Origin of the sequence: Fulvivirga sediminis, from assembly GCF_016757215.1 — a bacterium.
Lineage (GTDB): Bacteria > Bacteroidota > Bacteroidia > Cytophagales > Cyclobacteriaceae > Fulvivirga > Fulvivirga sediminis.
This window is the reverse complement of record NZ_JAESIY010000002.1, coordinates 173,015-230,685: the sequence shown is the minus strand read 5'-3', so window position 1 is coordinate 230,685 and position 57,671 is coordinate 173,015. Positions and strand designations below refer to the sequence as shown.

The following is a 57,671-nucleotide window of genomic DNA, read 5'->3' as shown; positions in this document are numbered from 1 at the left end:
CTGGCTGCTGAGGCTAACGAAGCGTTACTCAACTGGGCAGATCAGCAGGGGTATCACCTGATAGAAGAATTTGGTGATCCGGCTGAGAATTATAAAGAAGCCATTGAAACTCCTCAAAATGAAGAGATCATTTTTGCTAATCAAATGAATGGCTGGTGGTCTACAGGCTATCTGTTTTTTCAGGCGGTAATGCCTACGGGTATCTACACCGGCTGGTATGGCCACGGCATTACTTTAGAGCATGCTTCTAAATACTATACTGTAGACGGTGAAGATCAAACCTGGCCGGAAACTGGTCCAAGATCAGAGTTTTTAGAGAAAATGCAAGCTATGGAGCCTCGCTTTCAGTACTCGGTGATGTATTCTGGTAGTGCTTTTAACGATAACATTGGCGTAGTAAACTTTTACAAACGTAACGATGGATCATGGTCTACTAATGCCCCGGTAAACGGCGTAGGCTATATGAAAAAGTTCATCACTAAAGCCAGTTCCTCAGGAGGACAGTTTAACTGGACAATCTTTCGTCTAGCCGAGTTTTATCTCAACTATGCTGAGGCTTTGAATGAATCAGCTCCGATGAATGCCCGTGCGTATGAAGCCGTAAACGTGATAAGAAGACGAGCAGGTATACCTGAAATATCAGCGGCTGATCCTAGATATAATACCCAAGATAAGCTAAGAGAGGCTATTAGAAGAGAAAGAGCCATTGAGCTGGCCTTTGAAGAGCATAGGTTTTTTGATGTGAGAAGGTGGATGATAGCTGATCAGGAAGGGGTGATGAGAGGCGATATGCATGGGTTGAACCTGTATGAACAGGAAGACGGAAGCTTCATCTATAAAAAAGAGGCCTTTGAAGAGCGGGTATGGCTGAATAAGTTATACCTATATCCATTCCCGCAAACAGAAATAGATAAAGGTTACATCGTGCAAAATCCAGGATGGTAATTGCTTCACTAAAACTTGAGATCTAATGAAAATCATATTAAAAAACATATTAAAATTCATGGGTTTTGTGGCGTGTAGCTCCATAGGTATAGCAGCCTATGCTCAGGATACACCATCTGACACCCTGGATCTAATTAAAGAAGAAAAGATAGGTTCACAGCTTGTACCTGTGGCTTATGGTGTAAAAGAAAGGCGGGCTATTAACGGTGCCGTAGCTTACCTTGATGGTGTCGAAATGAGTAAGACACTGACGCCAACGCTAAGCAATACACTTTATGGTCGTATCCCGGGCCTTACAGTAATGCAAGGCAGCGGTGAGCCGGGGTATGATTCTCCCTCTATGCTTATAAGGGGCTTGGGAACGTATAACGACAATGGCTTCTTGGTGCTGGTAGATGGTTTTGAAGCTTCTTTTGACCAACTTTCTGTAGAGGAAATAGAAAGTGTAGTAGTGCTAAAAGATGCAGCTTCTCTGGCATTATATGGTATAAGAGGCGCTAACGGGGCTTTACTGATCACTACGAAGAGAGGAAAGCAGCAAAAGGCCAAAATAACTTTTAATGCACGCTATGGGTGGCAAAAGCCTACCCGTTTGCCGGAGTTTTTAGGGGCTTACGACTATGCAAGGCTATATAATGAAGCGGCAATAAACGATGGCTTGGAGGCTCCTTATTCTGATGAAGACCTGGAGGCCTACCAAAGCGGGGCTGATCCTTACCTGCACCCAGATGTTAATTGGTATGATGAAGTGCTGAAAGAGTCTGCTCCTATCAGTGAGTACAATGTATCATTCAACGGTGGTAATGACAATATGAAGTATTTTGTGTTGTTAGGCCATATGCGAAATGAAGGCTTATATGCTAATACTGATAAGGAAAGAAAGATTAATTCCAATGCAGATTTCAGAAGGTATAATTTCAGAACTAATATTGATGTAAAACTTTCAGATGCAGTACATGGCTCTCTTGATTTAGGAGGTAGAATAGAAGATCGTTCATTCCCGAATTTTAATGGCCCTTCTTTATGGCAAAATATGGCTCGCTACCCTGCTAATGCTTATCCTGTCATTAACCCAGATGGCTCATGGGGAGGTAACTCGGTTTACCCTGATAACCCTGTAGCGTCTATCATTGACAGAGGTTATACTTCCAGCCATGATAGAAACCTGATGGCTACCATTAGGCTGTCAGAAAAATTAGATTTTATTACAAAAGGCCTCACATTTCATCAGGCACTGTCAGATAACAACTGGCATAGAGGTAATTATAATAAAACTAAGAGCTATGCTTACTCTGAGCTAACCATAGGGCAAAGTAATGATGGAAGAGACTCCCTCATTTACGTTACGCATGGTACTGAAACAGACTTTTCTGTAGGAGATGGCAGTGGTTCAGATTCTTATAACTATAATGACCAGTATAACCGTATGAACGTTCAGCTGGCATTGGATTATAACCGTAGGTGGAATGATAATGGTATCTACGCACTGGTCATGTATCATCAGGATGTTTACACCATAAGTGGTAATAATGTGCCTGCGGCGCAGCAAAGTATTATGGGGCGTATTAGCTATGACTACAAAGAAAAATACTATGCTGAGCTGGCCTATTCATATAGTGGATCAGAGAATTTCCCTAAAGGACACCGTTTTGGGTTTTTCCCTGCCTTATCATTAGGGTGGATCATGTCTGAAGAAGATTTCTTGAAAGATAAATCGGCATTAAGCTTTCTTAAGCTGAGAGCTTCTGCCGGTCTGGTGGGAAATGACAGGCTAATAGGTAACAGGTTCGCTTATTCGCATGATTTCTTCTATTCTGGCAATTACTATTTTGGGCCCAATGTAACGGGTAATGGCGCAGTGGTGGAAGGTACTATTGGTAACTCTGATATTACCTGGGAGAAGTCTATGCAGATGAACTTTGGCGTAGACGGCCAGTTTTTTGATAAATCATTCGGAGTGACTTTAGACCTGTTTTATGAAAAAAGACACGATGTACTGGCTAGTGCTAATGCCACAGTGCCTGATTACCTTGGTGTAGATGCACCTTATGAAAATGTAGGTAAGGTAAATAATCGAGGAATCGAGCTGGATATTAATTATCAGAATTCTATTGGAGATTTTAACTATTACGTGGGGCTTACTGGCTTTTACACTAAGAATAAAATCATAGAGATGAATGAAGTGGTAAGAGCCGAAGACTACCTCTATCGTACAGGGCACCCTATCAATGCTTACTTCGGGTTAGAGGCTGATGGTTTTTATCAAACTGCTGATTTCGATGCACAGGGAGATCTGGTAGAAGGCTTACCTGTTTCCACTTTTGCTCCTGTACAGCCAGGAGATATCAAGTATAAAGACCTTAATAATGATGGGCTGATTGATCAGAATGATGAGACTTTTATAGGAGATCCTAATGCTCCGGCTCTAACCTACAGTTTACAGCTGGGGGCCGAGTATAAAGGCTTCTATGCTCAGGTGTTTTTTCATGGTATTGGAGAAAGATCAGTTTACTTAAACGGAGCTTATTTTTGGGCCTTGGTAGATGAAAATAATATCGGAACCAATGCTCTGGGCCGCTGGACACCCGAAAATGCTGACAAGGCTACTTACCCTCGCTTAACTACTCAGCCTAACGAAAATAACTACAGACTTTCCAGTTTTTGGCTTAAGTCAGGCAAAGTTCTAAGGCTAAGAAATGTGGAGGTGGGTTACAGCCTGCCAAAGCACTGGCTGGAGGGAGTAAAGATCAATAGCGCTCGAATTTATGCCAGCGGTGTTAATTTGTTTACCTGGGATGATGTGGATCGTCTTGACCCGGAGAATCTGGGAGGGTATCCTGTCTTAAAATCGTTTAGTCTGGGTGCCAGACTGGAGTTTTAATTATTAAAAATACCATCTGATGAGAATATTCATATCAATTTTAACAATACTGGCCGCTATGTTGGCCATAATGTCTTGTGAAGATAATTTTCTGGATCGTAAAATAGATACCAATTATACTGAAGAGCAGGTTTTTGCTAACTACAACACGATGCGTGATTTTGGAATAGGCATTTATACCTACCTGCCTGCTGGTTTCAATAGAATTAATGGGGCCATGCTGGCAGCAGCTACTGATGATGCTGTGCATTCTGGTACTGGCACAGATATTCAAAGTCTTACCAATGGAAGCTGGGGACCTTTTAACAACCCTGATGATCATTGGGCGCATTTCTATTCAGGCATAAGAAAAGCTAATTTATTTCTGGAAAACACAGTAAAATATCAAACCACCCTTTATAGAGATACCATCACTGATGAGGGGCGGAATGATTATAGAAATCAGACCAATGATATACGTTGGTTAAGAGCTGAAGCGCGCGTGCTAAGAGCTTTCTTTTATTTTGAACTGATAAAGAGGTATGGAGGAGTACCTTTAATTACCGAAACTTTAGAAGTAAATAATGATTATAATATTTCTCGCAGCACTTTCGATGACTGCATGAGTTTCATAACCTCAGAGATTGATGCTGCCGAAGAAGGTTTGCGACTTACTTGGGCAGGCTTTGAAGATGATAAGAACATAGGGAGAGCTAATTGGGGGGTAGCCCTTGCATTGAAGGCCAGAGCATTGCTCTACTTTGCGAGTCCTTTACATAATAAAAGTAATGATGTAGCCAGGTGGAAAGCCGCAGCTAGTGCTGCTCATGATCTTATTGATTTGAATCAATATAATTTAGCGGCTGACTATGAGGGGCTGTTCCGGGCTATTATTAATGATGAGATAATATTTGCTCGCAGGTACCCAGGTAGCAACAGTTTAGAGAGGTCTAATTATCCTGTAGGTTTTGAAGGAGCAGTAGGAGGCACTAATCCCACGCAGGATTTAGTGAACGCTTATCAAACTACCAATGGATTATCTATAGAGGAAGACCCTGCCTATGACCCGCAAAATCCTTATGAAAATCGTGATCCTCGGCTCACTATGACCATCATAGTGAATGACTCTGATTATAAAAACAGAGCAGTAGAAACTTTTGATGGAGGTAAAGATGGGCCTGATAAACCCAGAGGTAGTCGCACAGGCTATTATTTGAAAAAGTATTCCGATGAGGGGCTTGACCTGCTTCAGAATACCACTTCTGTCCATACTTGGATATACTTTCGCTATGCCGAAGTGCTTTTAAACTATGCTGAAGCTATGAATGAAGCCTATGGGCCTGATGATAATGCAGGCTTTTCTATGACAGCCCGTGAGGCATTAAATACAGTTAGACATAGAACTAGCGTAAATATGCCTGAGGTACTGGTAGCCAATAAGGAGGCTTTTAGAGAAGCTCTAAGAAATGAGCGGCGTGTGGAGTTAGCCTTTGAAGAACATAGGTTTTGGGATGTGAGGAGGTGGAAAATAGCAGAAAAAACTATAGGTACACCTGTTCATGGCGTAGATATTGAAGCTATGGGTAATGGTCAGTTCTTATATAAATACCCAGAAGCACCGGTAGAGGATCGGGTGTTTGAGTCGCAAATGTATTTGTATCCTTTACCTCAAAGTGAAATTATAAAAACCTCAGGATCATTGGATCAGACTGATGGTTGGTAATTTGTTTCATCTCAGAAATCAAAATTGTAATGAAAAATCTTATTAATGGAATATGTATCATGATGCTGTTATTTCTTGCAGTATCCTGTGCTGATGATGAGGTATCACTTCCTGAAGTGGAAAGCACTGTCGTAGATGTGGGTATTCGTTTTGGAGGCACGCAGCTAAACATTCCTGAGCAGAGAAATTTCTCTGTAAATCCAGACCAGACTTTGTTTACCGTTCCTTTGGGTATAACTCTCTCTACAGTGTCAATGGAGGCTTTTGAAGTAGAGGTCTCTGTGAATAATGAAAGAGTGAATCAGCTCATAGCTAATGGTGAGCTGGGAGATGCTGTTTTGCTGCCAGCTTCTAAATACACTATCCCTGCTCAGGTGAATGTTCAGGCTAATACTATTTCAGCGCCATTACCTTTAGTGCTGGATTTTGATGTGCTTACTGAATATCAGGATGAAAACCTGGCCCTGGCTGTGCAGATAGATCGCATAAGTAAGCATACACTGGTGTCAGAAAAAAGCACTGTAGTCATATTTATTGATGCGGATCAGGCGTATACTCAAAGCCAGCTAGGAGAGGTAACGGAGCAATTTTTAACTAACACAGGTTATCCGTTTATTTCTACTGATCGTGTGTATGCAGGTGCCAGATGGGGTAATTTGGATGGCTGGCAAGCGAATGAGGCAGCCATGAGTCATGATGGTTATGGAGGTTTTAACTCCGACGCCGGAGGCACCTTTGGGTTGGAGTCTGGCTGGGGTTCACCTACTATTCCTAATGGTAAGGTCTACCAGGTCACTACTCTGCCAGAAGGCAATTATGTGCTGCAAGTAGCTGAATGGGAGTGGGATGGTATTAAGGATGACCCTGCTTATTTTGTAGTGAATATAGGAGATAACCTCCCAGATGTTGATAACCTTGAAGCAGAAGCTCTCAACTATGTGCCTCTCTCGAAAGGAGCCATAGAATTTACCCTTCATGAAGAAACCGAAGTGTCCTTAGGGGTGGTGGTTAACTTTGTGCAAGATGTGGGGCAAGGCTTTAAAATCAAAAAACTAACCCTAACCAGATCGCTATAATATGACTTTGTTTTTTAGAAGTCGCTGGTTTTTCCTGGTGTTTTTAGTATTGACGGGCTTTATGCTGGCCTGCAAAAGTAACAAGCCTGAAAGTATCAAAGAGGAAAACGGATATAGACTTGTTTGGAGTGATGAGTTTAATGATGATGGCAAGCCCGACTCTGCTAACTGGTCATATGAATACGGTTTTGTGAGAAACCAAGAGCTACAGTGGTATCAGCCGGAAAATGCTTTGTGTGATAAGGGGAGTCTCATTATCACGGCAAGGCAAGAAGCAGTGGCTAATGATGACTATGATCCATCTTCTAACAATTGGAAATTGAACAGAAGGCAAGCGGATTACACCTCTGCTTGCCTTCATTCCAGAGGAAAAGTTACCTTTAAGTATGGTATGCTAGAGGTGAGGGCTAAAATAGATACTACACAAGGTCTTTGGCCTGCTATCTGGACGTTAGGGGAAGAAAAACCATGGCCCTCAAATGGAGAGGTAGACCTCATGGAATTTTACCGATCTGAGCAGCGGCCTGTAATCATGGCTAATGCTGCCTGGGGAGATCATTGGAGTGATGTGAAATGGGATAGTGAAAAACTACCTCTCAAGCATTTTACTGATCAAAAAAGCAGTTGGGTTAATAGTTATCATATCTGGAAAATGATATGGACCAATCAAGCCATAAAACTCTACTTGGATGATGAATTGCTTAATGAAATTGATATTACTAAAACCCTAAATTCTGATGGCTATAATCCTTTTCATCAGCCTCATTATATTCTTCTTAATTTGGCGGTAGGCTCTAACGGAGGCGAACCTCAGCTTTGGAAAGAACCTAAAATTTACCAGGTAGACTATGTTCGCGTTTATGCCAAAATCTAACTATAAATCCTTTTTTAAACTTCAGATATTGAAAATATGCTAACTAATTTTCTTAATCATAAGGCAGGTTTATGTGTAATCATAATCATGGCTCTTTTTATATCTTTTGAGAGTTTTAGTCAAACCAAATACAAAGCTTTTCATCCAGGAGAACTGTGGCTAGATGACCATGGCGATCATATTAATGCCCATGGAGGAGGCCTTCTGTATCATAAGGGAACCTATTATTGGTTCGGAGAAAACAAAGGTAAGGATAGCAATAATGCTTTTGTAGGAATAATGTGTTACTCATCAAAAGACCTGTATAACTGGAAGAGAGAAGCGGTCGCCCTTCCTGTAAGCACAGATCCTGACTCAGAGATTACGGCTGGCAGCATTATGGAGCGCCCTAAGGTGATATATAATAAAAAGACCAAGAAGTTTGTAATGTGGTTTCACTTGGAGCTCAAAGGCCAGGGCTATGCAGCAGCTCGCACCGGCGTAGCTGTTAGTGATAAACCGACCGGGCCTTATCAATATAAAAAGTCCTATCGCCCTAATGCAGGACAATGGCCAGAGAATTTTGAAGAGGAATGGAAAGACAGGCCTGTCACTACTGAAGCCGATTGGTGGACTGAGCCGTGGAGAAATGAGGTAAAAGAAGGCCTGTTTGTTCGGCGTGACTTTGATAAAGGTCAAATGTCTCGCGACATGACCCTCTTTGTAGATGACAACGGCAAGGCCTATCATATCCACTCAGCAGAAGAGAACTTAACATTGCATATTTCAGAGTTATCAGACGATTATTTATCCTTCACAGGAAGGTATATTACCCTGGCTCCCGCAGGCCACAACGAAGCGCCTGCTATATTTAAGCAAGGTGAAATGTATTATCTGATCACTTCAGGTTGTACCGGATGGGATCCTAATGCGGCTCGCTCATTTAAATCATCTTCTATATGGGGGCCGTGGGAATATTTAGGCAATCCGGCGCAAGGGGAGCATGCAGACCTGACGTTCTATTCTCAGAGTACCTATATTTTGCCAGTACAAGGCAAGAAAAATGCTTTTATTTATATGGGAGATAGGTGGAGGCCTAAAGATCCTATTGATGGCCGGTATATTTGGTTACCGGTGCTTATGGAAAATGGTAAGCCTGTGATTAAATGGTTTGATGAATGGGACTTAAGTATATTCGAAAAAGAGATGCATTAAGATAAAAAATATGAGAAGGTTAGGAGCTTGTGTTCCTCTAGGGCACCTCTTCTGCAAAGCAGGAGAGGTGCTTTTGTTTTAGATCCATTAGAAAAAAGGATTAATATGTTAATTAATTTAATTTGACAGAAAATAGCAACTGATAAAAGTATTTTCAGGATACTATTTAAATATGATGGGAATAGACTTATACTCATTTTAAATATATTGCTGATTATCAGTGCGTAATGTTCTTGTTTTAGGTGCTTTGTTTGACTATATTTCATCTTTTCTTTTATGATGTTAAACGGCATTCGATCCGAAATTTATTCTTGAATTTTATTTTTTCAAGCTGAGGCCATGGCTTTTAATTAAACCTATAAAAGCCTGAAAAAAATGATATAAAATTGTAGTTTTGAGGGAGATTCGGGGAAGTCTTTAGTGTGCTTTACACGAGAGGTATTCCTTGGTAAGAAATTGATGGTTTTCATTATATTGGAGCTGATTTTTTAAGGAATTTATTTTACAAATGAGCGATAACAAAGAACAAAAGAAAGAGTACTCAGCTGGTAATATTCAGGTGCTTGAGGGGCTTGAGGCCGTAAGGAAAAGGCCAGCCATGTATATCGGAGATGTGGGTATAAAAGGTTTACACCACCTGATCTGGGAGGTAGTAGATAACTCTATCGATGAGGCGCTTGCCGGCTATTGCGATGAAATATTTGTTACCATAAATGAAGATAATAGTATTACCGTATCAGATAATGGTAGGGGTATTCCTACTGATTTTCATGAGAAAGAACAGAAATCTGCACTAGAGGTAGTAATGACTGTACTTCATGCAGGGGGTAAATTCGATAAAGATACTTACAAAGTGTCAGGAGGTCTTCATGGTGTGGGGGTTTCTTGTGTGAATGCTCTGTCTACTGATCTAAAAGCTACCGTACATAGAAATGGTGTTATATACGAGCAGTCATACAAAATAGGAGTACCTCAGGGGCCTGTAAAAGAAATAGGTAAAACTGATAAGAACGGTACTATCATACAGTTTAAGCCTGATGAGAGCATCTTCACGGCGAAAGTATATAATTTTGAAACCGTTGCTTCAAGGCTAAGAGAGTTATCATTCCTTAATGCAGGTATTAAAATTAACCTTGAAGACCTTAGAGAGCAGGAAGAGGATGGCTCTAACAAAAAGAGTGTTTTCCATTCTGAAGGTGGTCTGCAAGAGTTTGTTGCCTTTTTAGATAGTACCCGAGAGGCACTTATTCCTGAACCTATCTTTATGGATAGCGAAAAAGGTGAAACTCCTGTACAGGTGGCTATGAGTTACAACACCTCATTTAGTGAAAATGTGGTTTCTTATGTAAATAACATTAATACCATAGAAGGAGGTACCCACGTAGCAGGTTTCCGTAGAGCACTTACCAGAACACTAAAGTCTTATGCTGATAAGTCTGGGTTGCTTGATAAGGTAAAGGTAGATATTAGTGGTGATGACTTTAGAGAAGGTCTTACTGCTGTAATCTCGGTTAAAGTAGCGGAGCCTCAGTTTGAAGGACAGACCAAAACTAAACTAGGTAACTCAGATGTAAGTGGAGCGGTAGATACTGTAGTGGGTGAGATGCTTAATAACTTTCTTGAAGAAAACCCGAAGGAGGCTAAGCAGATCGTACAAAAAGTGGTTATTGCAGCACAAGCCAGACATGCAGCTCGAAAAGCTCGTGAAATGGTGCAGCGTAAAAATGTGCTCAGCGGAACAGGTTTGCCTGGTAAGCTTGCCGACTGCTCTGATAAAGATCCTAATGTGTGTGAACTATACTTGGTGGAGGGTGACTCTGCGGGTGGTTCTGCCAAGCAAGGGCGTGATAGAAACTTTCAGGCGATTTTGCCATTGAGAGGTAAAATTCTTAACGTAGAGAAAGCTCAGGAGCATAGAATTTACGAAAACGAAGAGATAAAAAATATTTTAACAGCGTTAGGCGTTTCCATAGGAACGGAAGAAGATGATAAGGCGCTGAATATGGAAAAATTAAGATATCATAAGATCATAATCATGACGGATGCTGATATTGATGGAAGTCACATCAGAACCTTGATTTTGACTTTATTTTTCCGTTATATGCATGAACTTATTGAAAGTGGATATGTGTATATTGCATTACCTCCGCTATATTTATTGAAGAAAGGAAAAGATGAGCGCTATTGCTGGACAGAGGAAGAGAGGATGAGATTAGTGCAAGATATGGCTAAAGATGGCAAAGAGGAATCTGTGGGAGTACAACGCTACAAAGGTTTGGGAGAGATGAACCCTGAGCAGCTTTGGACTACTACTATGGACCCTGAGCATAGAAGCTTGAAGAAAGTGACTATTGAATCAGCAGCAGAGGCAGATCACCTCTTTTCAATGCTTATGGGAGATGAAGTAGCTCCTAGAAGAGAATTTATTGAGAGAAATGCAAAATACGCTAACGTAGACGTATAAATTCAAGAACAATATCAAATCAAAAGGGTTTCAAGATATTGGAGCCCTTTTGTGTTTTATAGACTATGGTAATATCAGAAAAAATAAAAAAACAGATAGATCAAAGTGACTATATCAGCCGTGATTTGAGCTGGATAAACTTTAATTACAGAGTGCTTGATCAGGCCAAAAGTACTGATAAAAGCATTATTGAACGTCTGAAATTTTTAGCTATTACAGCCTCTAATCTTGATGAGTTTTTCACCATCAGGGTGGGTAGTTTGTATAACTATCTGGATTACCATAAACACAGAATAGACTATTCTGGCCTAAGAGAGTTGCCTTTTCGTAAGGTATTACTCACTAGGGCTAAGCAGCTGGCAGAGCAACAGCAAGACCTGTTTCTCAATGAGCTCATGCCAGACTTTGAAAAGCACGGCTTTTCAATTCGTATGTATAAACACCTGAACACACAGGAAAAAGCGAGGGTGGTGGAGTTTTTTGAAAGCACCATTTATCCTATGCTTACGCCAATGGTATATGATAGCTATCATACTTTCCCTATTTTGGGAGCACTCAGATTTGTGTTAGGGGTAGTAACTCGTAGCGTGGAAGATGGGGTGGATAATAAGAAGCTTAGCTTTATTCAGGTACCTGTTAATCTGCCTCGTTTTTATGAAATAGAGAAAGAAGATAAGATATATTTTGTGCCTATTGAAGATATTATCAGAAATAACGCAGATTACCTTTTCAGGAATGTTAAAATACAATCCATTAACTTGTTTAGAATTACCAGAAATGGTGATTTTACACTGGAGGAAAGTGATGATATAGAGGCCAACTTCTTGGAAGAGCTGAAGCAAAAGCTTAAAACTCGGCGTACAGGCCGGGTGGTGCGTCTCGAGGTATTTGGGCGACCAGATTCATGGATGCTGAAGGTGCTTAAAGAGCGTTGGGATATTGATGATGATAATATTTTCAGAACTAAGAAAAAAGGTCTTATAGATTTTACAGGCTTATGGCAGATAGTAGGCCATAGGCACTTTAAAGATATGCTTACCGAAATGCCTAATATGGTTCCTCCTGTAAGCTATCCTGAGATCAGCAATGATAATATTTTTGAAGTGCTGAAACATCGTGATGTGCTCCTCCATCATCCTTATAATGGGATGGAGCCCGTGCTTAACTTGTTGGAGCATGCAGCGGAAGATCCCGGTGTATTGGCTATTAAAATTACTATTTACAGGCTGGCTAAAGATAGCCGTGTTACAGCGGCACTGTTAAAAGCAGCAGAGAACAGTAAGCACGTTTCTGTTCTTTTTGAGGTAAAGGCAAGGTTTGATGAAGAGAACAACCTCAGAGAAGCACAGCGTTTGCAAAAAGCTGGCTGTTTTGTGATTTATGGTTTCAGTAGCTATAAAACACATACAAAGTTACTTTTAATAGTGCGTAAGGAAGGCGAGAGAGTAACGCGCTATGTGCACCTTTCTAGTGGTAACTATAATGAATCTACTTCTAAGTTGTATACTGATTTAGGCTTGCTTACTACCAATGATGTGCTGGCTCATGATGTGTCCGAATTCTTTAACGTAATCACCGGACATAGTATGCCTGATAAATATCAAAACTTAATTACTGCACCTCGCGAGATGAAGCCGCAGTTGATAAAAATGATACGAGCTGAGGCAGAAAATGCCAGAAATGGATTGCCGTCAGGTATAGTTATAAAAATCAACTCCCTGCAAGATAATGATGCTATAGAAGAGCTTTATCTGGCTTCGCAAGCAGGCGTGCCTATTAAGCTCATTGTGCGTGGTATGTGCTGCTTAAGGCCAGGAAGACCCGGACTCAGTGAAAATATTCAGGTGTTATCTATTGTAGGTCAATACCTTGAACATAGCCGCATTTATTACTTTCATAATAAAGGTGAATCTCAAGTGTATGTAGGCAGTGCTGATATGATGGTCCGCAGCTTTGAGAGAAGGTTGGAATCTTTGTTTATGATTACTGATAACCTTTTGAAAAGGCAGGTGATAAACATTCTTCAGTATAACCTTAAAGATAATGTGAATAGCTACCTTATGCGTGAGGATGGCTCCTATGTACGGAAGATAGCAGGTAATGAGCCTCCTTTTAACATACACAAGGAGTTTTATAATGTGCATAAAGAAAATCTGCAGGATCTTGATTTAACTTTTGAAACAGAACCTGAGGTAGAAGAAGAGCCTGTGGTAACAGAAAATGGTCAGATGCATGACCAAGAGGAGGTGAAGAGTGATCTTAACTAAACTTGATCTTCTCTTTTACCGTATTTCGCTCATATAAATACTGCATTATACCATCTTTCAGTCCTACGGCCGGAACTATAATATTGTGAGCTCCGGCCCACTCCATTACTGCTATGTAAATGTCAGACGCAGGAATAATTACATCGGCACGATCAGGGTTAAGTTGCAGGTCGTTGATCCGCTCTTCCATTGTCATATCGCGGATGTATTTCTGAACTTCCTTCACCTTAGCTAAAGACATTTTATCACCCTCTGCTTTTTCTGCCAGATCAAATATTTTGTTGATATTGCCTCCGGTACCCACGGCGGTGATGGGTGTTTTGCTATCGGCTACTTTTTCTTTTATCCATTTGCTCATGTTTTTCCATATTACCGGAGAGTCATTATGCTCCAGCCTTCTTACTGAGCCGATCTTAAAAGAGCGAGAGGCTATTTTTTTGCCTCCTTTTAAAAGGTTAAGTTCAGTGCTTCCACCTCCCACGTCTATATGTATGTAGCTTTTCTTTTTATCCAGAAAAGAGCTGATGGCATTATTAATTAAAAGGGCTTCTTTTACACCATCTATAATCTTAATCTTTAAATCCAGCTCTTCCTGCACTTCTTTGATAATATCTGCTCCATTTTTTGCTTCACGCATGGCACTGGTAGCGCAAGCCATATAATCATTCACCTCATATAAATCCAACAGGATTTTAAAGGCTCGCATGAGCTTTTTGAACTTAGATTTTTTTGCTGCACTAATGGTTCCGCTATTAAACACATCCTGTCCTAAACGGAGAGGGAAACGTACATATTCCAGCTTTTTAAAATGAAGCTGGCCCTTACTTGTAATGGTGGTAGTTACCTGTAATCTAATGGCATTGGAGCCAATGTCTATAGCGGCTAGTTTCAATATGTTTTAAAGTTTAAATTAAAGATTATAGAATTTAAAATTATAACTTTGAATAATCAATACGGTCTTAAAGTTATTAAAAGTAAAGTTTGCACCATGGATATAACAAAATTATTAGCTAAAAAGATACTGATTCTGGATGGAGCTATGGGTACCATGATACAAAAACATACCCTTACAGAAGAAGATTTTCGTGGTGATTATCTGAAGGATCATGAGTTTGATCTTAAGGGTAATAATGATCTATTATCTATCACCAGGCCAGAAATAATCAAAGATATCCATAAGCAGTACTTTGCTGCCGGAGCTGATATAGCAGAAACCAATACCTTTAGTGGTACTACTATAGCTCAGGCTGATTATCATTTGGGTGAGGAGGTAGTATATCAGATTAACTATCAATCTGCCTTACTAGCTCGTGAAGCCGCTGATGAATTTACTCAGGCAGAGCCGGAGAAACCGCGCTTTGTAGCAGGCTCTATTGGCCCAACTAACAGAACGGCATCCATATCCCCTGATGTGAATAATCCGGGATACAGAGCCATAACCTTCGAAGAGCTGGCTTCAGCCTATAAATTTCAGGCTAAAGCCCTTTTAGATGGAGGGGTAGATATGTTTTTAGTGGAAACCGTTTTTGATACTTTAAATGCAAAAGCTGCTTTATTTGGTATAGCTGAGCTGTTTAATGAAATAGGTAGAGAATTGCCAGTGATGGTATCAGGCACTATTACCGATGCCAGTGGTAGAACGCTTTCCGGACAGACCACCCATGCTTTCCTGATTTCTATAGAGCATATGCCATTATTGAGCGTAGGGCTCAACTGTGCGCTTGGAGCTAAAGATCTGAGGCCGTACTTACAGGTACTGAATAAAGAAGCACCATTCTTTGTAAGTGCCCACCCTAATGCTGGTTTACCTAATGAATTCGGACAGTATGATCAGTCACCAGAAGATATGGCTGATCAGATAGAAGAGTTTTTACAAGAAGGCCTTATCAATATTATTGGCGGATGCTGTGGCACCACCCCAGAGCATATAAACGCTATCGCCAACGTGGCCGCTAAGTATGCACCCAGAAAGCTTAAGCAAGAACTGGAAGCTGCAGAGTGAGTCTCTTTAAAAGAGACGGTTTCTTTAAAAAATGACGTCATCCCGGCCGCAATGAAGTGTAGAGCCGGGATCTCACCGCTCAGTTAGCACTATCCGATCAGCGAGATTCCTGATATCCTTCCGCTGTGCTCCATGATTCAGGAATGACGTTTTTTTAGTTAAATTTAGTAATGATAGCTAAAGGAGGATACGTATACATCGTTAGTAATAAAATCCGATCAGTATTATATACTGGTGTTACAGCTAATCTTTCTGCTCGTTCGTGGGAACATAAAAATGGAGAAGGCTCCTTCTTTACCAAAAAGTATAAATGCACAGATATTATATATTATGAGTTTTTCCCTGATATAGAATCTGCTATTACTAGGGAAAAACAGCTAAAAAAATGGAAACGGGATTGGAAACTAGAGTTGATTCGAAAATTTAATCCTACACTTAAAGATCTATATGAAGAGGTTGAAGATATGAAATGAGTCAATCAAAAGTAGACGTCATCCCGGCCGCAATGAAGTGTAGAGCCGGGATCTCACCGCTCAGTTAGCAGTATCAGATCAGCGAGATTCCTGATATCCTTCCGCTTCACTTCAGGATTCAGGAATGACGTTTTTTTGCAAACCTTCAATTAAATGAATAGATGTCTCCTTTGCTACCAATGGCACTATAAGCAAATAGTACGTAATATGAAAAGGTCAACATAGTTGAGATTTATTTAAATCATGAATCCGTGCCGATCGTCTACATTTCGACACGGCTCAATGTGACTCGGCTGTGGTTTCATCTTGCTGTACTGTCGTGAGATGAAATAATATAGAAAAACAGGCTTTTCTCAAGTCCTTAGTGGCAGTTTATGACTATGAAAAGCTTCAGTGAGCGGAAGACCTCACAGCAAGAAAGAGTTTTTTGTTACTTTTTTGATCGATTGCAAAAAAGTAAGTAACCTCGGCTATGGAACGTAAAGATTAGATAATCTAAGTTGGCTGCTATTTGAAAAGTCTAACTTAAAAGAATTGATGGATGCATCTTTTCTAACCCATGATATGTCATTCTTCTTGGTGCGATTGAAACAAATGTTAGGTCTCTACATGACCCCGGATTTTTTGAGTTGGTTTATGATAAAAGAAAAAAGGTACTTATTGCTCAATAAGGGATTAGTCATAACTCCATAGCGTCATCCCGGCCGCAACGAAGTGTAGAGCCGGGATCTCACCGCTCAGTTGGCCGTATCAGATCAGCGAGATTCCTGATATCCTTCCGCTGCGCTTCATGATTCAGGAATGACGGTTTTTTGTTGCTTTTTTGATCGATTTCAAAAAAGTATGGGACTTAAGGAGTAAAATGTAGACCGTAGATTCTCTTGTCAAGAGGCTTTTTGCAAAGCTTCTATTAAATGAATACATAGATGTCTCCTTTCGTCGACATGACCCCGGATTTTCAGTTCATATCAATAAAAAAATTCTGAGAAGATACCATTGACGAAGTAGTAATTCATAACCCATTTTGGTAGTTTGGCGTTCTTATTAATTCATAATAAATATTACGCATTCGGAAGAAATGAAGCAGTTGATAGATTATATTTTGCAGTATGGGCACCTAAATGAAGAGCAAATTAATTTTGTTATACAAAGATCAAAGGTGATAAGTCTGCAAAAAGATGAATGCTTTTCTCAACCAGGTAAAATACCCAGACAGGTTGGTTTTGTGCTCGAAGGCGTTTTTCGAGGGCATTATTATACAAATGATGGAGAAGATGTAACTCGTTGTTTTATAGGCGAAAATAGTCTTATGGTGGATTATGTCAACTTTGAAGCACAGACAGTTGCTACTGAATATTTACAAGCCTGTACAGACGCGCAGCTTATAGTTTTTTCTAAGCAAAGCTGGGATGAGCTTTCTGAGAAAATTGAAAGCTGGGATAATATTAAAAACAAAATGGTACAACTATGCATGTATCAAAAATCAAGAACAGGGCCGGTAGTATCTCAAGATGCCACTACCCGATATTTGGAGTTTATTAACAACTACCCTACACTGATCAATCGTGTTCCTTTAACATACATAGCCTCATACCTTGGGGTTACACAGCAATCTCTAAGCAGAATAAGAAAAAATATTCATTAGTGCTTTTTACCATATGGTAAAACAGCTGTTCCATAATTGGCTAATCTTTGCTTCATAAATATAAAAATAGAAGCAATTATGAAAAAAGTATTTGTAACAGGAGCTAACAAAGGAATAGGTTTTGGCACAGCAAAACTCTTATTACAAAACGGGTTTTATGTTTATATAGGTAGCCGAAATCTAAAAAATGGTGAAGCAGCGGCAGATCAGTTAAAAGCGGAAGGATTAACCCATGTTGAAGCGGTGCAGATAGATGTAACTGATGACGCATCTGTAAAGGCAGCTTTTGAAGAAATCAAGAAAAAGACAGAGGTTTTAGATGTCCTAATTAATAATGCAGGTATAAACGGAGGTAAAGATCCTTACACTGCACGTGCTGCAGAGCCGGAAGAATTTAAAGCTGCATTTGATACTAATGTAGTCGGTACGGCCAGGGTAACTAACTTATTTATTGAATTACTGCGAAAGTCTAGTTCGCCAAGAATTGTAAATCTGAGCACGAGCGTAGGGTCGCTAACCTTGCAGAGTGATCCTGAGTGGCCCGCGTACAGCTATGCTAAATATGCAGTATATGCTTCGTCTAAAGCCGCATTAAATATGTACACAGTTCACTTAGCTTATGAACTTCGTGATACCAATTTTAAGGTGAATGCCGTCTGTCCTGGCCTAACAGCTACTGATTTTACCGGTGGTAATGGGGGTGATGTGGAAACAGCAGCGGGCAGAATTGTAAAATATGCCATGATTGGCGAAGATGGTCCTACAGGTAAGTTTTTTAGTGAAGAGACTAATCCGGAAACAGGTGAAGTGCCCTGGTAATATTATCCAACAAACTTGAATAAAGGCCATTCCAAATAAAAATTGGGATGGCCTTATTTTTTATGGCAATGTATGAAGGAAAACAAGTAATGCAAGTGCTTAATAATAAATATTAAAATAACTATATTTAAGTTCGTTTTATTGACCTTATGTCATGATACCAAATAGCTGGTTATTCACTAAATGAGAAGCATCAATTAACAATGGAAAATTGGGTTGTACTGGGCCAATATTTAGATAAGGACGTCTTAATGATGACGGAGGCGATCTTAAATGGTCATAAGATTTCATTTAGAGTGAAATCACCGGAAAGTCATTTGAATTCTGCCCTTGGACAGGCTACCTCGCAGGGCTTTGTGGTAGAGGTGGCGGCTGATCAGTATGACCTGGCTAAGCAACTAACAGAGTCAGAAGGTGATGTGGCGTCTGATGCTGAGGTGCCTATGGAAGAATACACTACTGAAGAGTTAAAAGAGATTATTCTTAACCCTGAAGACTGGCATGAACAATTGCTCTTTAATGCTAAAAATGAACTTAACCGCAGAGGAGCGGTGGTGCAGGAAGAAGAAATAGAAAGTTCGAGAGAAGAAAAAATCAGGCAGTTGGAAAAGGGGACAGAGCCATCAGGAATCATTTATTATTTTATGTGGGCCTTTGCGTTACTTGGCGGATACATTGGTATTATAGCGGGCTATTTTTATTGGAGAGTGAAAATCAAGGGGTTTGATGGTAAAAGATATTATATGTATTCGAGAAGATATCGTAATCAAGGTTATTATATGTTCATGCTAGGGGTGGTTTCCGCCATATTGCAGACTTACATTTATATAATCAATAGATGATGTTTTACCCATTTTGAAAAGCAAATATCGATCTAGCGCGCGTAGCGAAGCAAATTACTGCAGCAATTTTATTTTTTGAAAATGAAGTAAACCGCCAAAATGAGAAAAATGAAGCCTATTAAATGGTTGATTTTGAAGGTTTCATTTTTAAAGAAAACAATGGTAAACAAGGTGAATATAGTGAGCGTAATCACTTCCTGAATTACCTTTAGTTGCCATAAATTAAATGGACCGCCGTTTTCATTAAAGCCGATTTTGTTAGCGGGTACCTGAAAGATATATTCAAATAGCGCTATCCCCCAGCTGATAAGAATAACCGATTCCAACCCCAAATGGGCAAACCAGCTCATCTCTTTAAATTTCAAATGACCATACCAGGCGAAGGTCATAAAAGTGTTGGAAACCACCAACAGCACTATAGTAAGGAGTCCTTTGTTCATGAATGTATTAATTATGCAGTAAATGTAATACACTTAGCATTTTGAACAATTAGTTAGGAGAGAAGAAATTCAAAAGGGCCGATTTTACATAACCTTATTTCCATTATAACATCAGGTCTTTAGCTGAGAGAGGTAAAACTTCTGACAATAATTTAATTTTTAAGACTTAAATTTTTATTGGAATTGTTAAATTCAAGTATTGAAAGTTAACCGCTTATAAATGCTTATAAGCGTTTGTAAGTATTTGCAAATGGGTATACTTTTGATAATCAATTGTTTAATTAAATATTACGAAGTATTGTGTATTGCATATAGTCGGATGTTGTGGATAATGCAAAAACTGATTACTACAAAAAAAGATTAATTGAATACGAAAGAGGATCACATAGAGAAATTAGTTGAAATCCCTAAACCATCTGGAAAAGGACATATTGAGAGCAATGAAGAAATTCTAAGCCCAAAACTTGCTCCGGTAGAGAAACTACGCAATATGTCAGCTGATCAGTACGAAGACTTTGTTTTAGAATGGGTACATGGTTATGTCAGGAAACAAAGCAAATATGAAAGAGTAGTTCGATCAGGTGGAGCCGGTGATAAAGGGCGTGATGTCGTAGCCTACATGGACAAGACGTGTTGGGACTGCTACCAGTGTAAATACTACCAATCTGCATTGGCACCAACTGACATTTGGAAGGAGCTTGCGAAACTCTGCTATTACACACAGAAAGGTGATTATACAGTTCCAGAAAACTATTATTTCATGGCACCAAGTGGGATTGGTTCTAAATTGGAAGGTTATTTGGAAGACCCCGAAACTCTGAAAAATGGACTTGTCGAGAATTGGGAAAAATATTGTCAAAAACACATAACTTCCAAGGATGATGTAATTCTTGAGGGAGACCTTAAGTCATTTGTAGAATCTTTTGACTTTAGTATTGTTAAAAGCATTCCACCGCTTGAGCTAATTGAACAGCACCAGCAAACAATATGGCATAGCTATCGCTTTGGAGGCCTCATGCAGAAAAGACAGAGGATAGTAGCTAAACCTTCAGACCAGCTTGACCCGAAAGAAACCCGTTACATCGAGCAGCTCCTTCTAGCTTATGGGGACTTTTCAAAAGAAAAATTCGAATCCTTGGAATCCCTCGATAATAAGCCCGATTTGAGCAATCACTTAAAACGCCAGCGAGTATATTTCTTTTCTTCAGAAGCATTGGAACAATTTAGTCGTGACATATCGCAAAATGCAGAAATACATTTCCGTCAGTTCAAAGACGATATTTATGATTCAGTCATAGAAATATGCGAGGATATTCATGAGAACGGTTTTAACCGAGTCAAAGCCGTGTTAAATGCATCGGTTCAGTGCTCACTGGATGGAAATAATATTCTGAAATCAGAATGGAACCCTAACGACAAAAAGGGCATCATTCATCACTTGGCAAACGAAGACAAATTAATATGGGTTCGCATCAATGAAGAATGAAGTAAGAGATATAAGACTATTCAATACCCCTGTTGAATACGGACTCCGCTCGTTATTCATTTTATCCGGTATTGCGCCAAAAGCAGCGGATCTCCAACGGCTTATCTATTACGACTACCTCGTTCTGCATACAGCAGATATTGATCCTGAGCAAACTAGCCTGCACCCATCATATCCATTCAGATCCGCAGAAATATTAATCAAACGAGAAAGGCTCAGAAACGGCCTTCTTATTATGAAAAGCAGGCAGCTTATTAAAATCCAATTCGATGGCGGGGGAATAAACTATGCGGCCAGTCCGCTTACCCAAAAGTTTCTAGATTACTTGACTTCAGATTACGCAAATCAGCTTAAGAGTTGTGTAAGTTTCGTAATAGAAAAATTCAACAACTATTCCGACTTTGAGCTGGACCAATACATGAAGCAAAATCTGGAAACATGGGGTAGCGAATTTTCACGGGAGGCTTATTTAAGAGAAAGTATGAATTATGAATAACCGCATACACATAAAAGAACTTAGAGTTACAGGGCCAGGAGTGTCCGATGCCTCACTAGTATTCGAAAGAGGATTGAACGTAATAGACGGAGCTTCCAACACTGGAAAATCCTACGCTATCCAATGCCTTGATTACATGTTGGGGGCAGATAGATTACCCAAGCAAATTGACGAGGCAGTAGGATACACAGATATTTACTTAGAAATCAAACTCAATGAAAATCAACCCCTCACCTTTAAAAGGGATCTGCGGACATCCTCAGACTTCACGATGGCAAAAGTGTCAATCGATGAATTTCCTACTCGAAAAGACAAAATAACTTTGAAAAAGAAGCATGAAGCCAACAATACAGATACATTCTCTGGCCGACTGCTTCAAATCATTGATCTTACGGGAAAGAAGATCAAAACAAACCAACGCAATTCCACACGTAGCCTAAGCTTTAGAGATATCGCCCGACTGATATCAGTTGATGAAGTTGAAGTTATTGATGAAAAATCACCGATTTACACGGGGCAGGTAGTGAGTAAAACCGCAGAAGAGTCGGTTTTTTCACTGCTACTAACTGGCACAGATGCCAGTGATCTTGAAGAAATTGAAGATAAGAAAATAAGGCGAGGACGGTTAAATGGGCAAATTGCCCTAATTGAAAAGTTCGTAGCCGAATACAACGATAAACTTACCGCCCTCAACGTAACAGACACTAAAGAAGAAGCACTTCGAATCGAAGCCCGAATTGCTGAACTCTCAAGCATTTTGAGCGAAATCAGTAAAGAGCAGGAAGAACTCACCAAGAAGCGAAAAGAACTTTGGGAAAAGATCGAAAACTATAAGTCACGGATACTTATGAATAGCGAATTGCAAGACCGCTTCCACCTTCTTCAAACCCACTACCAAAGCGATCTCAAGCGACTTGAATTTGTAACGACTGGAGAAGAAATGCTAAACCAATTACACACCGTTGAATGCCCAGTCTGTGGCAATGCCCTTGATAAAGATCATTTCGATTGTAACATACAAAGTGAAGAAGGACAGGAAGTACGTGCAGCAATGGAAGCGGAAATAGAGAAAATTCAAATCAAAATGGCCGACCTCTTGGGAACGATCAAAAATCTGGATGCCGAAAAACAACAACTGCAGCAGGAACAGCGTGTTACAGAACTAGAGCTTAAAGAACTAAGTGAAATTATAGCCCGCGATCTTGAGCCCAGAAAAGCACGCACAAAACAAGAAGTAGAAAACCTCCTTCAGGAGCAGAAGAACATGGTCGAAGTTCAGAGTATCGAAAAAAGAATTTCAGATCTCGCGGTAGAAAAATCCAAGCTTTCAGAAGAACTACAAACGAAGCAAATAGCCGTAGACGATGTAACTGAGATCAACTACACTACGCATCAGGAGTTTAGTGATTATGTCGCCCAAAACCTTAAGGATTGGGACTTCAGTCCAAACCCTAGTGTTCAGTTTGACCCTACTACGATGGATTTGATTATCGATGGAAAAGCGAGGGTAAGTAACGGAAAAGGCTTTCGCGGAATAGCACATACCGCGTTCATAATTGGCTTAATGAACTATTGCTACGGAAAGTCCCTTCCCCATCCAGGTACAGTAATTATAGACTCCCCGTTAACTGCGTATCAAAAAGCCGATTATACGGAAGAAGATGAACTAAGCTCAGACATGGAATCAGCATTCTTTGAAGCACTGTCCAAAACCCCGCCAGACCGTCAAATTATTGTATTTGACAACAAGTCTCCTAGTGATATTGTAGTGCGCAAGATTAACTACATACACTTTACTAAGAATAGTAGCCAAGGAAGATATGGATTTATTCCAATCGATTAAATGAATCAAAAAGCACATATCCACAACAAAACCTAAACTGCATTAAAACGCAGTTTAGCCAAACCGTTGTGCGACAGCTAAAAAAATAGACACCTAAGAAAGAAAAATGGGATTCGGATTTAACTTATTTTTCATTTTCATTCTTGTTCCATTGACTGGAATTCTATTGATAGCTTGGCTTCTATCAAGAAAGCTATGGATTGGAAAAATACTTGGGATTATTTGGCTCGGAATTTTCGGACTCGCACTACTGTCGGGAGTTTTTCAGTGGTTGACTTCAAAGACAGAATTGGACAAGGAAGATTACTGTGGGGAATATGTTGTTAATCGAGACTATTTCGAAGGCGAACAGACTGATTGGCAATACAACCATTTTCGATTTGAAATAACTAACTACGACTCAATTTTCTTCTATGTGACTGAAAAAGAGAATATATTAAAAACGTTTCGGGGGACAATTAAAACAACGACACCATATAGTTCTGCTAGACTGATTATTGAAATGGAACAACCGACACACCACATTATGACAAGTAATCCGACAACTTACAGAAGTGCTTGGGATTTCTATTTAGTGTTTAAGTCGCCAAAATTTCACAATGTATTTTTCGAGAAAGGAAAATGGAAACCAATAGAATGAAAAAAAAATATAAGCCGACCGCACAATCGATTAGACGGCTCTGACTCAAATTGAGCCAGACTGCGCCTCTTAGACTGGTCGTAGCATCCGCTACGATCCATATATAGCTTGAGCGGACGCCCCTCGTTCCCGCCATGCTCAGCATGGTGGTTTGCTATCTGATCAGGTAAATGCTATTTTTATTCAATGAGCAACTATAAATTCTATAATCTTTAAGGATGGTATTTTTGATCTTTTCTACTGAGGCGCAACTCTATTGGAGGCATTTAATAGAACTGATGAACTGCAAGAAAGATACGCTAAGCGTTAGCACACATGATGATTCCAGAATTAATAACATATGTATGCTATTTTATTATATCTTGAAGATTATATTTCATGGGTATTCGTAATGCCATTATCATTAAACTTAATATATGCTTGGACATAGTAAAGTCTGCCACAAGTAATAATTATAAACTAATGCTTGCTCATACCTTTGAATGAAGAACTTAAAAACACCACTTGGAATAATCGGGATTCTTTACATTTTCTTTGGACTTGTAATGAATATTTGGATGTTCATTGATGCTGGATGGCCAACCTATTTGTATTTTCTTTCGATTGGATTAGGAATATTCTTTATACTGATTAATGGGCTGATCAAGAAATTCCGAAGATTCAAAATTTGGCAGGCTTTAATAGGAATTTCACCAGTACTTGTGTATTGCATATTCATTCAGGTTAATAAGCCCTCTGATGATGTCTTTATCATTCCAGCTAACTTTTCGGGCACTATAGTCTTGATTTATAGGCAAGAAGATGGTGCAAAAAAGGAATATGAAAACAGGAAGCGAATATATCGCATACCACAAAACGGAATTCTTAAGACGCAATTCGACCTCAAGGGAGAGAGTGCAAAATTCGGAGAGTACTACTTTTTAACCGATAATGGTGATATAGTTAAAATTGAGTTCTTTCCATATAATCAACCGTTTCCAGACAGCACAAAAATTTATGTTTACAATTGGGACCTAGGAAGTGCTTCTGGTAGTGATGGAAATAAATTCAGCTATCAACAAGTAACAATAGGGGCTAAAACTGACAGCTTCGAAACCGACTTATACAAACTAATCGAAAATTAAAAATAGGTGTAAATGTTTCCTCTTTTTCAGAGGAAGAGGTACTTTTTTCTTTAGCTTCTAAGAAGTGATTACAAGTAAATGGATTGAGGTTTTAAATACTCACTATAAGTCAGTATTAGTGTAAGTTAAGATATAATATATTTTTAAATATGTATAATTGAATTTTATATATTTAAATATTAAAACATTATATATTATTAAATAAGTTATATTTTATTATGATCAAGAGTAAATTATTGTTTCTCATATTACTTTTTGCAATATCTTGTGCTCAGAATGGCGAAATTAAAAAGGTAGCACCTCAAGAGGATCAAACGCCTGAAGTTATGAAAGATGATCAAAGTGTAGATTATATGCCATTTAGCAGAATGAAGCATAATGATATTGTTGAGAAGTTATTTAAAGAAGCATTGGAGCATGATCAGGAATTAAAATCTTTAATGTTAAGATTAGAGGAGGTGAGAGATTTGAAATTTGATAGCTTGAAGAATTATCGTACGTATAACAATAATAACCAAGATTATTGGAGATCTCTTACTCGGTACGCAGATGATATTAATGATTCCACTATGAAAAATGACCTGAAAAAATTTATTGATAGTTTAAAAAAGGATCAAGAACGTAAAGCCTCATTGCTGGACCGGACCGTGGCCCAATTAGATTCTGTGGAGAAGAAATTAAATGATTTGGAAGTTTTAACCAAGGTTATGGTTACAGCTCCCATGATGGAAAATTATCAGCGCAATGAACTACCGAATCATAAAAGCCTTCAAACAGTGAAATTGAGTTTAGATAGTTTAATCACTGTAATGCAACCCTATGGACAGATTAAAAAATAACAGGTTAATGAGAGCTATGCCAGATGGTCATAGTCTATTCCAAAGAATCACCTAATAATCACTGATGTCTCTGAGATCCCGGCTCTTCACTTCGTTTAGGCCGGGATGACGGTAATTATGATAGTATTTATAATTATACTGGTTATTGCGAACGTAACGAAGTGTAGCGAAGCTATCTCCAACTGGTAGTAGGTTAAGCGCAGCGGCCCTCTGACCGAAATAGCCAACAAGAAAGGAATTTGAAAGGAAGCTACGACCATCCTTCGAGCCTCTGGCCGCTTAGGTGAAGATTCTCTTGAGTAATTATGTCGGAGATAGAGGAATGTTGGCCGTAAGCCTAATAATATGAAGTAGTACCACCATGCAGAGCATGGCGGGAACGAGGCTATTGCCTCCCAAAAAAGGGGTAAGGTATTTTTTTTTTTTTTTAACTAAATAATAAGCCAAATTGAACGGTTTTATTATATACAATAATAATGAAGTATAATTATCTAGGTTTTATTAAGGATAAATTAATTAGTGTAGGGGGCGACAAGATAATTCGTGTTCATGATCTTGAAAATCATAGCCGCAGTGTGATACGAGAAGTAAATTTGGCTCTTGATGATGATGAAAGCCTTCCTACCTTAGTTTATTTAGAGCATTTAAATGTGGTCGCGATTGGAAGAAAAAACGGAATTGTTCAATTAATTGATTTTGATTCAATCAAAATACTGCGAGAGTTTCATCTGCCATTGTCAGATAATTACTATAAGGGCTGGGGTGTGATGGTAATGAACATGTCACCAGATCAAAGAATCTTAATAATTGGTCAAACTTGGTATACTGCTTATCCATTAAATATTGATAGCGGTTCCACAAAAGAAATATCAATTTCTGCTCAACCAATAGCAATTAAGTATTCAAATGATTTTAAGTTAGTTGGAGTATTTCATGCAGAACAAGGTGGTCAAGGTCTAGATATTTATAAATTAATTTCAGAAACTAATTGGGAAAAGCTTATTGACTTTTGGTCTATAAACGCTTTTAATTTTTCAAGTGATTCGAGGAAACTAATAATTTTCGGAAAAAATGAGAACTCACTTTTTCAACTAAAATGCTTAGACATTAATGATTTTAGCGTCGATTGGGAATTAGAATTTTCACTTGCTGACTTAGGAAATGACAATATCCATGACTATGGTTTCTTGATAGGATTTATAGAAGTGATTCAGTCAACCGTCTGTTTTGCTATCAATTCCAAAGTGTTCTTTATTAAAAACGGGATAATTGAAAAAGAAGAGTTTTGTGATTATCATATTGAGGCAATTACTAAAAGAAAAAACCAACTTTGGATAGCTACTGAAAACGAAATAAAAGTCTATAGCAATGTATAAGTGGCATTAAAACGACCGCTTATACTAACCGCTGTGTTTAATCCGGAGCAATAAATGAAATATTGGAGAATCAATAGCCTCTGTAAATTTGCATCTCACGAATGGATGAAATCTAAAGTGCTGGATGATATTCAAATGCATTTATGGAGACGAGAATATTTAAGTCCCGATTTTGAAAAAAATCAATCGATTAAATCACCAGACAACAAATCGTATAAACTTAGAAAAGTCTGGAATGCTAAAGGAAATTTATTTAGTGTGTTTATTCAAAATGAATCAAACTGGGAATCTTCACATGGACTTTCAGAACCACAGATTGTAACTCTCATTAGAGACTTTTTTAGTATTAATCGAAATATCTGGTACTATTTAGAAACATTAACTGATAAAGAAGATTTGAAAATAACTAAATCTCCTCGTCAAATTGAGCCGATGCATATTAAGGCTTTTCTTGATTCATTTAACGATGAAGTAATTCCTCCAAAACCTGAAGTACTTGAAATTGGGAAATATGAATATCAAGCAACTGATATGTACTATGGACTGAAAACACAATTTAAGACGATGCTTGATTTTTGGGTTTCATGTTTATTTTGGGTCAATTGTGGCGAATTGGAGGGGGAAGGTTTGTCATATTTAGACTATGTCAACTCATATGACTTAACTAGTGGTAGTTGCATACCAATGGACTTATGTGAAATAGAGGAAGTTACTAATGAGATTAAATCGAAAAATAATGACTTGAAAGTTCCTTTAAATGCATATTTGATGAGAAAAGATTGGAATGATAAAATGCATGTTATTGAATATGAAGATAGATATGTCATGCATAACTGGCATACAGCTGAATAAATAAACTAAGCACAACATGCTGTATATTTCATGGCTGGTTAGTGGTTTTAGAGGCTTTGGCCCTCGGACTGGTCGTAGCATCCGCTACGATCCATATATAGCTTGAGCGGACGCTCAAATTCTTTCCTTAAAGCAATCATTATCTTTCTTGAAATACTGATTGTACATTGTAGCTAAGCCATCCACTTATCTTATTTTGCATATGATAGGTCTTAGGGCCGCAGGCTTAACCTACGAAAAGCGGGGCATTTAAAGCCTCTTGAGAAGTACCGATGAGTTAATTCTTAGGCTCAAAAAAAGGCCAGAGTGATAACATAAGAATTTAGTTAATATAGTAAATTTATAAAGTCGGATCAAAGCTCGATTAATTAAATGGCGTTTAAGGTGTAAGTCATCAACCCCATCAGAATTCTGGAGATAGGCACATTGTGAAAGACCATTTGGCCGAGCTATAAGCTACCCCGTATACAATATTTTAATTATCCCAAAGACTGTACCCGCTACGACCTTTCAATTTAGCGGCTGTTGCCTCCCAAAATGGGTAAGGGAATTTTTTGATTTTAACTAAATAATAAATCAAATTGAACGGTTTTGTTATATACAATTTAATGCAGGAGTAAGACCCAATGGAAGCAATTAGAAATATATTGATTAATAAAATAGGACTTAAAGAGGAACATTATCCCGATTTAAAAAAGGTCCTTACGAAAGTGCATTTTAAGAAAAAAGAATTTCTGATTAAAGAAGGAAAAACTTGCTCATTTATTGGATTTTTAGAAATAGGAGCACTTCGCTCGTATATCTTAAAAGATGGTAATGAATTCAATATTGATTTTTATTTGCCAGGCTCCTTAGTTAGTTCATACACAAGTTTTTTGACACAAACTCCTTCAATTGGATATATTCAAACATTATCGGAATCGGAAGTTTATATTTTAAATCAATCAGATTATAATAAATTGATTAAATTGAATCCAGAATATAATAAGCTGGGAAAATTCATATCTGATTCCCTATTTTTAAAAAAGTGTAAAAGAGAAACATCTTTATTGATGGACTCAGCAAGCGATAGGTATAAATTTCTTTTAGGCTTATACCCGCATATAGAGCAGATTGTACCACAGTACCACATAGCTTCTTATTTGGGCATAAAACCAGAATCATTGAGTAGAATGAAATCCTTAACCTACATCAATGAAAAAAAGCATACAAGCAAATAGCTTTGTTTCCATAAACAAATAAAAGTTGAATATGAAAACAAAAATTGCATTAGTACTAATTTTAGTCGGTTCAATTATGGAAATAAATGCACAAAACAAGATTGTAAGAAATGAATTACAAAACATCAATGTTGAGAAACGAGAAGTTTCATTGATTAGGATTGTAGAAATTGAATTTCAGGCAGGACAAAACGCTCCCCTTCATAATCATCCATGTCCGATTGTTGGACAAATAGTTTCAGGAACGTGCTTAGTTCAAATTGATGGAGAGAATCCGCAATTTTTAAAATCAGGTGATACATTTTATGAACCTGCGAATACCCAAATTATTCATTTCGATAACTATTCACAAACAGAGCCAATGAAATTTATTGCCTACTACCTGACAAATGGAGAAAAGGATTTGACTGAAATATTAGAAACAAAGGAAAAATAAAAACGACCTCCAACAGTCGCTCATAAGTAATTTGGCGCGCTGTGGTTTGCCAACAATGGAGCAATTAATTAAGTTATTTGTATATTGATAACAAAGAGTTTTGGGTTGCCAAACTACTCATAGAGGCGAAGCGTTGGCGGTCATTGTAAAAAAAAATCGAACCAGCAAAAATACAAGCTTTTCTGACAGAAAGAATGAAACAGAATTTAACTCATATCGCATTAGTGGTAGATGATTACGACAAAGCAATTGAATTCTATACTCAAAAATTGCATTTTACCTTAATTGAGGACACTATTTTATCTGACACAAAACGTTGGGTTTTGGTTAGACCGAAAGGTGCAAACGAATGTTCTTTAGTATTAGCCAAAGGAGTAAATGAAGAACAAAAAAGCAGAATTGGAAATCAAACAGGTGGGCGAGTTTTTCTTTTCTTAAACACTGACAATTTCAAAAGAGACTATCAAAACCTTATAGACAACAAAATAAAGATTGTTAGAGGACCAAGTTATGAAGACTATGGTACAGTGGCCGTTTTTGAAGATTTGTACGGTAATTTATGGGATTTAATAGAACCCAAAAAAGAGGAGGAAAAATTTCATTCAACAGGGATTTTAAAAATAAAAGACTCAAAGAATATTGACTTTGCTATTACTCAACTCAAAAATTTGAGAAGCAAGACACTTTTGGAAAGTGGTAATATTTCGTTTGACATTAAACAAGTGAGGGACGACCCAAGCAAAATAATTCTTTGGGAATGCTTTAAAAATGAAAAGTCGTTTAATGACCATTTAAACTCAAAACATCTACAAGATTTTGTAAAACTTGACTTAGTAGAACTTGAGAATGGTTACATAACAAACAATATTGAATAAATAACGAACCGCCAATCGATAAGACGGATCTGACTCAAATTGAGGCAGAGTACGCCTCACACACCACCCGACGTAGTGTGCCGAGAAGCAGGGCATCGGTATTAATAGTTCTGTATGCTCCCAACTGGTAGTAGGTTAAGCGCAGCGGCCCTCTGACCGAAATAGCCAACAAGAAAGGAATTTGAGCGGATGCTACGACCAGCCTTCGGGCTTCGGGCTTCGGGCCTCTGGCCGGTTAGGTGAAGATTCGCTTCAGTAACTATACCGGAGATAGAGGAATGTTGGCCGTAAGCCTAATCATATGAAGTAATACCACCATGCGGAGCATGACGGGAACAGAGGAATTAATCATTTATAAAATTTCAGTTAGAATCTACTAAAGACTCAAATGAAGCATATAAATAGCTGCCTAATCTTACTATCTTCAATTTTTATTGCTTGTTCTTCTAATAGTAAAGAAAATGAGAGTGGCGAGAAATATTCAATTTTAGTTGAATTTAATGATGATAGACATTATCACAACCCTGAAAGAGAAAAGAAACGAACTGAAAGATATCTAAGTAAAGACTCTCTTTACATTTTTTTCGAGACAGACTATTCATATGATACGATTGATATCAAAATTAATAGCATCCAAAACAAAACTGTTTACTTAACAACTGATGGAGCTGTTGGGGTTGCAGATGTGGCGATCTTAGGAAAGATTGAAACTATTGACAAAATAGAGATACGAAAGAATTATGGAAAGCCATTGATCATAGATTTAAAAGACAAGTCTATGAATCTTTGGACGGTTAACTTCTACCTTGATACATTAAGAGCTAACAGAAGAAAATATTTGTCATGGTATGAGTGAAAAAGTCGCTAACTAGGAGGGAAGAGTGTATTTCAACTGCTATATCAAATCCTAAATGCTTAGATTCGGGTGGTTTGCAGGTTTTGGGATGCAATTTGAGCTCGATCCCAATTATATTGCGATTGCTATCTTCGCCGGCATTTGTAATATCCTTATCATCAAACTTAATAACCAGAGGGATTACAAATGTCCAAAACAGGAGACGTTGAATCACCTCATCACTTTTAACTATGCCGGAGATAGAGGAATGATGGCCGTAAGCCTAATCATATGAAGTAGTACCACCTTGTAGAGCATGGCTGGCGGGAACGGGCGATAATGAACCATATAGCCAATCTTGAAACTTTAATTCAGATAACCTTATTGTTTTTTAGTGTGTTCTCACAACTCATTTGTTAATAGAACAATATTTAAATCCTACTGCTTTAACTTTGTCATCGGAAATGATAAAAGTTTTATAACAATGACATTAGTAGAGAATTTGAATTGGCGCTATGCGGCCAAGAAGATGAACGGGAAAAGCATTCCGAAGGAAAAATTAGACTATATACTTGAAGCTTCTAGGTTGGCCCCATCTTCTTCGGGCTTACAGCAGTATAAGATAATTGTAGTATCAGATAAAGCTTTGTTGGAAAAGATACAAATGGTGGCTTATAATCAAAGTCAGGTGGGAGATTGTTCGCATGTGTTAATTTGGGCTGCTTGGGACGGATACACTGATGAAAGGGTTACAGAAGTGTTTAATGAAATGATGGATGAAAGAGACCTTCCTCATAGCACTATGGACCGTTATAAGCAAACTATTATGGCAAGGTTTAATGCTTTGGGGCAAGAGTATCAAGCTCATCATGCTGCAAAGCAGGCCTATATATCTTTAGGCTTGGCTGTGGCTGCTGCTGCAGAACAGAAAGTGGATGCTACGCCAATGGAAGGTTTTTCGGAAGAGACGCTTGACAAACTTTTAAAGCTGGAAGGAACAGGCTTCAAAAGTGTGGTAATGTTACCTTTAGGATATAGAGATGCTGAGAATGACTGGGCGGTGAATATGAAAAAATTCCGTATTCCTCAAGAAAGATTCATCACTGTGATGACCAACGAGGATACTGATTTTGACGTTGAACCCATAGGTGATCTGGATGGTATTCTGGATCCTGAAAAGCAATAGCAATATTTGAAGAAAGCCATTTAATAGTTTAAGAGTTCGTAGTTTTCTTAGAGTGCGAACTCTTAAATAATCCGCAATTCATCTGGAATCATCTCAGATACACTCCTTCCTTAAAGAAAATTGTTTATTGGCACATGGGTTAAACACCTCGAAAGTCGTTGACAGCTTTCAATGATGATTAAGATCACTGCTTTTAGCTCTATAATTAATTCCACGTTGTAAATCATTTGTAATGCCATAATGAAGCTCTTCTGCCAAATTATAGGCTTAATATGTATTATCCATCTGCTTAAATTTATAGGGTAGTTGGCTAAAGCAGTATGCTTTCATATGTCCCAGCTGGGTTACTAGCTAATTTGGAATAGTATTTAGTGTATAAGAAATTAAATTTTAAATAAAAAAAATGAAAAAGTTACTTTGTGTTGTAATGATAGCGGGGGCAGCTGCTTTTATTAGTTCTTGTGGTAAGATGTCTTTTGAGGAGCGTATAGAGCAGGATGTATACGAAAAAATAGCAGCGGGCTACTGTGAGAATGATTCCATCCCTAAGAACTCTGAAATTAAAAACTTTCAATTAGGAGAAATAACGCCAATCGGAGAAACAGGTATGATTGATGTTTCAATAGAGTTTGATGTGGCTAATGCTGATGGCACTGAGAAGCACATGAAAAAAGCTATGCTATATTTAGAAAATGGTAGAGGTGATAAAATGTTAGCGATTTATTGCGATTATGATTACAGAGATAAAAAGTAATTTTTATCAAAATTGAACTCCAAAGGTACCAGCATCAGAAATGTCTATAGCTGGTACCCAGTGGCAGGCATATCAGTATATTGCATTCACATAATGACTAAGCATACCTTTCCTTTCTTTAATTTTTTTGCTTTTATATAAAACTGCACCTAATCCGTATAAACACATATTACGGCTATGTTAAGTAAGTTATTTTTATTTTATCTGGTAATAAAGTGATTTATAATTGTTCTTCCATAATTAAAGCGGTACTTTTGCATCTGGAACGTAATTAACGGTCATTCTACATACTTAGCCTTTTCATTCATATCCAGGGCATTTCAAGTATTTGATTTTATTCTTTCCAGGTTGTCGGAGACTCCGATAATCAATTTTTCAATTAAAATCATACCTATGGGCAGATCGCAAAATAGTTTTATCAAGAAGCAAAAAGAGAAGAAAAAAGAGATGAAGAAAAAGGCAAAAATGGAAAAGAAGAAAGAACGTCAGGAAAATAACCTGAAAGGAGCGGAGCTTTCTGAAATGATTGCCTATGTAGACGATGAAGGAAACATCGTAGACACACCACCTGAAGATTAATGAACCATCATTGTAGGAAGATCTGTTGTAACGTGTTCACCTTGGCGGACTGCAGAAGTGCCAAGGTGTGCGGATCTTTCCTAAAAGTTTATCTCTTTTAAAATTACCCCTCTATTTACCTTTCCGGTTTTTGTTTCTGCGAAGGAGGCTATATAAAAGATCTGTTTAGGAATTTCGTATTTACTCACCATTTTCTTTAGCTGTTCATTGATCTCTGTTTCTGGCAGAGGGTGTTCAGATTCCACCACCATTACTACTTTTTTACCTAGCTTACTATCATCTATTCCCGCAATAAAAAAGCGCTTGGATATATCTAATTCACTGAATATTTTTTCAATAACTCTTTCTACTTTTTCGCTTTGAATTTTTACACCTCCACTATTTATAACATTATCTATTCTTCCCAGCCATTCAAAAGTATGCTCGGTCTTCAAATCTACTATGTCATTGGTAATAATCTTCTCACCATCTGTTACTGCTGATTGTATGGTAAGGCAGCCTCTGTCGTCTAGAGAGAGCTTTACCTCATCAAAAGCAACGTAGGTGTCATTTTTTTCAAACCCATTAAGGCGTTTTAGTGCAATATGAGAAACCGTCTCAGTCATGCCATAAGTAGCATAAGCAGCCACTTGCAAGCTTTCTATTTGCTTTGCTAAGTGATTACTCACAGGTGCACCTCCAATAATTATAGCTTTCATGCTGTTAAGCATTTTTTTGCTGTGTTCATCCGTAAGTATGGCTTCTACCTGTAATGGAACCAGGGCTGCAAAATCAGGCGGTGTAGTTAAGCCTTGTAGGGGGTTAGCCCCTGGGGTTACGGCAATGATGTCCATTTGATGAATAAGTGCACGTACCAGCATCATTTTGCCTGCTATATACGTCGTATCCAGGCAAACGAGAGCATTCCCCTTGCTTATGTCTAACGCTTTCATGGTTTGCCGGGCACTGGCTTCCATTTGGCTCCTTTTGATTTTGATTTTCTTGGGAGTACCGGTAGAGCCTGAAGTTTGCAGTTCAAAAATAGGCTGACCACTGAGCCATTCTTCTATAAATGATACCGTGGAGGCTTCAAAAGGGTTAGAAATAGCAAAGGACCCAATGTTACTCAGGTCCAGGCTTTTATTATTTATGATGATGTGGGGAGTATTATTATCTTTCAAAACTTCTTTAAATCGCTTTCGAGCCGGTCTAGTATAAATTCATCTATCTCTGTGTTACCACAGGCTTGGGCTACTTTTCTGAGTACTGCCAGCGTTTTAGCTTTTAGCTCCGGGGTAAGGTGCTCTTGGTGTAGCTTCAGTTCATGAATTGCTTCATTGTAAGCATGGTCTATTGTCGGGTGAATTTTTTCATCCAAAATTTCAAACCTACTTTCCGCAGCCCATGCCTCAAATTTAAGCTCTTCTTTTATAATTTGCATAAAAGCGGCCTTTTCTTCTGGCTGTAAGCCGTTAGTAGCTTTGGCTATTACATAGGCTAATTCGCCAATGGCCCGATAAATGTCTCTATTTTCGAACATATATTATCCTTTAGGGTTGAGGATTAAGTCTATTCTGGCTAACAGATCCTGCACATGATATGAGGACATTCGATCACTTATATTACTTTTATTAAGCTTTCTCTTTAAATCTACTAATTTTCCTCTAGCTAATGAACGAATATCTGATTGATCTGCATCTACCTCAGTGGCAGATGAGTAGTGTCTGTTTCCTGATGACTGTTCTTTGGTCAATAAATACCCCAATCTCTCTACATAGGCTTTTTGGAAATCTCTACGGTAAGGGTCTATTTTTTGATTTCGTATTATTTCTAAAAAAACTCCATTTTGAAGGTCATCCATCATGTTAAGTGAAGTGTAGGTTTTTGATCCCATAAAGGCCTCTGCCTCGCTGAGCCTTTGTAGCACTTCAAAACTAAGTATAGTGTTGAGGTGTCTGGCTTGTAAGGACCTTACTCTTTCCAGAGCACCCACGGGTTCTATTCGCCTCAGGATGTCTTCATTAATGAGCCATTCTGGCGTGCTAAAGGCTTCGTTGAGCATAAAGGTCATAGCGCTTTTTTGCTGTTCTTTGTTCACCGGCTTATATACCACACCAGCTTGATCTGCTGTTTTGAGGGTTTCTGTAACTCCTCCAATCTGTCTGGCTACATGGCCTATGTATCGGCTCCATACACTGGTTAGTTCGCCATATAATTCTTGTAGGTCTTCATAATCTTCACCTTCTCGTGTGGTCCAGTTAATGAGGTTTTTACTCACAATTTTCAGGTTGCTCAATCCGTAGCTGCTGGCTTTAACGGCATCGTCTCCAATATTTTCTGTCTGAGATGTAGGATCAAAACCACCGTAACCATTTCCGAAAAGGTATTTAGGATCGCCTTCTTTTTCTTTTATCCAGCTGTTTAGGGTGGCTTTTTCTTCTGTAGGGCTATCCGCATTCGGTATTACCCTGTAACCCCAGTTAATGGCGTAGTGATCATAAGGTCCTATTTGTCTTATAAACCTTATGTTTTCATCTCCGGGTTGTGCCACGTAGTTATAGCGGGCATAATCCATGATGGTAGTAGCTATGCCGTACTTTTGTGTGAAAGAACCAGACCTAAGCGAATCAGTAGGGTAGGCGCTACTGGCTTTCATGTTATGAGGTAAGCCCAGTGCATGACCTACTTCATGGGCTATTACCATGCGCATCATTTCACCGATTTGTTCTTCTGGGGTGTTAAGTGAACGTGCTTCTGGGTTGGCGGCACCAGTTTCCAGCATGAATCTGTTCCTATAAGATCTTAAATGGTTATGATACCAGATGATATCGCTCTCTATAATCTCCCCTGAGCGCGGGTCAGAGGTGCTTGGCCCAATGGCGTTACGAGTGGTGCTCGCCACGTAACGAACAATAGAATAACGAACATCTTCAGGACTAAAGTCAGGATCTTCTTCTGCAGTAGGTGGATCTTTGGCTATAATGGCATTTTTAAAACCCGCTGTCTCAAAACATTCTTGCCAGCTCTCAATGCCCTGTTTGAAGTATTTTCTCCATTTTATAGGTGTGGCAGGATCAAGGTAATAAACTATAGGTTGAATGGGTTCTACTAATTCTCCTCTGGCATAGGCTTCCGGATCTTTAGGCTCCAGCCTCCATCTTCTTATATAAGTCTTGCGGTCTGCCTTTAAGGCTTCTGAGCTATAGTCTACCTGGCTTACGGTAAACCAGCCTACTCTCTCGTCATGGAGTCTGGGCTGCATCGGTTCTTTTGGTAATAAAACCATAGATTGACTCATAACCATACTAATAGTCTCTGAACTCTGGTTTACTGGTGGCTCGTCGGCTACATATGTCATTTCATGCTTTACTTCTATATTTTCAGGATAGCTCTTGGCCGATTGGATAAAACTACGATCAGAATCCAGTCTGTTCACTTTATATTCTTTCCTCATTTCATTAGAAAGCCCACTAATAGCAGGAATATCTTTGGTGAAGAAATCTGTTACTTCTATTACTAATGCGGAAGAATCAGGTGAATAAGCAGCTATTTTAAAGCTGTAGAGAGATGGAGCATAATTATTAGACTCTACTGATTTATAAATCGGAAGTGAGTCGCTGGCAATAGCATTATAAGAAATAGACCTAAGTAATATATTGTTTTGATGTTTTTGCCATTGTATCAGCTGCTCTTGTGTTTTTGAGCCGGCATTAATATATCCGCCACCAAATTGAGGGGCAATTTTTGATATGCGGCTGATGAGCAGCATGTCAGTGTAGAGAAGGCTATCAGGAATTTCGTAATAAATTTTTTCTCCATTGGTATGGATTTTAAAGAGGCCCTCGTCTGTTTGAGTGCTTTCTGACACTATTTTTTCATAAGGCTTTTTCTCTTTTTTTTCAGTTTCAGATGAATTGCTGGTTGCTTTTTTAGAGGTTTGGCAACCTAATAATGTAATCAGTATTAGAAATATTGAAGCGGCTTTTTTCATATTTTGAATATATGAAATCAGGCGGCACCATAATAATCAATTTAATTTGAAAGGTTGAATAGTCTTTTTAGGGGTGATGTAAGAAGTAAGCTTCCTCTGCCTTGGCATCTGCTTAATTATTGTTGAGAGAAGGCGGAGGAAGCTGCTAATAGTGCTAATACTGCTTTGTTGACCGTATATAGGTGATGCCACCACCTGGGTTCTGCCTTCCGCTGCCCCATTTGGTGAAGGTAAGTGTGAAGAAAATATTTTCTTCAACTAGCCAAACTCCTAATTTTTTTCCTACCAGATCAGGGAGACTGGTCCCTGTCTGACTTAGATCTGTGTTAATCTTGATGGTGAAATTATCTACCACTTCAGTGATTTTAGAACCTTCTTCCAGGTATCTTACAAACGAACCTATGTTATGGAAGCTATAGAAATGAGTGGAGTCTCCAAGTGTACCGTAAAAAGGAAAGTCTGGGTCCCAGTTTGGCCCCGCGCCTGTATCATCAAGCAAAGCCCATTTAACCCCTTTAGTACCTCCAGTAGGAGTAAATTCAAAATTTTGAGGCGTATAGTCCCAAAATTCTGCTTCCAAAGCTTGCTCATCAACGTCTTTTGAGAAATTATCTTGCCACCATTGATAGTTGTATATCTGTTTGTTATGCTGACGGGTAAAAGTGACCTTGTCTGTTATTTTATCCTGATACTGAGGGTCAGTCCAGTCAGCGCTGTCAGGCTTGTTAAAAGTGAAGTCTGAGCCGGTCCATATAATGATCGCTTCTGCTTTACCATCACAGTTGCTGTCTATTCCATCAAAGTCATCTTCTTCTGCAGCGGGATTAATGGCAAGATTAGAGTCATCACAATCGGTATTGTCCATCACATACCCTTCAGGTTGGTTGCAGTCACTTAAAATATCTGATGCATCTCCAAAGCCGTCGCCATCTGCATCTCTGTACCATGTTAAAGGGGTACAGGCATCGTCATCATCTCCACAGGAAATCAAAAATGAACCAGCTAATAGTACTGGTAAAAAAAATAATATTCGCTTCATAATCTTCATAAGTTTAAAAATTAACACAATCAAATTATTTAATTTGATATAAAAAAGGTACATCATTATTTTTTATTGAAATTTCCTTTAGTTCTATATGAGGTATTTAAATAGTTATATAGTTATGTGTTGGATTTAAAAAATTATATTAAATGTTGTAAATACGTTTAATGTTTGTGGTTTATATTACTTCTTTTTTTAGGTGGCAGAGGGACTAAATGAGGCTGAAAGTTGTCAAAGGTTCATTGTTCTAAAACCTTGACATTGCTGAGGTAAATAGCTTAAGCTAAAATGTGTATATCAGTAGTTGTCTGTATCAAGTAATGGGACGGCTCGCCATCATAACCTTTCTTCTAATGTGAGTGTATCCAGTAGATATCTAATCTTTTGGGTGTTCTCAAAAGGATTCATTCTGAAGATTTTTTAACGTAAACTTATGCTCAGGCAAAAAAGTTTAAGCCCTCTTAGGGGTATAATACTGAGCTTTTAACAGTGCAGTGAGAGGTATATTTGACAAGTATAAGGAGTACGGGATTTTAAGTGGGGAGAGTAGGGTAGAAGGTAGGTTCGTGAGGGTTTAAAACAATGACCACTCATAAGCAATTTTTGTATAAAGAGTTGCTGATGAGTGGCTATTGGCTTATTTATCTGATCCTAAATCAAGGGAATTTAGGGAATTGTTTAAAGTCTGGGTCTCTTTTTTCTAAGAAAGCCTTTTTACCTTCCTGAGCTTCTTCCATGAGGTAGAACATCATGGTAGCATCACCAGCAAATTCCATCAATCCTCTTTGTCCGTCTAGTTCAGCGTTCAGGCCTCTTTTAAGCATTCTGATAGCCATAGGGCTGCGCATCATGATAGTTTGTCCCCATTCTACACCTTCATCTTCCAGGCTTTCTAAAGGCACTACTTTATTCACCATACCCATTTGCTCAGCTTCAGCTGCCGTATATTGTTTGCATAAGAACCATATTTCTCTGGCTTTCTTTTGGCCTACGTGTCGGGCCAGGTAAGAAGAACCGAAACCAGCATCAAAGCTACCTACTTTAGGTCCTGTTTGTCCGAAACGAGCATTTTCTGAAGCAATAGTAAGGTCACACACTACATGTAGCACGTGGCCGCCACCTATAGCATATCCATTTACCAAAGCAATAACCGGCTTAGGCAATTCTCTTATGCGCTTATGCAGATCTAGTACGTTTAAACGAGGTACTCCATCTTCACCTACATAGCCACCAACTCCTTTAACATTTTGATCTCCACCAGAACAGAAGGCTTTATCTCCCTCTCCGGTGAGGAGTACTACACCAATATCTTGTCTTTCTCTTACAATATCCATCGCCTCAATCATTTCCATGTTGGTTTCTGGGCGGAAGGCATTGTATACCTCTGGTCTGTTAATAGTTATTTTGGCGATACCATCGAATAGTTCGAATTTAATATCCTTATATTCTTTGATGGTTTCCCATTTTCTTTGTTCTCCCATATCTAAATTATTTTAAGTCTTTATAAGTCTGTTTAAAGGTTTTTAATATTTCAGTATTTGTAGCACTATCTGATTCTATTTCCATGATTTTGGGTATGCCATCATCTTCAAGAAATGATTTTAGATAATTTTTGAATTTAGTCTTTTTGTCACAATTAAGATATTCAAAACCATGCTCTTGAGCTAATAATTTAGCATTCAGTTGCTGTTTGGTTTCAAAAAACTCTTCTAGTTCTGGTAACTTGGAAGGGCCATTGATAATACGGAAAATACCTCCTGCATGATTATTAAGCAGAAGAATACGGAGGTTTGGTATTTTGTAGTTGTGCCAAAAGGCATTTCTGTCATAGAAAAAGGCTAAATCTCCGGTGATCAGTATGTTCAGATGATCAGAATTTAGGCAATGACCTACAGTGGTGCTGTTGCTGCCGTCTATACCACTGGTGCCTCGGTTAGCAAAGACTTCTACATCACTATTTTCTAAGCCAACATAGTTAGCATACCTCACGGCCATACTGTTAGCCAAATGAAGATGAGAGCCTGCTGGCAGTTGCTGAATGGTTTCTTTTATACATTCAAACTCGCCCCAGTTTTCATGCGGAAAAAAGGTGTTCGTCTGTCGCTGCGCTTTTCTTTCTTCTATTTGCCATATATAAAAGAAGTTCTCTTGCTTTTGATTATCAAAGCTCTCCTGATGTTGTCTTTCGGCTATTTTTTTGAAAAAAGTAAGCGGAGTAACTGGAACTACCTTACTCAGAGACTGGTAAGTATCGGCTACATAGCCTGATGGCTGTATGTGCCAATGCTCAAGAGGCTGATATTTTCTTAATAAAAGCTTTAAATTTTTAGAAATAGTTGATTTACCAAAAGTGACTAATAGCTCTGGGTGCATGCTTTCGTGAAGTCCTGGCTTGTCTTGGCCCAGAAAAAGATCAGCTCTTTTTATGATATCATCTATACCATGCAGGTTAGAGATGATATCTCCTACCACTGGTATTTTTTGCTCTTTAATGATCTTGGAAAGAGGTGGCTTCAGTGCTTCATTGGCATCGCTTTGGCCTCCAACGATGAGTATTCTTTTGAATGTTTTCCACTGCTCTAATATCCTAACCCATTCAATATGAGGTAAGTCAGCTAAGTTTTTTACATGATTGGTAACTTTTATGTTAGTATCATATTCTGCTTCTTCACCAGGTGCAGGGTAGAAAGGTTCTCTAAAAGGAATGTTCAAATGCACAGGCCCGAATGGAAACTGATTAGCCAGATTAACTGCTTCTGATACAGTTCTATAAGTATGCCATTCCGAACTTTCATTGTCAAGGTCTACTGGTAGCTGATAACTTTTCTTTACGTGCTGGCCGTAAATGTTTTGTTGTCTTATGGTTTGCCCATCTAGCTGATCTATCCATTCAGAAGGGCGATCAGCAGTGATTACTAGTAGTGGTATTTGTTGGAAATATGCTTCAGCAATGGCTGGTGCATAGTTATAGGCGGCTGATCCGGAAGTGCAAACCAATACAGTGGGTCTTTTAGTTTTTTGTGCTATGCCCATGCCTATAAAAGCAGCAGAGCGTTCATCTGTAATGGTTCGGCATCTTATGCTTTTATGACGGGCAAAGGCCACAGTAAGCGGGGCGGAGCGAGAGCCTGGTGATAGAATGGCTTCGGTTACTCCTAATTGTGCGCATATTTCAGCAATATTGTAAACAGGCTTGAGGTTCACTTATCCTATAATGTTTAGAATTGTATTCATTTTGATTTCTGTTTCTTCCCATTCATCTTCAGGTATAGAGTCTGCTGTAACTCCTGCACCTGCATACAAAGTTGCTTTGTCGGCATCAATAGACATGCACCTAAGGTTAACAAAAAGGGAGGTGCCATTTTCAGAGTTCACAGGGCCGAGGTAGCCACTATAATAACCTCTGTCATAATATTCATGATCTCTTATAAATTCTTGAGCAGGAGCCAGGGGCATACCGCATATGGCAGATGTAGGGTGTAATAGCTTGAGCATGGTGTCTCCCAGGCCAGGAAAGCCAGTAGCCTCCATATCTACGATAAACTCTGTTTTTAGGTGCAGCAGGTTTCCCGCAATTACTGTTTTAGGGCCAATTTCAGTGTAATTACGAAGACGAATTTTTTTAAAACAGTTGATGATATAGCGACCAACTAGTGCTTGCTCTTCAATTTCTTTTTGGCGCCAGGCTACACGTGCCAGAGGTAGTTCAGGGTCGTATTTTTGAGTACCAGCCAGGGCTACGGTTCTAAAGGTGTTATTTCTTTCATTAATGAGTAACTCCGGGGTGGCTCCCATCCAAATGCCAGTTTTTGGGGTATAAACCAAAGAGGCGAAAGCAGAAGGGTAAGCTTGGGAGAGTTTTATGAAATTGAGCCCTATATCAAAGTCTTCAGGTAGTATAATTTCTTTTTTCCTGGATGGAACTACCTTTAATAATTGCCCGCTTTTGATAGCTTCTATAGCTGTGTTAGCCAGGTCTATGAATTTGTTTCTTTCTTCATCAGAAGCTATTACTTTTATGACTTCAGCACTTTTATTGGGGCTTGTTTTTTGTGGTTTGGAAATATGTTTCAGTAGTTCATCCGCCTTTTCACTAATTTCAAGCTCAGGTTGTATTTTTATGTTGAAATCTTCCCACTTAATATGGAGGTTGGCCTTAATCAGGTAAGACGCCGCCTTGTAGTTAAAAGGGCTAAGTAAAAAGCCTTCTTCGTTTTGTTCTAGCGGATCGTCAACAGGCTGAATGTCACTTGAAAAATCTACCATCAGCTCTATGCTACTCTCCTCAGGGTGTTTCCAAATAGCTATGGAATGTCCCTCACTTCTACAATAATCAAGCGCAGAGCTGATTATTTGCTCTGCAGACTGCTGTTTAATATTATCCGAAACTATCAAATCATTAATTTTTCTTTTCCAGAACGGCCATCGTTATTCTACTAATACATACGAGTTCATCCTGTTCATTAGTAATCTTAATTTCCCATACCTGTGTAGATCTGCCTATGTGCATAGGAGTGGTAGTGCCATATACATAACCACTTTTTACCCCTCTGATGTGATTGGCGTTTATCTCTAACCCTACACAACCATATTTAGAACTGTCAACAGAGCACTGGGCTGCTACACTACCTAAGGTCTCTGCCAGCACTACACTCGCACCACCATGCAGTAGCCCAAATGGTTGATGATGTCGGTGGTCTACAGGCATTTTTGCTTTAATAAAATCCTTTCCTATCTCTATGAACTCTATTTCGAGATGTTCCATCATGGTGTTTTTAGTCATTTTATTGAGCGTATCAACGGTTATCTCTGTATTCATCATGCTTATTGATAAAAAAGGTTATTTTTGCCGCCAAAAATACGGACAAATTGAAAAGCAAAAAAATATATTTAGTACGACACGGTCAAACAGATTATAACCTAAACGGAGTAGTGCAGGGTAGTGGGATAGATGCTCCTCTCAATGAAACCGGAAGAACACAGGCTGAAGGCTTTTTTCAGGCTTATAAAGACATTCCTTTTGATAAAGTTTATACTTCTACACTTCAAAGAACAGTACAATCTGTTCAGAAATTTTTAGATCTTGGTTTGCCTCATGAAAAACTTTCAGGTTTAAACGAGATTAACTGGGGAACCAGAGAGGGGATGAAAATTACACCTGAAGAAGATGCCTATTATTATAATGTGATTAGAGAGTGGCAAAATGGAAATACCACTTTGAGAATAGAAGGAGGTGAAAGTCCTCAAGATGTGTATGATAGGCAAAAAGTAGCTTTGGAGCATATTATATCTAAAGAAGATGAGGAAATTATTCTGATTTGTATGCACGGAAGGGCTATGCGTGTATTTCTATGTCAAATGCTAAACTACCCTTTGCACTGCATGGATTTGTTTGAGCATTCTAACCTATGTCTTTACAAACTTTCATATACAGGTAGCATGTTTGCCATTGAAAACTTTAATGATATCTGCCACCTGCAGCCATAAAATCTAGTCTTTTAGTTCGCTAAGGCCGGCTTTTGCTTTATTTGTAATGCTGGTTTTGTATTCGTAATGGTTGTATTTCAGTACCTTTTCGAAGTATTTTTTTGCTGCTTCAATATTGCCTTTTTGCCTGTAAATATATCCTAGTTGTAGACAAGAGTTTGGAGCAAAATACCAGGGTTGGGTGCCGGCAGTGGTTATGGTTTCTTTGTAATGATTAATCGCTGTTTCCAGTTCTCCTATTTTATGGTACAGCCTCGCTTTGCGGTAAGTGTACTCTGCTTTTTCTTCTTCAGTAGTCAGTTTGGCTTTTTGTTTCAATAGTAATTGAGCCCTTTCATAAAATCCTCCGTCAGTACTAAGCCGTATTTTCATAATAACCTGGTTGGGGTACGTGCTACTGTTCAGGCTTTTGTCCGCATGTTTATCTGCTTCAACTATTGTGTATCCTGTTTTTTTAGCTTTTTCATATGCATGCTTGGCGGAGGTGTTATCTCCATTAAGCCAGTAGGAAAGAAATAGTTTATACCACGAGTCTTTTAGTAAATTTTTACCAGTGTTATGTTTAATGAATGTCTTAAATTCGTTTTCGGCTGCTTTATATTCGCCTTTTTGTAAATACACCTCTCCTGCGCTATAGTGGAGTATATTTAAGGTGTAATAACCCTCAGATAGGTCTGATAGCTTATGATAAAGATCTAATGCTTGCTGGCCCTCAGAAGCTTTCATGAGTAAGGACATGTACAGATAACCAAAGAGTAGATTGCCTGAAGAAGAAATATATACTTTCTTAAATTCTTCTATGGCCTCTTTTTGTTCATTAAGGAGGTATGACTTAAATAAACACCTGATTGCTTCAGCTTCTTTTTTAAAGGTGTTATTAGATTGAGCTAGCTTATTAATTTCTTCAATGCCTTTCTCTACAGTGCCGTTCATACCCAAAAGATGTAAGATCCACTGATATTTGGAAGGAACGGAACCCAGCATGATGTGTAGCATGCCGAGAGATTTATAATTGGGTAGAAAGTCAGGGTGCTCTTCTTGATTTTCTTCAATGAGTTTATAGGCCTTTCTGAAATCCCAGGCAGCATCCCACTCAGCTCCCATTTTTAGATGAACAAAGGCGCTTTGAAGTCTTAACTCAGCAAGGTAGAAGTTTTTGTAAGCCGAAGAGGAGGAGAGGTCATCTATGTATTCATATCTTTCATCAAAATCATTTTTGTAATCGCTATACAAGTCCGCATCTTCCGAGAAAATAATTTTAAGGCTTTCTTGTAGATTATTGAGATATACTGTTCCTGCTGTTTTTTTAGAAAGATATGGAGCAGCATCATCAAAACGCAGAGATAAAATGAAGTGGTAGGCCCTAGCTTCGTGGCTTGAAAATGATAGGTCAGAGCCGAGCGATGGAAAATTGATGAGCAATAAAAAAAGGTAAGTTATATAACTTACCTTTTTCGTTAAAAGAATTCTGTTTTTTAAAGCCAAAATTATGCTTTTTTCTTTCTTCTTGTAGTTCTCTTAGGCTTCTCTTCCTCCAATGACTCCATGTCTACATCGGCAAGGATTCTACCTGAGTGTTCATCTATTACAATTTTCTTTTTCTCTCTGATTTCAGCGATTTTCTGCGGAGGAATAACTATGTTACATCCTTCAGCAGCACCTCTTTTCACAGTAACTACAGCCAGGCCGTTAGATAAATTAGCTCTTAGCTTCTCATAATATTTGAAGAGCTTAGGCTCAATTTTCTTTCCAGCTTTCTCTCTGTCAGTCATTAACTTTTCTTCTTCGTCTTGGCTGTCTTCGAGAATATCCTTAAGCTCTTGCTGTTTGTTATCCAAATCAGCACTACGCTCAGAGATCACTTCGTTAATGTTTTCGATTTCGACTTTTTTTCTTTCGATAGCCTCGTGTGCTTCTTTAGTTTTCTTTTCCAGAATCTGGATTTCTAACTGCTGTAGCTCTACCTCTTTGGTTATAGCATCGTACTCTCGGTTGTTACGAACATTGTTTTGCTGTTCGCTATACTTAGCAATCAGCTTTTCAGAGTCCTTAATACCGTTTTTGTTGTCTTTTATGGATTGCTCTAACTCTTCCAGTTCTGTGTTGAACCTTCCAAGTCTGGTTTTATAACCTTCTATTTCGTCTTCAAGATCCTGAACTTCATCAGGTAAATCGCCCCTTAATTTCTTTATTTCATCAAGCTTTGAATCAATGGATTGTAATTTTACGAGAGCCTCGAGTTTTTGTGCAACACTTGTGTTTTCCATGTAATCTATAAGTAGCTAATTGGATTTGTTACAGTTTCCGATAATTTGAGTGCAAAATTAGTAAATTTTTTACTTAATATCTCACATATCAAATTTTTTGTGTATACTTCACTTTCATAATGACCAATATCCGCTATGGTAATCCGGTCTTCAGCGTCAAAAAATTCGTGATATTTAAAGTCCGCTGTGACGTATAAATCAGCTCCGGACCTGATGGCATGAGGTAGTAAAAGGCTGCCTGAGCCACCGCAAACTGCTATTTTGAATATTTTGTCTTTTACAGGTTTAGTATGTCTTATACAGGTAAGTCCCATTCTATCTTTTAAATAGTTTAGACACTGAAAAGGTTCCATTTTTTCTGGAAGTTCTCCTACCATTCCTGAACCTACTTCTTGATTTTTGTTTTTCACACTGCTTAAATAGTAGGCAACTTCTTCGTAGGGGTGGGCCTGGCGTAGGGCATTTATAATCTTTCCCTCTAAAAAGGAGGGTAATATAATTTCAATTCGGTCTTCGGTAACAAACTCTTTTGTGTTACTGCTGCCAATATGAGGTTGGGCCTCTTCATTCGGTGTGAACGTGCCTGTGCCTTCTACTTTAAAACTGCAGTTATCATAGTTTCCTATGTTACCACCACCAGCCTCATGAATGGCGGTAAGTACAGCATCAGTGTTTTCTTTAGGAACGAAAGCAACAAGCTTGCTGAGTGTATCATTTTTAGGAACTAGTATTTCGGTATTGATCAAGCCTAATTTCTCACATATTTTTTTATTTACCCCTTGAGATACATTATCTAGATTAGTGTGAATGGCATAAATAGCTATGTCGTTTTTAAGGGCTTTAATCACAGTTCGCTCTATGTAATTACTGCCGGTGAGGGATTTTAATCCTTTAAATATGATAGGGTGATGGGAAACAATAAGGTTGCAATTTTTATCAATAGCCTCTTTTACTACATCTTCAGTAGTATCGAGGGTAATGAGGATATTACTCACCTCATCTTCTGCATTTCCGGTGATAAGCCTGGAGTTATCATAGCTTTCTTGATAGGCAGAAGGGGCTACTGTTTCTAAATATTGAATGATGTCTTTTATTTTCGTCATAAATGGCCAAATTTGCGGTAATTTCGGACGGTTATTTTAATTGTCCAAAGTTATGGAATTTCATAATCACATCACTGGCGCATGAGTTTTTTAACGGTACTGCTGTATCCCTTTGCTGTTTTGTATGATGCTATTACCCGTGTGCGTAACTATATGTACAATATCGGGTATAAAACATCATTCTTGTTTGAGGCTAATGTTATTTCTGTGGGTAACCTATCTGTAGGGGGCACAGGAAAAACTCCTATGGTGGAGTATCTGATCAGACTACTTACCCAGAAGAGACTGGTGACCCTAAGTAGAGGGTATGGCCGCAAGACTAAGGGCTTTTTAGTGGCTGGAAAGGATGATTCTGCCGCTACTATTGGAGATGAACCTTTTCAAATCTACAATAAGTTTAAAGATATTCACGTAACGGTGGGAGAGGAAAGGGCTATGGCTATTCCTTTTATATTGGCCGAATTTCCAGATACTGAAGTGATCTTGCTTGACGATGCTTTTCAGCACAGACCTGTAAAACCTTCTCTTAGCATTCTTCTTACAGATTATAATAGGCCTTTTTATAATGATTACCTACTGCCTGCTGGTAGGTTAAGAGAAAATAGAAAGGGAGCTGATAGAGCAGATATTATAGTGGTTACTAAATGTCCTGATGAGATAGATTATGAAGGATATGAAAATGAGATCAGAAAATATAATAATGATGCACTTATTGCATTTAGTACCGTTGCTTACGGTAAACCAATGAGGTGGAATGGGGCAGAGGAAAATGCTGAAGGAGAGGTGCTGCTGGTTAGCGGCATTGCTAACCCCGCTGGTTTGAGGAAATATGTATCAGAGAAGTATAAGCTGGTAGATGAGATCATCTATCAGGATCATTATAAATACAGAGCTTTCGACCTTGATAAAATAGTGGAGGCATTTAAGCAGGTGAAGGGCGAAAGCAAGTTTATTCTTACTACAGAAAAGGACTTTGTGAAGCTAAAGCCTCTTTTGGTTGCTAAAGGAATTGATATTCCTCTATTTTATTTACCAATAGAGACTACCTTTGTAAAAGGTGGCAGGGCATTTGATGAGACCGTGTTGAATTCAATTATCTCTTATTCTAATTAGTACTTATTAGTTAATTTTAAGCGTGCAGTTAAGATCAATATTTATTTTACTTCTTTTATTTACTGTTTCTATCCAAGGGTTTGGTCAGATAGAAATACCAGAAGAAGAACGAAAGGAAAGAGTAGGATCGGAAATTTTAGATGATTCTACCAAACAAATATATGGCCCTACCACTACTAGGTATACTTTAGAAGAAAATATTAAGTTCAACATACCTCATTATTGGACTATAGATACCTCTGTATATAATATGCATAAGTATCAGTTTACCGTAAAGGAGGATAATCTATATCAAAACCTGGGAAATATCGGAACAGCAGCTCGCCCTATTTACCCTACACTTCCTACTCAGATAGGGGCTACTTCTGGTTTTAATATTTATGACCTTTATTATAGAGGCCCTGATCAGATTCGATATTATGATACTAAATCTCCTTATTCAAATCTGGGTGTTACTTGGGGAGGTCAGGGTAGAGCGGTTACTGAGGTAACTTATGCCAGAAATATTGATGAGCGCGCAGGAATTGGCTTTGACTTCAGGGGGCTTTATATAGACAAACAGATACTCCGTGTGCGTAGAGGAGATAGAAACGTAGAAGGCACTTATTATACTGGGTACGGACATTACAAAACAAGGAATGGAAGATACCAGTTGCTAGCCAATTTCATAAGAAACAGGCATAATGTAGATGAATACGGAGGCATATTTAGAGATGATGTAACAACAAATGGCGTGGCCAACCAAGGACCAGAGGGGTACATCTATTTTGATGAAGATAAAAGGCAAACGGTGCTGGCGGCCGCTGAGACAGACGAGCTAAGAACTAATTATCATTTATATCATCAGTATCAGTTAACGAATTATTTGCAGGTATATCATCAATATGACAGGTATAAGCAGCAGAATGATTTTATTGATGATGAGTCTCAGGAAGATAGAGACCTGCGTCCGTTTGATAATTATATTGATGTAGGAGATACAGTCAATGTAAAAGATAGATCTAAGTTAGTGTACAGGCAGCATGAGCTGGGGGTAAAGGGAGATATAGGTAAAGGTTTCTATACATTATATTATAAGGCTAGAGATGTAGATTTTCAATACAAATACCTTACTGGCATAAGTAAAACTGATTACCTTGAAAATTATGCAGGATTTAACCTGCGTTTTGGCAATGATTCTATCAGTTATGTAAAGGCCTATGGTGAGTATAAATTGGGAGGAGAGTACAAAGTAGGTGGAGAAATTAGAAATAGCTGGTTTTTTGCTGAAGGATATAGCACGAAATATCTTCCAGGGTATATCCAGAGGGCCTATTTGGGGCGTCATGATGAATGGAATGAAAGTTTTGATTCACCGATATCATCACGTATATCAGCAGGTTTAAATGTAAAAGTCGGTGATTTGAGAGTGAAACCTTCAGCCGAGTATAATTTACTTACTAATTATATTTACTTTAATCAAGACACGCTGGTGGATGAAGGTGAGCAAAGGGTGCTTCCTGAGCAGGCGTCAGCCGATATTAGCATAGTGAAAGCCAAGCTGGAGCTGAATTATGATTTTGGTAAAGGATTTAATTTTAATGGGCTGGGTATTTACAGTAATGTAAGTGGCGGATCTGCAGGGGCCATTAATGTGCCGAGGTTATTTGGGAATGCACAAATTTCGTATCATGATATTTCATTTGAAGGCAACTTAGAGTGGCAAGTGGGGTTTGATGTTCATTGGCACTCAAGTTACTATGCTAATGGGTATGATCCTGTTATTATGCAATATTATACTCAGTCTTATTTTAAGGTTCCTGATTTTCCTGTGGTAGATTTCTTTGTCAATGCTAAAATCAATCGTGGGCGTTTCTTCCTGAAGTATAATAATATTGTTGAGCTATTTAGAGATAGAGGTTATTTTGCTACACCTTATTACATAGGGCAAACCAGTATTTTTGACTTTGGATTTAAATGGGCTTTTTATGATTGATGAGTCAGCTAAACAAGTGCTAGGGTTGGAATTACCCACTGACCCTCGTTGGGTTAATATCGCAGAGAAAAATATTGAGGAAATATTGATAGATCATGCTTTTTGTGAGCAGAAAGCCGCCAGCTCATGCATTTCTTTAATAATAATGTACCCTGAAAAAGAGGAGTTGGTAGATATGCTTACGCCAGTGGTGGCAGAAGAATGGAGCCATTTTGAGCGTGTAATTGAGGAGATGAAGAAGAGAGGCTATAAGCTAGGGCCACAAAGAAAAGATGAGTATGTAGCTAAGCTGATGAAGGTTGAGAAAAAAGGTGGTAGCAGAGAGCAACAATTGGTTGAAAAACTGCTCATCAATGCGCTGATAGAGGCACGCAGCTGTGAGCGTTTTAGGCTTTTATGGAAATACATTCCTGACGAAGGGCTGCAGAAGTTTTATTATGAGCTTATGGTGTCTGAAGCAGGACATTACAAAAACTTTTTAAGTCTTGCCAAAACCTATTTACCTGAAGATGTGGTGACGAAAAGGTGGAAGGAGATATTAGTTTCAGAGGCTGAAATTCTTAAAACCCTTGAAGTGAGAGGAGATAGAATGCATTAATCTTTTATTTATTGATTAATGCATCTTATTTATTATTAAATATCAGGTCTTTTGTTTCTTCTTTTTAGCAGCAGGGAATAATATATTATTTAATATTAGCCTATATCCTGGTGAATTGGGGTGCAGGTTAAGATCAGTAGGTTCTTCATTTACCAGGTGCTGATAATCTTCTGGGTCATGCCCGCCATAAAAAGTCCAGAAGCCCTTTCCATACACTCCATGCATATATTTTACTTCGCTTATGGTTTTATTCTCACCCATGATCACCACATCACTTTTTATAAGTTTATTTTTATAAGCAGTAGTTTGCCCATAGAATCCTTTGATTACCCTCGTGTGATTTTGGGTAAGCATAGTGGGTATGGGATCCCACTTAGCAGAAAATTCAAAAAGGTTAAAATAGTCATTCTCTTCTCTTAGTCCTCTTTCCGTAGGCTGATTATCTATGCTTGAAAACTCATACTCATATGGATTATTGGAGATTTTGAAGTTTTCAAAAGCAAACGTTTTTGAAAAGTCTAGTTTACTTTGAGCAGCAGGGTCAGCAGCGTCTCCGTCGAACATTCTATCTACAATATCTAAACCGTCGGCGGCCAGCGCTATATCATAGGTATCAGTGGCAGAGCACATGGCAAATAAGAAGCCACCACCACTTACAAAGTCTTTTATTTTTTTGGCTACAGCCAGTTTCAGGTGAGTCACTTTGCTAAAGCCGTGCTTACGAGCAGATTCTTCAAATTCGCGCTGTTGCTCAATATACCATGGCATATTTTTAAAGGACCTGTAAAACTTGCCATATTGCCCGGTAAAATCTTCGTGATGAAGGTGCAGCCAGTCGTAGGTAGCTAGCTTGTCACTCAGTACTTCGTCATCAAAAACAACATCATAAGGTATTTCAGCATAGGTGAGCACCAGTGTTACGGCATCATCCCAGGGTTGCTTACTCTTAGGGCTGTAAACTGCTATTTTAGGAAACTTTTCCAACTTCATCACATCTGTGTTAGATGATGGGCTCGCGATCTCTTCAATTATCTGATTAGACTGAGCATCACTAATCACTTCATAGCTAACTCCTCTTATAATAAGCTCGTTTTCAAACTTTTGGTAATACTTACACATAAAGCTGCCCCCTTTGTAGTTGAGCAGCCAGTCTACTTCTATTTTATTTTCTAATATCCAGTAGGCTATTCCATAGGCTTTTAGATGGTTAGTCTGCTTAGAATCCATAGGAATAAAAATATAGCTGGCATAAGCCTGCGAACAGATAAGTATGATAATAACCGTAGTAAGTACCTTCTTCATATTACTTTTTTCTGAATCAGAGATTTTGCTAAAGTGAGTGTTTAATTGTTTAACATCAATTTTTCAGCGGTTTATTTAACCGATAAAATGCTTTTTCAACTAATCAGGTAATTTATAAATGTATCAACGAAAGAATTAATTACTTTAGTTTCACTAAAATCGATTTTAATGGACCTACAGGAAAACATCAGAGAAGGCTTAAGATCCGTAAATGCCAACTTGCTTCGTACTATCCTTACAGCACTTATTGTATCTATTGGTATTACCAGCTTGGTGGGCATACTCACAGCGGTAGATGGAATAGAGGCTTCTGTAAAAGATAGCCTGTCAGAGCTGGGTGTAAATACGTTTGATATTTACTCTAAAAGAAATCGTGAGGGAAGGAGTGAAGGCAGGCTGGAGAAATCGGCTCCTCCGCTTAAACTTAAAGAGGTGATTAGATTTATTGATAATTACAAGTACCCGGCAAGCGTTAGCGTATCTACTTATGTTACTAGTGTGGCCGAGTTAAAGCATGGTTCAAAAAAAAGTAATCCGAATGTAGGAGTTTTAGGAGCTAATGATGAATATGTAGCTCTTGAAGGGCTAAATATAGAAAAAGGAAGGAATTTTTCTTCTATTGAAATTCAATACGGAAGCAATGTAGCCATTATTGGTCAGGATGTGGTTTCAGCTGTTTATGAAGAGAACCAAGAGCCAGTAAATAGTGAGATCTCCTTTTTAGGAAGTAAATATAGAGTAATAGGTGTACTAGAAGAAAAAGGGCAGATAGGTGGAGGTGGCGGACCTGATAATTCTGTTATTGTACCTTTGATTAATGCGAGTAGGCTGGGTGCTGACCGTGATTTGAGGTATAGCATAACTGTAGGCATTAATAATCCTAATGAGATGGAGCTTGCCATGGGAGAGGCCACAGGGCTCATGAGAAAGATAAGGCAAGATCAACTGGGTGACCCTAATTCTTTTGAAATAGATAAAAGTGAATCTCTAGCCGATACTATGGGTGAAATTACGGGAATATTGAGGTTGGCCGGCTTTGTAATAGGCTTTATTACATTATTGGGAGCGTGCATCGCCTTGATGAATATTATGATGGTATCAGTAACCGAGAGGACACGAGAAGTAGGAGTGAGAAAGGCTTTAGGAGCTACTCCATTGCGTATTAGGCAGCAGTTTATTATAGAAGCCATTGTGGTCTGCCTGCTGGGAGGTGTTGGTGGTGTAATATTAGGAGTTGGGATAGGTAATCTCTTCGCAATGATATTAGGAATAGATGGTTTTGTAATGCCATGGTTATGGACAGGAGTAGGTTTGGGCGTTTGTATCGTAGTTGGTCTTATTTCTGGTTATTATCCTGCTAACAAGGCATCACGATTGGATCCTATTGAATCTCTGAGATTTGAGTAAAATCAGTTTTTTGTAATATGATCAATAATGCCTTTGATGTTACGGGCTCCTTGAGAGGTATAGTTATCAAAAATGGTAACATTATATTTCTCAAAGGCATGTAGGTTTTCTGCTTCTTTTTTACTCACTAATACCTGATGTTTTGCAATTTTTTTACGCCCAAAACCAGGTGATTTTAAAAGATCTAAAAGCTTCATCTTCACCCATTGGTCATTCACATAATACTGAAATACTATTACACTATCAAAATGGATGAGGTTATGGATGTGTAGGTTTTGTTGTGTTTGAATGTCGCCTTCAAAAGTAGGGGTTAATAGTTCATATCCTTCAGCAAAAAGCTGAGCTTTTAAAGAAGCTACCTCATCGGCATCTAGTTTGTCATAAATCAGATATATGCTTTTTTGGTTTTTAACAATGCCGTTAGTCCCTTTTAAATTTTTGCTAGTTGGTTCTTGTTGTGTAAACTCTTCTCTTATGATGCCCTTAAAGTCTTCTAGAGGAATTTCTAGTATTTCAGCGTCAGCTGACGAAAGATCTCTTTTTATATTTTGGATAAAGTCTTTATGCCTGTCTTCTGAGTCGTTCTGATAAGGCGAGATCCAGATTAGTCTGGAAAAAAGGTTTTTATCTTTCAGTTTAGTGCTTTTTTCTGCAGCTATCTGGTTTTGTAAATCGATGATAGACTTGTCGCTGCCCTGAGGTATTTCACCATAGCTTTCACCCACCAAGTGTATGGATACCGAGCAAGCTTCCATCTGATCATGTACCGTGTTTTTAAAGGTGTTGATTTCTTTTGGTAATGAGAATTCAGGATACACAGTATATCCACTTTTTAATAGTTCTCTTTTAATGATATTTCTTTGAATACTTAGCTCTTGATTGGTTTCAGCCAGATAGATAGCTTTTCCTGTAGATAGGTTAGTGTTGATGGTTTTGCTACGTTCCGTGAAATTGAGGCTTTCAGCAATTTCATAGGCCAAATCGGTTAAATTAAGCCAGTCATCATCTTGCAGCTCTATAAATTCAGCACCCTGCCGAGTATTTGCTTTGGTGTTAATAGGTTGATTATATAAAGAGAATGATGGATAGGGTTCCAGGAAATCAGGTATAAGTTTGGATTGTAAAGGTGATTTAATGACTTTAAAAAGTTTTACATATCCTTTGCTCTGATTGAAAAGATTAAACCTTTGAAGTAGTTCTATACTCTTATCTTCCCTCAGAAAATGATCAGATAGTATTGGGATCAATACTTTTGCAGAGTTAAGTTCGTCTAATAAGATCTCTCCAACTTCTCCTCTTTGAATAAAAGGCTTTTTGCCTAATAGTTTCACCATCACCTTTTCCAGCACAGACTGAAAGTCTTCCACCCAACCTTTAACATTTTTATGGTTAGTATCGGCGGACTCCCTATAAAGAAGAAGGATATCAATTTCATTCAACATTTCTAAAAATTAATCGCTTTGATTTAAATATCCTATTGACTCCTATCAGATGTGATTAAAAAAGGCAAGTTTATGCGCAAGTTAATATTAATTGGTATTAATTGATGAAAAATGCTTCCTGAAATTCCATGTTATGCATTTATTGCCGTATTACGCTTACCAACATGGCCTCAAGAGTAATTAAAGGTACAAATTGATAGAAATAGTTATTTTTGTCCTGAAAGAATTGTAATTTATATAGACATTCCAAATTTGAAGTTTGCAAGTATGAGTAAAGTATTAGTGCAGTTTAAGCTTTTTATGTTCTTTTTAATATGTACTTCCGTTTCAGTGATGGCACAGAGTACAGATAAAAAAGTAGCTGATGCTGATCGGTATTTTAAAATTAGAAATTATGAGGCGGCCCTACCTTTATATAAAGAGGCCATAGAAAATGGAGTGAATGATCCCATTGTTTATTATAGAACGGCTGTAAGTTATGAAAACGCTAATAATATCAATGAGCAGATAAAGAGCATTCCTTATTTTGAAAAAGCCTTGGCTACAGGAAGTGATCAGCTACCTACAGAAGTCTATTTTGATCTTGCCAATGCTTACATGAAAGATGAAAATGTAGAGAAAGCAATAGAGACTTACGGAAAATATAAAGAGAAGGTAAAAGGAAATACTTCAGATTTAAAGAAGGCGGAAAGAGCTCTGGAAATTGCAGATAATGCTTTGGCGATGATGTCTAGTCCTAAAGATATTCAGATATATAACTTTGGCTCAGTAGTTAATTCAGAGTACACAGAATATAATCCTGTAGTGTCTGCTGACGAAAGTGTAATGGCTTTTACGGCTTTACGTCCTAATACTGGTAAAACCCGATCTGGCGATAAGTTTATTGAGCAGATCTATATATCGTATAACAGTTCGGGGGTTTGGTCACAACCTAAGCTGGTAAGTATATCTAGCGATTACAACGTAGGTACTGCGGGAATTTCAGCTGACGGACAGCGAATGTTAATTTTTATTGGTGGATCGGCCGATCCTGGAAATATTTACTCTATTGATAAATCTGGAGATAGTTGGTCTAACCCTGCTACTCTTGGCAGAAATATTAATAGCCGTTCTTTAGAAACTACAGCTAGTATTACTCCTGATGGAAAAACGATCTACTTTGCTAGTGATAGGCCTGGAGGCTACGGAGGGCTTGATATTTATAAAGCTACATTAGGTGATAATGGAGAATGGGGAGCCCCTGTTAATCTTGGTCCGGAAGTAAATAGTAAGTACAATGAAGATGCTCCGTTCATTCACCCTGACCAATGGACTTTGTTTTTTACTTCTGATGGTCATAACACCATGGGGGGACGAGATATTTTTGTTACACGCCTATTTAACGATGAGTGGACTGCGCCTGAAAATATGGGCTATCCTATTAATACCACAGCCAATGATAACTATTTTACGCTTACGGCAGATGGTAGAAAAGGCTATTTTTCTTCTGATAGAAAAGGAGGTGCTGGTGGTCAGGATATTTATTCTATAGATATGCCTGAAGAGGAAGCTAATATTCCTTTAACCATGGTAAAAGGAAAAATATTGAATGGAGAGACTGGAGAGGCTATGCCTACAAAGATTTATATTATTGATGTAGAGTCAGGTAAAAAACTGGATTTTGTGTACCAACCAGATCCTAAAACAGGTAATTATCTCATTATATTGCCACCGGCCAAAAACTATGATATGATTATAGAATCAGAGGGATTTTTACCCTACACTCTAAATATAAATGTGCCAGGGCAGACATATTTCTAT

49 protein-coding genes (2 of these 49 running past the window's edge) are annotated in these 57,671 nt (G+C 38.4%); 34 read left to right on the top strand and 15 right to left on the bottom strand.

The window, feature by feature from the left end:
- The 8 genes from JL102_RS04350 to ppk1 all read left to right on the top strand — a co-directional run.
- A protein-coding gene (locus tag JL102_RS04350; protein WP_202243008.1) for a RagB/SusD family nutrient uptake outer membrane protein crosses the window boundary here: on the top strand, positions 1-945 show its 3' portion. The gene continues 789 nt to the left of window position 1, outside the view; only the last 945 of its 1,734 coding nucleotides appear in the window; its start codon lies off the left edge, out of view; the stop codon is at positions 943-945.
- A gap of 25 nt (positions 946-970) precedes the next feature.
- On the top strand, positions 971-3,826 hold the full coding sequence (locus JL102_RS04345; RefSeq protein ID WP_202243006.1) for a SusC/RagA family TonB-linked outer membrane protein: 2,856 nt from the start codon (positions 971-973) through the stop codon (positions 3,824-3,826).
- A 19-nt stretch (positions 3,827-3,845) separates the two neighbouring features.
- Entirely contained in the window at positions 3,846-5,528 is a 1,683-nt protein-coding gene (locus JL102_RS04340; RefSeq protein ID WP_202243004.1) for a RagB/SusD family nutrient uptake outer membrane protein, read from the top strand.
- Positions 5,529-5,557: 29 nt separating this feature from the next.
- Complete coding sequence (locus JL102_RS04335; RefSeq protein WP_202243002.1) at positions 5,558-6,604, top strand: DUF5013 domain-containing protein; 1,047 nt, start codon at positions 5,558-5,560, stop codon at positions 6,602-6,604.
- 1 nt (position 6,605) lies between these two features.
- Positions 6,606-7,478: a glycoside hydrolase family 16 protein gene (locus JL102_RS04330; RefSeq protein ID WP_202243000.1), complete on the top strand. Its 873-nt coding sequence runs from the start codon at positions 6,606-6,608 to the stop codon at positions 7,476-7,478.
- A gap of 36 nt (positions 7,479-7,514) precedes the next feature.
- Positions 7,515-8,672: a glycoside hydrolase family 43 protein gene (locus tag JL102_RS04325; protein WP_237390387.1), complete on the top strand. Its 1,158-nt coding sequence runs from the start codon at positions 7,515-7,517 to the stop codon at positions 8,670-8,672.
- A gap of 508 nt (positions 8,673-9,180) precedes the next feature.
- Positions 9,181-11,136: a DNA topoisomerase (ATP-hydrolyzing) subunit B gene (gyrB, locus tag JL102_RS04320; protein WP_202242998.1), complete on the top strand. Its 1,956-nt coding sequence runs from the start codon at positions 9,181-9,183 to the stop codon at positions 11,134-11,136.
- 65 nt (positions 11,137-11,201) lie between these two features.
- The gene (gene ppk1 / locus JL102_RS04315; RefSeq protein ID WP_202242996.1) at positions 11,202-13,403 is read left to right on the top strand and encodes a polyphosphate kinase 1; all 2,202 of its coding nucleotides are present in this window, start codon (positions 11,202-11,204) and stop codon (positions 13,401-13,403) included.
- Here ppk1 and JL102_RS04310 read toward each other — a convergent pair.
- Positions 13,396-14,295 (bottom strand): Ppx/GppA phosphatase family protein, encoded by a 900-nt coding sequence (locus JL102_RS04310; RefSeq protein ID WP_202242994.1) that lies wholly within the window; start codon positions 14,293-14,295, stop codon positions 13,396-13,398. The genes ppk1 and JL102_RS04310 overlap by 8 nt on opposite strands.
- Positions 14,296-14,391: 96 nt before the next feature.
- Between JL102_RS04310 and JL102_RS04305 the strand changes: the two genes are divergently transcribed.
- The 5 genes from JL102_RS04305 (at position 14,392) to JL102_RS04285 (ending at position 19,184) form a co-directional block, all read left to right on the top strand.
- Entirely contained in the window at positions 14,392-15,405 is a 1,014-nt protein-coding gene (locus JL102_RS04305) for a homocysteine S-methyltransferase family protein (protein ID WP_202242993.1), read from the top strand.
- A 170-nt stretch (positions 15,406-15,575) separates the two neighbouring features.
- Positions 15,576-15,878: a GIY-YIG nuclease family protein gene (locus tag JL102_RS04300; protein ID WP_202242982.1), complete on the top strand. Its 303-nt coding sequence runs from the start codon at positions 15,576-15,578 to the stop codon at positions 15,876-15,878.
- 1,078 nt (positions 15,879-16,956) lie between these two features.
- Complete coding sequence (locus tag JL102_RS04295) at positions 16,957-17,523, top strand: Crp/Fnr family transcriptional regulator (protein WP_202242979.1); 567 nt, start codon at positions 16,957-16,959, stop codon at positions 17,521-17,523.
- Positions 17,524-17,601: 78 nt separating this feature from the next.
- Positions 17,602-18,342, top strand: a complete 741-nt coding sequence (locus JL102_RS04290) for an SDR family oxidoreductase (RefSeq protein WP_202242977.1) — start codon at positions 17,602-17,604, stop codon at positions 18,340-18,342.
- Positions 18,343-18,545: 203 nt separating this feature from the next.
- A complete protein-coding gene (locus JL102_RS04285) occupies positions 18,546-19,184 on the top strand; it encodes a hypothetical protein (protein ID WP_202242975.1) in 639 nt (212 codons plus the stop codon).
- Between the two features lie 68 nt (positions 19,185-19,252).
- On the opposite strand, the gene JL102_RS04280 is transcribed toward JL102_RS04285, so the two are convergent.
- Positions 19,253-19,624 (bottom strand): DMT family protein, encoded by a 372-nt coding sequence (locus JL102_RS04280; RefSeq protein ID WP_202242973.1) that lies wholly within the window; start codon positions 19,622-19,624, stop codon positions 19,253-19,255.
- Between the two features lie 364 nt (positions 19,625-19,988).
- On the opposite strand from JL102_RS04280, the gene JL102_RS04275 reads away from it, so the two are divergent.
- From JL102_RS04275 to JL102_RS04205, 15 genes are all read left to right on the top strand, one after another.
- Positions 19,989-21,110: an ABC-three component system protein gene (locus JL102_RS04275; protein ID WP_202242972.1), complete on the top strand. Its 1,122-nt coding sequence runs from the start codon at positions 19,989-19,991 to the stop codon at positions 21,108-21,110.
- A complete protein-coding gene (locus JL102_RS04270) occupies positions 21,100-21,606 on the top strand; it encodes an ABC-three component system middle component 2 (RefSeq protein WP_202242970.1) in 507 nt (168 codons plus the stop codon). Before JL102_RS04275 ends, JL102_RS04270 begins: the two co-directional genes overlap by 11 nt.
- Positions 21,599-23,449 (top strand): SMC family protein, encoded by a 1,851-nt coding sequence (locus tag JL102_RS04265; RefSeq protein ID WP_202242968.1) that lies wholly within the window; start codon positions 21,599-21,601, stop codon positions 23,447-23,449. Before JL102_RS04270 ends, JL102_RS04265 begins: the two co-directional genes overlap by 8 nt.
- A 106-nt stretch (positions 23,450-23,555) precedes the next feature.
- Positions 23,556-24,089 carry a hypothetical protein gene (locus JL102_RS04260; protein WP_202242966.1) on the top strand — a complete coding sequence of 178 codons (534 nt, stop codon included), beginning with the start codon at positions 23,556-23,558 and terminating at the stop codon, positions 24,087-24,089.
- Between the two features lie 482 nt (positions 24,090-24,571).
- Entirely contained in the window at positions 24,572-25,213 is a 642-nt protein-coding gene (locus JL102_RS04255; protein WP_202242964.1) for a DUF6843 domain-containing protein, read from the top strand.
- Between the two features lie 218 nt (positions 25,214-25,431).
- Complete coding sequence (locus JL102_RS04250; protein WP_202242962.1) at positions 25,432-26,052, top strand: cytochrome P450 family protein; 621 nt, start codon at positions 25,432-25,434, stop codon at positions 26,050-26,052.
- 476 nt (positions 26,053-26,528) lie between these two features.
- Entirely contained in the window at positions 26,529-27,428 is a 900-nt protein-coding gene (locus tag JL102_RS04245; RefSeq protein ID WP_202242960.1) for a hypothetical protein, read from the top strand.
- 54 nt (positions 27,429-27,482) lie between these two features.
- Positions 27,483-28,280 carry a hypothetical protein gene (locus JL102_RS04240; RefSeq protein WP_202242958.1) on the top strand — a complete coding sequence of 266 codons (798 nt, stop codon included), beginning with the start codon at positions 27,483-27,485 and terminating at the stop codon, positions 28,278-28,280.
- 626 nt (positions 28,281-28,906) lie between these two features.
- Positions 28,907-29,500 carry a Crp/Fnr family transcriptional regulator gene (locus tag JL102_RS04235; protein ID WP_202242956.1) on the top strand — a complete coding sequence of 198 codons (594 nt, stop codon included), beginning with the start codon at positions 28,907-28,909 and terminating at the stop codon, positions 29,498-29,500.
- A 31-nt stretch (positions 29,501-29,531) separates the two neighbouring features.
- A complete protein-coding gene (locus JL102_RS04230) occupies positions 29,532-29,936 on the top strand; it encodes a cupin domain-containing protein (RefSeq protein ID WP_237390385.1) in 405 nt (134 codons plus the stop codon).
- Between the two features lie 194 nt (positions 29,937-30,130).
- Positions 30,131-30,811 carry a VOC family protein gene (locus JL102_RS23950; protein WP_202242954.1) on the top strand — a complete coding sequence of 227 codons (681 nt, stop codon included), beginning with the start codon at positions 30,131-30,133 and terminating at the stop codon, positions 30,809-30,811.
- A gap of 388 nt (positions 30,812-31,199) precedes the next feature.
- The gene (locus JL102_RS04220) at positions 31,200-31,667 is read left to right on the top strand and encodes a hypothetical protein (protein WP_202242952.1); all 468 of its coding nucleotides are present in this window, start codon (positions 31,200-31,202) and stop codon (positions 31,665-31,667) included.
- A gap of 463 nt (positions 31,668-32,130) precedes the next feature.
- Complete coding sequence (locus tag JL102_RS04215) at positions 32,131-32,832, top strand: nitroreductase family protein (protein WP_202242950.1); 702 nt, start codon at positions 32,131-32,133, stop codon at positions 32,830-32,832.
- Positions 32,833-33,235: 403 nt separating this feature from the next.
- Entirely contained in the window at positions 33,236-33,586 is a 351-nt protein-coding gene (locus JL102_RS04210; protein WP_202242948.1) for a hypothetical protein, read from the top strand.
- 393 nt (positions 33,587-33,979) lie between these two features.
- Positions 33,980-34,165: a cold-shock protein gene (locus JL102_RS04205; protein WP_202242947.1), complete on the top strand. Its 186-nt coding sequence runs from the start codon at positions 33,980-33,982 to the stop codon at positions 34,163-34,165.
- 80 nt (positions 34,166-34,245) lie between these two features.
- Here the strand turns inward: JL102_RS04205 and JL102_RS04200 are convergent, their stop codons facing one another.
- The 8 genes from JL102_RS04200 to JL102_RS04165 form a co-directional block, all read right to left on the bottom strand.
- Positions 34,246-35,325: an AMP-binding protein gene (locus JL102_RS04200; protein ID WP_202242945.1), complete on the bottom strand. Its 1,080-nt coding sequence runs from the start codon at positions 35,323-35,325 to the stop codon at positions 34,246-34,248.
- Positions 35,322-35,684 carry a hypothetical protein gene (locus JL102_RS04195; RefSeq protein WP_202242943.1) on the bottom strand — a complete coding sequence of 121 codons (363 nt, stop codon included), beginning with the start codon at positions 35,682-35,684 and terminating at the stop codon, positions 35,322-35,324. Before JL102_RS04195 ends, JL102_RS04200 begins: the two co-directional genes overlap by 4 nt.
- Positions 35,685-35,687: 3 nt before the next feature.
- Positions 35,688-38,135, bottom strand: coding sequence for a zinc-dependent metalloprotease (locus JL102_RS04190; protein WP_202242942.1), 2,448 nt, complete (start codon positions 38,133-38,135; stop codon positions 35,688-35,690).
- A 154-nt stretch (positions 38,136-38,289) separates the two neighbouring features.
- Entirely contained in the window at positions 38,290-39,174 is an 885-nt protein-coding gene (locus tag JL102_RS04185; protein WP_202242940.1) for a putative metal-binding motif-containing protein, read from the bottom strand.
- A gap of 659 nt (positions 39,175-39,833) precedes the next feature.
- Positions 39,834-40,658: a 1,4-dihydroxy-2-naphthoyl-CoA synthase gene (gene menB, locus JL102_RS04180; RefSeq protein WP_202242938.1), complete on the bottom strand. Its 825-nt coding sequence runs from the start codon at positions 40,656-40,658 to the stop codon at positions 39,834-39,836.
- Between the two features lie 7 nt (positions 40,659-40,665).
- Positions 40,666-42,381, bottom strand: coding sequence for a 2-succinyl-5-enolpyruvyl-6-hydroxy-3-cyclohexene-1-carboxylic-acid synthase (menD, locus tag JL102_RS04175; RefSeq protein ID WP_202242936.1), 1,716 nt, complete (start codon positions 42,379-42,381; stop codon positions 40,666-40,668).
- Positions 42,382-43,572, bottom strand: a complete 1,191-nt coding sequence (locus tag JL102_RS04170) for an isochorismate synthase (protein WP_202242934.1) — start codon at positions 43,570-43,572, stop codon at positions 42,382-42,384.
- Between the two features lie 4 nt (positions 43,573-43,576).
- Positions 43,577-43,999, bottom strand: a complete 423-nt coding sequence (locus JL102_RS04165; RefSeq protein WP_202242932.1) for a hotdog fold thioesterase — start codon at positions 43,997-43,999, stop codon at positions 43,577-43,579.
- 47 nt (positions 44,000-44,046) lie between these two features.
- Between JL102_RS04165 and JL102_RS04160 the strand changes: the two genes are divergently transcribed.
- The gene (locus JL102_RS04160; protein WP_202242930.1) at positions 44,047-44,664 is read left to right on the top strand and encodes a histidine phosphatase family protein; all 618 of its coding nucleotides are present in this window, start codon (positions 44,047-44,049) and stop codon (positions 44,662-44,664) included.
- A gap of 3 nt (positions 44,665-44,667) precedes the next feature.
- On the opposite strand, the gene JL102_RS04155 is transcribed toward JL102_RS04160, so the two are convergent.
- The 3 genes from JL102_RS04155 to JL102_RS04145 form a co-directional block, all read right to left on the bottom strand.
- Positions 44,668-46,086, bottom strand: coding sequence for a tetratricopeptide repeat protein (locus JL102_RS04155; RefSeq protein ID WP_202242928.1), 1,419 nt, complete (start codon positions 46,084-46,086; stop codon positions 44,668-44,670).
- A gap of 65 nt (positions 46,087-46,151) precedes the next feature.
- Entirely contained in the window at positions 46,152-46,931 is a 780-nt protein-coding gene (locus JL102_RS04150) for a zinc ribbon domain-containing protein (protein ID WP_202242926.1), read from the bottom strand.
- Positions 46,932-46,936: 5 nt separating this feature from the next.
- Positions 46,937-48,034, bottom strand: coding sequence for a Nif3-like dinuclear metal center hexameric protein (locus JL102_RS04145; RefSeq protein ID WP_202242924.1), 1,098 nt, complete (start codon positions 48,032-48,034; stop codon positions 46,937-46,939).
- 81 nt (positions 48,035-48,115) lie between these two features.
- Between JL102_RS04145 and lpxK the strand changes: the two genes are divergently transcribed.
- From lpxK to miaE, 3 genes are read left to right on the top strand one after another with little or no spacing between them, the layout of a single operon-like run.
- On the top strand, positions 48,116-49,147 hold the full coding sequence (gene lpxK, locus JL102_RS04140) for a tetraacyldisaccharide 4'-kinase (RefSeq protein WP_202242914.1): 1,032 nt from the start codon (positions 48,116-48,118) through the stop codon (positions 49,145-49,147).
- A gap of 22 nt (positions 49,148-49,169) precedes the next feature.
- Positions 49,170-51,122 (top strand): putative porin, encoded by a 1,953-nt coding sequence (locus JL102_RS04135; protein WP_202242912.1) that lies wholly within the window; start codon positions 49,170-49,172, stop codon positions 51,120-51,122.
- Positions 51,115-51,720, top strand: coding sequence for a tRNA-(ms[2]io[6]A)-hydroxylase (miaE, locus tag JL102_RS04130; protein ID WP_202242910.1), 606 nt, complete (start codon positions 51,115-51,117; stop codon positions 51,718-51,720). Before JL102_RS04135 ends, miaE begins: the two co-directional genes overlap by 8 nt.
- 42 nt (positions 51,721-51,762) lie before the next feature.
- Here the strand turns inward: miaE and JL102_RS04125 are convergent, their stop codons facing one another.
- Positions 51,763-53,022 (bottom strand): asparagine synthetase B, encoded by a 1,260-nt coding sequence (locus JL102_RS04125; RefSeq protein WP_202242908.1) that lies wholly within the window; start codon positions 53,020-53,022, stop codon positions 51,763-51,765.
- Positions 53,023-53,190: 168 nt separating this feature from the next.
- Between JL102_RS04125 and JL102_RS04120 the strand changes: the two genes are divergently transcribed.
- On the top strand, positions 53,191-54,429 hold the full coding sequence (locus JL102_RS04120; protein WP_202242906.1) for an ABC transporter permease: 1,239 nt from the start codon (positions 53,191-53,193) through the stop codon (positions 54,427-54,429).
- A gap of 2 nt (positions 54,430-54,431) precedes the next feature.
- Here the strand turns inward: JL102_RS04120 and JL102_RS04115 are convergent, their stop codons facing one another.
- Positions 54,432-55,871, bottom strand: coding sequence for a hypothetical protein (locus JL102_RS04115; protein ID WP_202242904.1), 1,440 nt, complete (start codon positions 55,869-55,871; stop codon positions 54,432-54,434).
- Between the two features lie 267 nt (positions 55,872-56,138).
- Between JL102_RS04115 and JL102_RS04110 the strand changes: the two genes are divergently transcribed.
- Positions 56,139-57,671, top strand: partial view of an OmpA family protein gene (locus JL102_RS04110; protein WP_202242902.1) — the 5' portion only. The gene runs 807 nt beyond the window's last position; 1,533 of the gene's 2,340 nt are visible here — the first part of the coding sequence; it begins with the start codon at positions 56,139-56,141; the stop codon falls past the right edge of the window.

Bases quoted from the DNA above. Each gene is read 5' to 3' on its own strand.
- JL102_RS04290 (WP_202242977.1), top strand. From the start codon at position 17,602: ATGAAAAAAGTATTTGTAACAGGAGCTAACAAAGGAATAGGTTTTGGC.
- JL102_RS04285 (WP_202242975.1), top strand. From the start codon at position 18,546: ATGGAAAATTGGGTTGTACTGGGCCAATATTTAGATAAGGACGTCTTA.
- JL102_RS04145 (WP_202242924.1), bottom strand. From the start codon at position 48,034: ATGACGAAAATAAAAGACATCATTCAATATTTAGAAACAGTAGCCCCT.
- JL102_RS04260 (WP_202242966.1), top strand. From the start codon at position 23,556: ATGGGATTCGGATTTAACTTATTTTTCATTTTCATTCTTGTTCCATTG.
- JL102_RS04250 (WP_202242962.1), top strand. From the start codon at position 25,432: ATGATCAAGAGTAAATTATTGTTTCTCATATTACTTTTTGCAATATCT.
- JL102_RS04125 (WP_202242908.1), bottom strand. From the start codon at position 53,022: ATGAAGAAGGTACTTACTACGGTTATTATCATACTTATCTGTTCGCAG.
- JL102_RS04265 (WP_202242968.1), top strand. From the start codon at position 21,599: ATGAATAACCGCATACACATAAAAGAACTTAGAGTTACAGGGCCAGGA.
- JL102_RS04325 (WP_237390387.1), top strand. From the start codon at position 7,515: ATGCTAACTAATTTTCTTAATCATAAGGCAGGTTTATGTGTAATCATA.
- JL102_RS04120 (WP_202242906.1), top strand. From the start codon at position 53,191: ATGGACCTACAGGAAAACATCAGAGAAGGCTTAAGATCCGTAAATGCC.
- JL102_RS04245 (WP_202242960.1), top strand. From the start codon at position 26,529: ATGAAGTATAATTATCTAGGTTTTATTAAGGATAAATTAATTAGTGTA.
- JL102_RS04190 (WP_202242942.1), bottom strand. From the start codon at position 38,135: ATGAAAAAAGCCGCTTCAATATTTCTAATACTGATTACATTATTAGGT.
- JL102_RS04300 (WP_202242982.1), top strand. From the start codon at position 15,576: ATGATAGCTAAAGGAGGATACGTATACATCGTTAGTAATAAAATCCGA.
- JL102_RS04305 (WP_202242993.1), top strand. From the start codon at position 14,392: ATGGATATAACAAAATTATTAGCTAAAAAGATACTGATTCTGGATGGA.
- JL102_RS04185 (WP_202242940.1), bottom strand. From the start codon at position 39,174: ATGAAGCGAATATTATTTTTTTTACCAGTACTATTAGCTGGTTCATTT.
- lpxK (WP_202242914.1), top strand. From the start codon at position 48,116: ATGAGTTTTTTAACGGTACTGCTGTATCCCTTTGCTGTTTTGTATGAT.
- JL102_RS04240 (WP_202242958.1), top strand. From the start codon at position 27,483: ATGAAATATTGGAGAATCAATAGCCTCTGTAAATTTGCATCTCACGAA.
- JL102_RS04295 (WP_202242979.1), top strand. From the start codon at position 16,957: ATGAAGCAGTTGATAGATTATATTTTGCAGTATGGGCACCTAAATGAA.
- JL102_RS04330 (WP_202243000.1), top strand. From the start codon at position 6,606: ATGACTTTGTTTTTTAGAAGTCGCTGGTTTTTCCTGGTGTTTTTAGTA.
- JL102_RS04195 (WP_202242943.1), bottom strand. From the start codon at position 35,684: ATGTTCGAAAATAGAGACATTTATCGGGCCATTGGCGAATTAGCCTAT.
- JL102_RS23950 (WP_202242954.1), top strand. From the start codon at position 30,131: ATGAAACAGAATTTAACTCATATCGCATTAGTGGTAGATGATTACGAC.
- JL102_RS04210 (WP_202242948.1), top strand. From the start codon at position 33,236: ATGAAAAAGTTACTTTGTGTTGTAATGATAGCGGGGGCAGCTGCTTTT.
- JL102_RS04165 (WP_202242932.1), bottom strand. From the start codon at position 43,999: ATGATGAATACAGAGATAACCGTTGATACGCTCAATAAAATGACTAAA.
- JL102_RS04230 (WP_237390385.1), top strand. From the start codon at position 29,532: ATGAAAACAAAAATTGCATTAGTACTAATTTTAGTCGGTTCAATTATG.
- JL102_RS04345 (WP_202243006.1), top strand. From the start codon at position 971: ATGAAAATCATATTAAAAAACATATTAAAATTCATGGGTTTTGTGGCG.
- miaE (WP_202242910.1), top strand. From the start codon at position 51,115: ATGATTGATGAGTCAGCTAAACAAGTGCTAGGGTTGGAATTACCCACT.
- JL102_RS04255 (WP_202242964.1), top strand. From the start codon at position 24,572: ATGAAGAACTTAAAAACACCACTTGGAATAATCGGGATTCTTTACATT.
- JL102_RS04270 (WP_202242970.1), top strand. From the start codon at position 21,100: ATGAAGAATGAAGTAAGAGATATAAGACTATTCAATACCCCTGTTGAA.
- JL102_RS04205 (WP_202242947.1), top strand. From the start codon at position 33,980: ATGGGCAGATCGCAAAATAGTTTTATCAAGAAGCAAAAAGAGAAGAAA.
- menB (WP_202242938.1), bottom strand. From the start codon at position 40,658: ATGGGAGAACAAAGAAAATGGGAAACCATCAAAGAATATAAGGATATT.
- JL102_RS04115 (WP_202242904.1), bottom strand. From the start codon at position 55,871: ATGTTGAATGAAATTGATATCCTTCTTCTTTATAGGGAGTCCGCCGAT.
- gyrB (WP_202242998.1), top strand. From the start codon at position 9,181: ATGAGCGATAACAAAGAACAAAAGAAAGAGTACTCAGCTGGTAATATT.
- JL102_RS04220 (WP_202242952.1), top strand. From the start codon at position 31,200: ATGAAGCATATAAATAGCTGCCTAATCTTACTATCTTCAATTTTTATT.
- JL102_RS04215 (WP_202242950.1), top strand. From the start codon at position 32,131: ATGACATTAGTAGAGAATTTGAATTGGCGCTATGCGGCCAAGAAGATG.
- JL102_RS04235 (WP_202242956.1), top strand. From the start codon at position 28,907: ATGGAAGCAATTAGAAATATATTGATTAATAAAATAGGACTTAAAGAG.
- JL102_RS04335 (WP_202243002.1), top strand. From the start codon at position 5,558: ATGAAAAATCTTATTAATGGAATATGTATCATGATGCTGTTATTTCTT.
- JL102_RS04150 (WP_202242926.1), bottom strand. From the start codon at position 46,931: ATGGAAAACACAAGTGTTGCACAAAAACTCGAGGCTCTCGTAAAATTA.
- JL102_RS04340 (WP_202243004.1), top strand. From the start codon at position 3,846: ATGAGAATATTCATATCAATTTTAACAATACTGGCCGCTATGTTGGCC.
- ppk1 (WP_202242996.1), top strand. From the start codon at position 11,202: ATGGTAATATCAGAAAAAATAAAAAAACAGATAGATCAAAGTGACTAT.
- JL102_RS04280 (WP_202242973.1), bottom strand. From the start codon at position 19,624: ATGAACAAAGGACTCCTTACTATAGTGCTGTTGGTGGTTTCCAACACT.